Raw genomic sequence first — 56,695 nt, 5'->3', positions numbered from 1 at the left:
TTGCGGCAGGCCATGACGTAGGCGGCGGAGGTGCCGAAGAGGGTGGCGCCGGTGCGTTCCGCGATGCGCCACTGGGCGTCGGTGGCCGGGAAGCCGGGGCTGCCGTCGTAGAGGACGATCGTGGTGCCGGTGAGGAGGCCGGAGACGAGGAAGTTCCACATCATCCAGCCGGTCGAGGTGTACCAGAAGAAGCGGTCCTCGGGGCCGAGGTCGCAGTGCAGGCCGAGTTGCTTGAGGTGCTCGACCAGGATGCCGCCCTGGGACTGGACGATGGCCTTGGGCAGGCCGGTGGTGCCGGAGGAGTAGAGCACCCACAGGGGGTGGTCGAACGGCACCTGCTCGAAGACGGGCTCCGTGTCGCCGGCCGTCAGGGTGTCCCATTCCAGGGCGCCGTCCGGGGCCCCGGTGCCCAGGAGCGGGATGTGGATCACCGCGCGCAGGGTGGGCAGCTCCCGGCGCAGTTCGGTGACGGTGTCGCGGCGGTCGTGTTCCTTGCCGCCGTAGCGGTAGCCGTCGACGGTGAACAGGACGACGGGTTCGACCTGCTGGAAGCGGTCCAGGACGCTGCGGGCGCCGAAGTCGGGTGCGCAGGAGGTCCAGACACCGCCCACGGCGGCGGTGGCGAGGAGGGCGACCACGGCCTGCGGGATGTTGGGGAGGTAGCCGCTGACGCGGTCGCCGGGGCGTACGCCGAGGGCGCGCAGTTCGGCGGCGAGGGAGCCGACCTGGCGGCGCAGTTCGGCCCAGGTGACGGGGGTCGGCTCGTGGGTCTCGTCGACGTACAGGAGGGCCGGTTCGTCCGCGCGGGTGGCGGCCGCGCGCAGGGCGTGTTCGGCGTAGTTCAGCGTGGCGCCGGGGAACCACTGGGCGCCGGGCATCGACCGGTCGCCGAGCACGCGCGCGTAGGGGGTCGAGAAGCGGACGTCGAACCACTCCGTGACGGCTTTCCAGAAGGTGTCCAGGTCGTCGACGGACCAGCGGTGCAGGGCGGCGTATCCACCCTGGGCGGGGGCGCCGTGGTGCTCGGCCGCCCAGGTCTGGAACCTGGTGATGCGTGCCCGGGCGATGCGTGGTGCATCCGGCTGCCAGAGCGGCTGGGGGTTCTCGGTCGGCATGGGGCGGCTCCCGGACTGTGCGCGTCGTGTGCGTCCTCCGCGCACGGGCTGGGGTGTGCGCGTGACGCGGCTGACAGGGACGATGCCATGTGATCGACTTCCGCACCAGGGCGCGCCCCACATAGTCGGTGACATGAAGATGTGGTCCGGTCACGGGTGAACGGCAGTTGAACGACCCCCATGTGCGCGCTGGTCGATGGCAGGGTGAGCAGCATGGACGGTCGTGACCTGGTGCGTTCGATGAAGACGGTCGGTTCCGCGGGCATGGCGCAGGGGTTGCGTACGGTTCGGGCGGCGTGGCGCAGGCGGCGGGTCGACGCGGCCGGGCTGCCGCCGCGGGGTGCGGAGCGGGCGCGGGTGCCGGGTCCGATGCGGGAGGTGGAGCCCGGGCCCGGGGGTGGTGTCGTCCGGTTCGCCCGCTCGGAGCTGCGCATCCTGGTGGCGGTGAACGGAGCCGTGTTCTGGGGCTGGGACGGGGCCGGGCCGGAGCCCTCGTACGCGTTGGCGGGCCGTTGTCCGGAGCCGGATCCGCGGGCGGTGCTGGAGCCGGACAAGGACGGCGGCTGGCGGGTGGTGGCCGAGCGGGCGACGGTGGCCGTGTCCCGGCACGGCGCGGTCGAGGTGCGTACGCCCGGGAATGTGGTGCTCCGTCGTGAGCTGCCGCCCCGCTGGTGGGAGCCGGTCGGCGGCGGTCCCGCGCGCTGGACGCAGCGGTCGGAGGTGGCGGCCGACGCCCGGTTCTTCGGGCTCGGCGGGCGGTCCGCGGGGCCCCGGCTGCGCAACGGCACGTACCGGCTGTGGAACACCGGTCCCGGGCTGCCCTTCACCGCCGCCGAGGACACGTCGTCGGTCACGATGCCGGTGCAGCTGGTGGTGGCGGACGCGGGGACGCACCTGGTGTTCCACGACAGCGCGTGGGACGGCACGGTGGCGTTGCGGGAGGGGGTGGAGGGAGCCGGCTCGGGGCACGACCGGCCGGGGCGGAGTGTGCTGCGGATGGACGGCGGGCCGCTGCGGTGCTGGGTGACGGTGGGTACCCCCGCGCGCGTGCTGCTGGCCTGGGCGTCGCTGACCGGGGCGCCCGCGCTGCCGCCGGCGTGGGCGCTCGGGCATCATCACGCGCAGGCGGGTTTCGGCGACGAGCAGGACCTGAGGCGGGTCGTGGCCGGCCATCAGGAGCGTGATCTGCCGCTGGACGCGGTGCATCTGGGCATCGGGCACGGCGCTGCCCGGCAGGTGTTCACCGTCGACGAGGAGCGGTTCCCGAAGCTGTCCGTGCTCGCCGAGGAGCTGCGCAGGGAGGGCGTCCGGCTGGTGTCGGCCGTCGAGCCGGCGGTCGCGGCCGTGCCCGGCAACACGGTGTACGACGACGGGACGCGGGCGGACGTGTTCGTGCGGGACGCGACCGGGGCGGTCGTGCGGGGTGTGGGGCGGCCCGGGGACGTGGTCTTCCCGGACTTCACGCACGCGGGTGCGCGCGCGTGGTGGGGTGAACTCCACGAGGAGCGGCTCGGGCGGGGGTTCGCCGGGGTCTGTCACGACCTGGACGCGCCGACGTCGTTCGCCGCCTTCGGGGAGCCGACGCTGCCGCGGTCGGCGCGGCACGCGCTGGAGGGCAGGGGCGGCGACCACCGGGAGGCGCACAACGTGTACGCGTTGTGCATGGCGCGGGCCGGGTACGAGGGGCTGCGGGCGCTGACGCCCGATGAGCGGCCGTTCGTCCTCTCCCGTTCCGGTTGGGCGGGCCTGCAACGCTACGGCGGCGCCTGGGCCGGGGGCGTGGCCACGGGCTGGCCGGGGTTGCGGGCGTCGCTGGCGCAGGTGCTGGGGCTCGGGCTGTGCGGGGTGCCGTACACGGGTCCCGAGGTGGGCGGGGCCGACGGGAGTCCGTCGCCCGAGCTTTATCTGCGGTGGCTCCAGCTGGCCGCCTATCTGCCGTTGTTCCGCACCTCCGCCGGGTCGCGGGCGGGGCGGCGGGAGCCGTGGGAGTTCGGGGCCGAGGTGCTGGAGCACGCGCGCGTGGCGCTCGTCGAGCGGCGGCGGCTGCTGCCGTACTTCGTGACGCTGGCGCATCTGGCCCGGCGTACGGGCGCTCCGTATGTGCGTCCCCTGTGGTGGCAGGCGCCGGAGGACCGGGCGCTGCGGGACTGCGAGGACGCCTTTCTGCTGGGCGACTGTCTGCTGGTGGCCCCGGTGCTCGATGCCGGGGCCGACCGGCGTGCGGTGCGGCTGCCGCGGGGGCGCTGGTACGACGTGGTGACGGAGCGGGCGTACGAGGGGCCGGCGCAGGTGCTGGTCGACGCTCCCTGGGCGCGGATTCCGGTGTTCGCGCGCGCGGGAGCGGTGATTCCGGTGCGCGGGGAGGACGGCGGGCCGGAACTCGAGGTGTGGGCGCCCGCGCCGGGGCGGACCGGCGGTGGGCTGGTCGTGCCGGACGCGGGCGACGGCTGGGTGGAACCGGAGATCGAACGGTACGTGTGCCGCTGGGAGGGCCCTCGGGTGGTCGTGGAGCGGCAGGGCGAGGACGGTATGAGTGAGCCGTCCTGCCCCGTCCGCGTCCGGGGACTGGCCGAGCGGGCGGCTCAGAGGTAGCGGCCCTCGAAGAAGGCCCGTACGGCCCGGGTGTGCAGGGGGAAGGCGAGCTCCTCCGGCCTGCGCAGCAGGTGCCGTCCCTCGGTCTCGTCCGTGGCCGTGGAGGGCGGCAGTCCCTCGGCCGGCCGTTCGGGCAGCAGGCCGAAGAGCAGCAGGTGGCCGTCGGCCGAGCTCATGGCGTCGGCGAGCCGTACGTCGCGGCTCGCCGCGTCGATGCCCGTCTCCTCCTTGAGTTCGCGGACGACGGCCTGTCGCCAGTCCTCCCCGTGGTCGACGTAGCCGCCGGGCAGGGCGACGCCGCCGCGCGCGGGGGTCACGGTGCGGGTGATGACGACCAGGGCGGTGCCCTGCGTGTCGTACACGGGCTGGAGGGCCACCGCGACCGGCAGTGGGTTGCGGTAGGCCATGGTGCCGCACCCGGGGCAGGTGCGGGGCCAGCCGGAGACGCCCTCTCCGTAGGGCGATCCGCAGCTCGAACAGTGGGAGCCCGGCGCGGAGTTGGGAACGGAGGTTTCATTTTCGGACACGCGGCGGACTGTATCCGATCAACGGAGCGGGCGGCTCCGGCAGGCCGGTCAGCGGCGGCTGGCGAGCGACTTCGCGGAGACCGGGAAGTCGAAGTAGGTGTCCGGGTAGGTCTCGGGCTTGTAGGTGAAGTGCCACCACTCCTCGGGGAGGTTCACCAGGCCGGCGTCCTCCAGGGTGTTCTTGAGCAGCAGCCGGTTGGCGCGCTGCGCGCCCTGGATGCGCGGGTCGAGGGTGTGCGAGCGGGTGTCGAAGCAGTCGTAGCCGGTGCCCATGTCGACGGAGTTGTCCGGGAAGCGCTCGCCCTGAGGCGCGAAGCAGGGCACCAGGGGCTGTCCGGGGTGGTACGGGCGGGTGGGCCGGGCGGGGAGCCGCACGAGGGTGAGGTCCATGGTCGAGCCGCGGCTGTGGCCGGACTTCTCCGCGATGTAGCCGTCGGCGAACAGGCGGGTCTTGTCGACCTCCGGGTAGAACTCGGCCTTCATGTCCTGGTCGTCGAGGTCTTCGGCCCAGCGCACGAAGTGGTCGACGGCGCGCTGGGGCCGGTAGCAGTCGTACACCTTGAGGGAGTAGCCCTGGCGCAGCAACCGGGTCTGGGCGCGGTGGAGGGCCTCGGCCGCGGGGCGGGTGAGGATGCACAGGGGCTGCCGGTAGCCGTCGACGCGCTCGCCGACGAAGTTGTGCGCGGTGACGTAGCGCATCTCCTCGATGATCGTCGGGTCGACGCTCCGCAGGGCGACGAAGTCCTCCGGGGCCCTCGGCTCGGGCCGCGTCTGCGCGGAGGCGGGGGCTGCCGTGGCGGGGAGGGCGGTGGCGGCGAGCAGGGCGGCGAAGGTGGTGGCCAGGCCGCGGAGCGCGGTGGAGAGTCGTGTCATGTCCCCTGCATCTATCAGGGTGGGGCTCCGTGAGGGAAGTGGGCGGGCCCGCGACGCGCCCGACCGACGCCGCGTGAGCGCGCCGGAATCCTGCGTGAACGTCACGTGAACTGGGCCCGGGTGGGAGGCTGCCGCGCCATCCTGCTCCCGTGCGCTCCTGGACGGACACTCTCCGCTTCGCCTTCCAACCGGTGGTCAACCTGATGACCGGCGGGGTCGCGGCGCTGGAGATACTGGCCCGGCCGGAGGCCGCGGACGTGCTCGCCGAGGCGCGCCGCGATCCCGAACTCGACGGCCTGCTCGCGGTGTCGGCGCTGCGTGCGGCGGTGCGCCGGGAGACGCTGCTGCCGCTGCACGTCAACGTGTTCGCGGGCACGCTCGCCGACCTCGGCGGGCTCCAGCCCCTGCACGACGCCGTGCGGGAGGCGGGCCGGCTCCCCTGGGAGGTGACGCTGGACGTGTGTCCGCCCTACGCGCACGTGCCGCGGCGGGCCCTGCTCGACGCGGTGGCCGTGGTGCGGCGGCAGGGGTTCCGGATCGCGGCGGACGGGGTCGGGGACGGGGACGCGCCGTTGCGGCTGCTGGCGGATCTGGCGCCGGAGCTGGTGAAGCTCGACGCCTCGCTGCTGGCGCGGCCGGCGGCCGTGCGGGCGATGCGGGTGCTGTGCGAGGAGTCGGGGGCGCTGCTGGCCGTCGAGGGCGTGGAGACGGAGGCGCAGTGCGCCGTCGCGCGGGCGGCGGGGGCGCAGTGGGCGCAGGGCGAGCTGTTCGCGCCGCCCGCGCGGCTGCCCACGGTGGACGTCTATGTGCCGCCCGGCTCCCCCGGCCCGGTGCCGGCGCCCCGGTCGGGGCCGCCGGTACGGCAGTTCGTCCGGCCGGCCGCGCTGTTGCCGGCGACGGCCTCGGCGGGGCGGGTGCGGGCGCTGCTGACCGGATCGCCGGACGTGTCCGGGGTGCTGCTCGTGGACCGGGACGGGGCCCCGGTGCGCTCGGTGCACCGCTCCCGCTTCCTGCTGTCGATGTCGGGGCGCTACGGGCACGCCCTGTACGCCGACCGGCCGGCCGCCAAGCTCGGCGACCCGCCGCGGACGGTGGGTGTCGACGCGACGGCCTGGGAGGTGCTGGACGTGGTGGCCGTCGGCGGTCCGGACCGTACGTCGGACGACGTGGCCGTAGTGGACGCGCGCGGGCGGTGCGTGGGTGTCGTACGGCTCGCGGACCTGGTGCGGGCGCTGGCGGAGAGCCGGGTGGAGGAGGCGGCCGGGCTCAATCCGCTGACGCGGCTGCCCGGTTCGGACGCGGTCACGGCCGAGGTGGACCGGCGCGTCGCGGCGGGGCGGGCGTTCGCGCTGAGCTGGCTCGACGTGGACCGCTTCAAGCAGGTCAACGACGGGGCCGGGTTCGCCGCGGGCGACGAGCTGATCCGGGCGGTCGGGCGGGCGCTGCTTCAGGCGGCGGCCGGGGAGACCCGGGTGGGGCACATCGGCGGTGACGACTTCCTGGTGCTCACCGATCCGGACGGGCTGGAGCCGCTGGCCGCCGCGGTGCTGGACGTGCCGTGGTCGGCCGGCGGACGGCCGGTGACGCTGTCCCTGGCGACGGTCCTGTGCGCGCCCGGCAGCGTGCCGGACCACCGGCGGGCGGCGGCCCGCCTGGCGCCGTTGAAGAAGGCGGCGAAGGCGTTGCGCGGGACGAGCTGGGTGCTGGGCCGGGCGGACGCACCGGGCCACGAGGTCCGGCGGGGCACGGACCGGACGACGGCGCCCGCGGGCTGAGCGGGCGGCACGACCGCCCGCGCCGGGACGGAGCCGGGCCGCGGGAACCCGTGCGGCCGGCCGGCTGGACGCTCTCCGGGCGGCGGCCGCTCACGTCGTGACGGCCCGGCGGCGGTCCGCCGCCTGGGCCATCGCGTGCTGCACGACGCCGATGAGGACCTCCTTGACGGACTCCCGCTCCCGGGCGTCGCACATCACCAGGGGCACGTCCTCGTCGAGGTCGAGGGCCTGGCGGACGGTGCCGGCCGGGTAGCGCGCCGATCCCTCGAAGCAGTTGACACCGACCACGAACGGGATGGAGCGCCGCTCGAAGTAGTCGACAGCGGCGAAGCAGTCCTCCAGGCGCCGGGTGTCGGCCAGCACGACGGCGCCCAGCGCGCCCTCGGACAGCTCGTCCCACATGAACCAGAACCGCTCCTGGCCGGGCGTGCCGAAAAGGTACAGCACCAGGTCCTCGCGCAGGGTGATCCGCCCGAAGTCCATGGCGACCGTGGTGGTGTGCTTGCCCTCCACCCCGCTGACGTCGTCGACGGGCCGCCCGGCCTCGGTGAGCAGTTCCTCGGTGCGCAGCGGCCTGATCTCGCTGACCGCGCCGACGAGGGTGGTCTTGCCCACGCCGAACCCGCCGGCCACCAGGATCTTGAGGGTGACGGGCTCGACCGGCGGCTTGCCGCGCTGGGAACGCCCGAAGATCATCGGTTTCTTCTCCTTAACGTGCCGCCGCCCGGCCTGAACGGGGGCCGGCTCACAGTGCCCTCAACCCGTTGATCACGTCGCGCAGGATGTTCTCGTCCGGCAGTTCGGCCGGGGGCACGGGCCGGTTGACGTGGACGAGTTCGATGTCCACGAGGTCGCCGACCAGGACCCGCACGACCCCGACGGGGAGGTCGAGTTCGGCGGCGAGTTCGGCGACCGACTGCGGGGTGTCGCGGCACAGGCCGACGATGTCCACGTGCTCCGGGGAGAGCGTGACGTCCGCCTCGGGGTCGTCCGCGTGGGGTTCCGTGACGACCACCGCGATCAGGTCGAGGCGGTGCTGGGCCGCGCTGGTGGTGCGGCCGCGCGTCATGGCGTACGGACGGACGACGGGGCCGGCCTCGTCGTCGAACCAGTGGTTTCTTCCCTGACCGTCTGCGCTCATGTCATCCCACTTACCCGCCCGAGGGCAGATCGGTGCGCGGCGCGGTGCCCAGGTGCACGCCGACCCGCTTGACGAGCAGGGTCATCTCGTAGGCGACCTGTCCGACGTCCGAGTCGGCGTCGGACAGGACGGCCAGGCAGCTCCCGTCGCCGGCGGCGGTGACGAACAGGAAGGCGTCGTCGAGTTCGACCACCGTCTGCCGGACGCTGCCCGCCTCGAAGTGGCGGCCCACGCCCTTGGCGAGGCTGTGGAACCCGGACGCCACGGCGGCCAGGTGCTCGCTGTCCTCCCTGGTCAGGTCCTTGGACACGCCCGTTGCCAGGCCGTCCCCGGACAGGACGACGGCCTTGCGGATGCTCGCGACACGGTCCACCAGGTCGTCGAGGAGCCAGTTCAGCTCCCCGGACTTGTTCGCGGTGTGGCCGGTCGCCTTCGGTGCGGTCATCGACCGTCCCCCTTAGTCGTTCCTCGTGGTGCTGATGGTGCTGTGCCGCCGGGTGGGTCGTCACCCGCGGCGTTCTCCCTGCGGCCGCGCTGCCAGCCGCGCTGGAGCGAGGCCATACGGCTGCGCACCTCGTCGGCGTCGCGGTCGGCGGGGTCGGAGCGGTCCTCGGCGGCCGGTTCGGGGCTCTGCCTGAGCTGCGGGGCCAGGCTGGCCTGCCGTACGCGTCGGGGCAGCGCGCCGGTCCCGGCGTCCGCGGACGGGGCGTCCTCGCGCGCGGAGGGTGTGTCGCCACCGTGTTCGGCGATGCGGTCGGCGGTGTCCTTCCCGCGACGGCGGGCGGGCAGCGCGGGGAGTTCGTCGGCGGTGTCCCGGTCGGTCCGTTCGGGGACCGGGCGCCCGTGCGAGCTGACCAGCTTGGGGGTGCGGCGGCGGGGCAGCGCGACCGGCGTGTTCGCCTCGGTTCCGTCCTCGGCCCCCGGCTCGTCACCGTGCCGGTACTCGGGGCGTCGCGGTCCGGTGCGGCGGGCGGACGGGTCGTCGTCGGCCGCGGCCAGGGAGCGGCGGGGGCGGAACAGGCCGCCGCGTTCGCCGTCCTGGTCGTCGAGCGCGCCCGGGAGGTCGTCGAGGGCGTCCAGGTCGACGGGCGCCTCCAGCTCGACCGGGCCGTCCAGCAGCGCGGCCGGACGCTCCGGGAGTCGCGCGGGCACGTGGGAGAGGGCGGAACGGCGGCTCGCCTCCCGCTCCTTGTCCTTGACGTGCTGGGGGCGGTCGAGGCGGAAGCCGACGCCGTTGGTGTCCGGGGCGTCGTCGCTGAGCAGGGCGTCGGGGACGAAGACGACCGCGGTGGTGCCACCGTACGGCGACGGCTGGAGGGAGACCCGGACGTTCTGCCGCTGGGCGAGCCGGCTGACCACGAACAGGCCGAGCCGGTCGGTGTCGGACAGCTCGAACTCGGGTGTCTCGGCCAGCCGGAGGTTGGCGTCGAGCAGGGCGTCGGCGGCCATGCCGAGGCCGCGGTCGTGGATCTCCAGGGTGAAGCCGTTGGCGACCCGCTCGCCCAGCACCTGCACCGCGGTGTGCGGCGGCGAGAACACCGTGGCGTTCTCCAGGAGTTCGGCCACCAGGTGGGTGAGGTCGGCGACCGCGGGTCCGGTGACGGCGACCCGCGGCAGCCTGCGGACCTCGATGCGCTCGTAGTCCTCGACCTCGGCGACGGCGGCCCGCACCACGTCCATGAGCTGGACGGGCTTGCGCCACTGCCGGGAGGGCGCGGCGCCGGAGAGGATGACCAGGCCCTCGGCGTGCCGGCGCATCCGGGTGGTCAGGTGGTCCAGGCGGAACAGGTCGGCGAGTTCCTCGGTGTCCTCGGTCCTGCGTTCCATGGTGTCGAGCAGGGTGAGCTGCTTGTGCAGGAGCACCTGGCTGCGGCGCGCGAGGTTGACGAAGACCTCGGAGACGCCCGCGCGGAGTTCGGCCTGTTTGACGGCGGCTTCCACGGCGGCCCGCTGGAGGGTGTTGAGGGCCTGGCCGACCTCGCCGATCTCGTTGCGGTCGTATTCGAGGCGCGGCACCTCGGTCTCGACGTCGACCTCCTCGCCCGCCGACAGGCGGCGCATCACGCTGGGCAGCCGGACGCCGGACGCCTCGTGGGCCTCCAGGCGCAGCTGCTTGAGGTCGCGGATGAGGGAGCGGCCGATGCGGACGGACAGGAAGAGGGAGTACAGCAGGGCGATCAGGCCGAGCGCTCCGGCGACGACGGCCTTGGCGATGGTGCTGGTGGCGACCGGGTCGACGCGGTCCTGGTAGCGGTCGGCGGCGTCGTCGTCGAGGTCGCCGAGTTCCTTGAGGACGTTCCCGGCCGCGGTGTCCCAGCTCTGGGCGGTGACGCCGCTCGGCGTGCCGGTGCCGGAGGAGACGGCGGCCTGCTCGGCGGCCCGGAGGGGGGCGGAGGAGGCGTTCTTCCAGAAGCGCTGGTAGCGGCCGCGTTCGGTGGCGGGCAGCAGCGGGAGGTTGATGTCGTACATCACGGTGCGCTGCGCGACGAGATCGGAGACGTCCCGGATCTCGGTGCGGGTGAGCCGCCCGGCGACCAGGGCGGAACCGAGGAGGGCGTCCTCGCGGGAGAGCAGTTCGCGGGCGCGGGAGACGTTGACGAGCGCGCGGTACTGCTTGTCCAGGCCCACGTCGTCGACGACGTTGAGGTTGGCGAGCAGGTCGTGGCAGGGGTCGACCAGGCGGTTGTAGAGGCCGAGGGCCTGGGCCCGGTCGACGGTGCCGTCCTCGACGCTGCGGCGCAGGGCGCCGAGGCCGTCGAAGGCATCCAGTACGGCAGTGAGCCGTTCTTCCCCGGCCTGGCCGAGGTCGTCCTGCACGTCGGCGTCGGCGGCGTTGCGGCGGATCTCCGCGACGGCCTCGTCGGTGGCGGTGCGGCTGCTCCGCAGGGCGGCGAGCCCGTCGGAGGCGCGGGGGTCGGCGAGGTGGACGAGGGTCTGGCGGCGTTCCTGCTGGAGGACGCGGACGGTGTCCTCGATCGGGTAGCCGATCTCCTCGACGACGGTGGAGACGCTGAACAGCCGGGCCGCCTCACGGCCCGTCAGTACCGTGGCGAAGGCCCAGATCGCGGTCAGGGACACCAGCGGCACGAGGAGCAGCGCCACGATCTTCCGGCGGATCGACTTCCCGCGAAAGCGCATGGCCTCCCCCAGCTCGACCCCCACCGACGGGGGGTACACATGTGCGTCAACAAACGGCGCGAGCCTACTACTGACGCACAGGTAACTCGAAGACCCGTCCGGCGGCCGAACCTCCGTGCCCGGGGCCGGTGATGGTCAGTTGTCCGGTCATTGCGGGAGATTGCCTCCCTGGATCGGCCGGCGGACGCGGGGCCGCCGGGACGGCCGGACGGGCGGATTGGCCGAAATTATTCGACTGCGCGGGATTTTCGGGAATCTTGGGGCCCGCTCATTCGTCTTTCACTACGGGAATCGGAGGCGGAATCGGCCACAGGAGCCGCATCCCGCCCCCGGGCGGCGTAAAGCAGCGCAAGCCGGGCAGCCAGAGGGGAGTCGTGTCTTCGGACACGGACGAGCTGTCTGCTGGCGGTGGGGAGTGACATGGTGATGGGCACGGCGGAGCGGAGCGGTGCGCCCGCGGACGAGGGGACGACCGAGGTGACCGCACCGGTCCCCGGGGCGCCGGATCGCGACATCCCGGTGGCCGGGCCGGCGACCCGGGCGAGCGAGCGGCAGTCGGTGTACCGGCCGTTGTGGAGCGAGGAGCCCGCGCGGCGCCGCCGGTTGCCGGATCCGGTGCGGACGGCGGCGGTGCGCGCGGTGCTGGTCGTCGCGGTGACGCTGATACTGGCGATGGTGGCCTTCCTGAGCACGCTGGCGGAGTCCTGGCTGGCGTTCCCGATGGTGCTCGCCAGTGTGGCGGGCACGGTGGTGGCCACCTGGGGCGTGCTGGACGTGTGGGTGACGCGGCAGGTGTGGAACCAGCGGCACGGTGTCGTGTCGGAGCCCAGCAGCACCGCGCGGGCCATGCGCCGCGAGCGTCGCCGGGCGAGGCGTCAGGGCCGGGCCGCCGAGCGGGGCCAGGAGCGGATAGGCCGGCGGGGCGGCGCGGGACAGCTGTCGCATTCCTGAGCGGCCGGGCGGCCACCTCAGCGCGGCGGCCGTCGCGGACTACACCGGCACCCGGTCGGCCTCGTGGGCGAGTTCGCGCCGGGCCCGCTGGAAGGAGCGGGGGCGGTCCACGGCGAGCACGGCGGTGGTCCGGCCGTTGCGTTCGTAGCGGGCGAGGAGACCGTCCTCGCCCGGGGCGCCGTCGCTCACCCCGCCCTCGACGACGCGGACACGGTCGTCCGCCCGTCGCCGGCCGGCGAACTGGAGGCGGGCGCCGTACTGGTCGGACCAGAAGTACGGCACCGACCGCGCGCTCTGCACCGTGCGTCCGGCGAGCAGGTTGGCCACGGCGGCCCGGGGCTGTCGGGTGGCGGAGGTCCAGTGCTCCGCGCGGGTGCCGCCGACGCGGGCCACGTCACCGACGGCGACCACCTGCGGCAGGGACGTGACACAGCCGTCGTCGCACAGGACACCGTCGTTCAGGACCAGTGCCGAGCCCGCCAGCCAGGCGGTGTTGGGCGTGGCGCCGATGCCGACGATCACCACCTCGGCCGGCAGCACGCGGCCGTCGGTGAGGGCCACCCCGGTGACGGTCGCGCCGCCCCGCAGCGCACTCACGGAGGCGCCGGTGACCAGGCCGACGCCGCCGCGTAGGTGCAGCGCGGCACACACCGCGGCCAGCTCCGGCCCGAGCTGGGGCACGAGCGGGAGCGGAGCCGCCTCGACGACGGTGACCTCGTGCCCGAGGGCGGCGCACGAGGAGGCGGTCTCCGCGCCGATGAACCCGCCGCCGACGACGACCACCCGGCGGGGTCCGCGGGCGAGTTCGGCGCGCAGGGCGCGGGCGTCGTCCAGCGTGCGCAGGGTGTGGACGCCGGACAGGCGGTCGCCGGACGGGTGGTCGCCGGTCAGGCGCCGGGCCGAGGCGCCGGTGGCGACGACGACGCCGTCGGTGGAGACGGTACGGCCGTCGTCGAGCAGGACGGTACGGCCGCGGGCGTCCAGGCCGCGGGCACCGACGCCGAGCAGCCACTCGGCGTCCAGGTCGGCACTCTCCTCGGCGTCGGTGAGCGCCAGCCGGTCCTCGTCGGCCAGGCCGGTGAGGTACTCCTTGGACAGGGGCGGCCGGTCGTAGGGCCGGTGCGGTTCGTCGCCCACGATCACCAGTCGGCCGTCGAACCCCTGGGCCCGCAGTTCCCGGGCGGCGTACAGACCGGCCAGCGAGGCGCCGACGACGGTCACGGTCCTCATGCGGCGCTCCCCTCCTCGGCGGCCAGGTGGACGTGGACGACGCCGTCGTCGACGGTGACCCGGTGGGTGCGCACGGGCCGGCGGGCCGGGAGGCAGGTGGGCCGGCCGGTGCGCAGGTCGAACGAGGCGGCGTGCAGCGGGCATTCGACCAGGCAGCCCTCCAGCCAGCCCTCGGACAGGGAGGCGTCCTGGTGGCTGCAGGTGTCGTCGATGGCGTAGAGATCGCCGTCGTCGGTGTGGAAGACGGCGACCGGCGGATCGGCCGCGACGCGGGCGGACTCGCCCTTGGGGAGGTCTTCGAGACGGCAGACGGGAATCATGGGGCTCCCCTCTCGGTCCGGAACGCGTGTCCCGCCGGGCCGCGGGACGCGTACCCTTCCGGGATCCGGACGCTTCGGTAACATGATGTTTCACATGGCGCACTGGAGAGCGCTATGCGCAACAGAATCCGGCGCGGGTGCCCGTGACGTCAAGGGCTTCCCGCAGACGCGGTCCCCCCGGGGCCGTCAGGTGGTGGGAGTTGAGCCATGACCCGCACACAGAGGCAGCCCGACCGCGGTGAGGACCACGCGGCGAACAAGCAGGGCGGCGGCAGCGGCGGCAGGGGCGCGGCGAGCGCCGTGCAGTCGGTGGACCGCGCCGTGAGCGTGCTGGAGATCCTCGCCCGGCACGGCGAGGCGGGCGTCACCGAGATCGCCGACGAGCTGGAGGTGCACAAGTCCACCGCCTTCCGGCTGCTCGGCGTGCTGGAGAACCGCGGCCTGGTGGCCCAGGAGAAGGAACGCGGCAAGTACTACCTGGGCGCCGGTGTGCTGCGCCTCGCGGGGGCGGCGGCGGTCCGCCTGGACATCTCGCAGGAGGGCGTGCCCGTCTGCCGCGAACTCGCCGGCGAACTGGGCGAGACGGCGAACATCGCGGTCCTGGACGACGACGCGGCGGTCAACGTCATGCAGGCCCGCGGCACCGCCTCCGTGACCGCGCAGAACTGGCTCGGCCGGCGGACTCCGCTGCACGCCACCGCCAGTGGCAAGGTGCTGCTCGCCCATCTGCCGCCCACCCTGCGCGAGGGGCTGCTGGCCCGCCCGCTGCACCGGTTCACCGAGCACACCGTCACCGGCGCGGCGGTGCTGCGCGGCGAACTGGAGACCGTGACCGGGCAGGGCTACGCGATCACCCAGGAGGAGCTGGAGATCGGGCTGGCCGCCGTCGCCGCCCCCGTCCGGTCCCACGACGGCAAGGTGATCGCGTCGATCAGCGTCTCGGGCCCGGTCTACCGGCTGACGCCGGACCGGCTGCCCGACCTGGCCAAGCGCACCCTGGCGGCGGGCATCGAGCTGTCCCGCCGGATGGGCTGGGGCGGCTGACCCGGCGCCGGGGACGGCACGGGCGGACGGCGGTCACGGCACTGGTTTCAGCCGTCCCGTGACCTTTTGCCGAGGGTTAACCCGTACCCCTTGACGACCACTTGATGGCATTCCCACTATGTTCCTCATCGCGCAACCCATCGTGCAATGCGCAACAGCAGAGGAGCTTGTCGTGCCACACGAGGCCCGTGCCGTAGTCGCTGTGAAGAGGGGCGCACCCGTGGAGGTGCGGACGATCGTCGTCCCGGACCCGGGGCCCGGCGAGGTGCTGGTCGCCGTACAGGCCTGCGGGGTCTGCCACACGGATCTGCACTACCGGGAGGGCGCGATCACGGACGACTTCCCGTTCCTGCTGGGCCACGAGGCGGCCGGCACGATCGAGGCGGTCGGTGCGGGCGTCGGCGGACTCGCGCCGGGCGACTACGTGGTCCTGGCGTGGCGGGCTCCGTGCGGTGACTGCCGGTCCTGCCGGCGGGGCCGCCCCTGGTACTGCTTCGCGTCGCGCAACGCCGCACAGCCGATGACCCTGCCGGACGGCACCCCGCTGACCGCGGCCCTCGGCATCGGCGCCTTCGCCGAGAAGACCCTGGTCGCCGCCGGGCAGGCGGTGAAGGTCGACCCGGCCGCCCGGCCCGAGGCCGCCGGTCTGGTCGGCTGCGGGGTGATGGCCGGTTACGGCGCCGCCGTCAACACGGGCGGCGTGGGCCGCGGCGACTCGGTCGCCGTGATCGGCTGCGGCGGCGTCGGGGACGCGGCGATCGCGGGCGCCGCCCTGAACGGCGCCGTGAAGATCATCGCGGTCGACGTGGACGGCGGGAAACTGGACCGGGCGGAACGGTTCGGCGCCACGCACACCGTCGACTCCCGCGGCACCGACCCGGTCGAAGCGGTCCGCGCGCTGACCGACGGACACGGCGTGGACCTCGCCATCGACGCCGTGGGGCTGCCGGAGACCTTCCGCCAGGCCTTCTACATGCGCGACCACGCGGGCGTCCTGGTCCAGGTCGGGGTGCCCACGCCGGAGACGACCGTCGAACTCCCGCTCCTCGACGTGTTCTCGCGCGGCGGCGCGATCAAGTCGTCCTGGTACGGGGACTGCCTGCCCAGCCGCGACTTCCCCTTCCTGATCGACCAGTACCTGCACGGGCTGCTGGACCTCGGCGCCTTCGTCTCGGAGACGGTGACGCTGGACGGGGTGGAGGAGGCGTTCGCCAGGATGCACCGCGGCGAGGTGCTGCGCTCGGTGGTGGTCCTGTGAGCACCCGTGCCCCCGGCCGGCCGCCCCGCGTGGTCGTCATCGGCGCCGGCATCGTCGGCTGCTCGCTCGCCGACGAGCTGACCGCCCGCGGCTGGACGGACGTCACCGTCCTCGACCAGGGCCCGTTGCCCGCGCCGGGCGGCTCCACCTCGCACGCGCCCGGCCTCGTCTTCCGGACCAGCCCGTCCCGCACCCTGACGGCCTTCGCCCAGTACACCGTCGAGAAGTTCACCGCCCTCACCTGGGACGGCGTCCCGTGCTTCCAGCAGGTCGGCGGCCTGGAGCTGGCAACCACCCCGGAGCGCCTCGCCGATCTGCACCGCAGGGCCGGGTACGCCGCGTCCTGGGGCGTGCGCGGCGAGATCGTCGGCGCCGCCCGCTGCCGGGAACTGTGGCCGCTCCTCGACGAGTCGGTGGTCCTCGGCGGCTTCCACACCCCGGGAGACGGCCTGGCCCGCGCCCTGCACGCCTGCCGCGCCCAACTGGACCGCGCCGTCGCGCGGGGCGCCCGTGTCCTGGACCGGCACACGGTCACCGGCGTCGAGCGGGCGGACGGCCGGGTCACGGGGGTCGTCACCGACCGCGGCACCTTCCCCGCCGACCACGTCGTCTCCGCGGCGGGCTTCTGGGGGCCGGTCGTCGGCCGCATGGCCGGGGTCGACGTCCCGCTGCAACCGCTCGCCCACCAGTACGCGCGGACCGGGCCGCTGCCCGGACCCGTCGATGCCGCGGCGGACGCCTCGAAGCCGATCCTCCGCTTCCAGGACCGGGACCTGTACTTCCGTGAACACGGCGACCGGCTCGGCATCGGCTCCTACGCCCACCGCCCGCTGCCCGTGGACCCGTTCGCCGTCCCCGGCTACGACGAGGCCCGCGCCCGGGACATGGACATGCCGTCGTCGTACCCCTTCACCCCAAAGGACTGGGCGCCCAGCTGGGAGGACTGCCGCCGGTTGATGCCCGCCCTGCGCGGGGCCGTCATCGAGTCGGGCTTCAACGGCGTCTTCTCCTTCACCCCGGACGGCATGCCGGTCCTCGGCGAGTCCCGTGCGCTGCGCGGCTTCTGGCTGGCGGAGGCGGTCTGGGTGACCCACTCGGCCGGGGCCGCCAGGGCCGTCGCCGAGTGGATGGTGGACGGCCGTCCCTCGCTCGACGTGCACGAGTGCGACCTCACGCGGTTCGAGGAGGCGCAGCGTTCACCGGCGTACGTCCGTGAGCGCGGTGCGCAGCAGTTCGTGGAGGTGTACGACGTCGTCCACCCGCTCCAGCCGGTGGAGCGGCCACGCCCGCTCCGGGTCAGTCCCTTCCACGCCCGTCAGCAGCGACTCGGCGCGTACTTCCTGGAGGGCGGCGGCTGGGAGCGCCCGCACTGGTACGAGGCGAACGCCGGCCTCACCGCGGATCTCCGCCTGCCCGACCGCGACGCCTGGTCGGCCCGCCACTGGTCCCCGATCGCGGCGGCGGAGGCACGCGCCACCCGTGAGCGGGTCGCCCTGTACGACATGACCCCGCTGCGCCGCCTGGAGGTCACCGGTCCCGGGGCCCTGGACTTCCTCGACCGCATGACCAGCAACAACCTGCGCAAGAAGCCCGGGGCGGTCACCTACACGCTCCTCCTCGACGAGACCGGCGGCATCCGCTCCGACCTCACCGTGGCCCGCCTGTCCCCCGATCACTTCCAGGTCGGCGCCAACTCCCCCGCCGACCTCGACCACCTGCTCCGCCACGCGCCCGACGGCGTCCACGTCAGGGACATCACCTCCGGGACCTGCTGCGTCGGCGTCTGGGGCCCGCTGGCCCGCGACCTGGTCCAGCCGCTGACCCCGGACGACTTCTCGCACGAGGCGTTCGGCTACTTCCGCGCGCGGCGGACCTACGTCGGCCACGTGCCGGTCACCGCCCTGCGCCTGAGCTATGTCGGTGAGCTGGGCTGGGAGCTGTACACCACCGCCGACCTCGGGCTCCGGCTCTGGGACACCCTGTGGGAGGCCGGGCAGGAGCTCGGCGTGATCGCGGCCGGCCGGTCGGCCTTCAACTCCCTGCGGCTGGAGAAGGGCTACCGGGCCTGGGGCACGGACATGACCGACGAGGACAACCCCTACGAGGCGGGTGTCGGCTTCGCCGTCCGCATGGACAAGGCGGACTTCCTCGGCAGGGCCGCGCTGGAGCGGGCGGGCGAGCCGGACCGCCGGCTGACGCCCCTTCTCCTCGACGACCCCGCCGCCGTGGTGCTCGGCAAGGAGCCGGTGTACGTGGACGGCGTCCCCGCCGGGTACGTGACCAGCGCCGCCTACGGCTACACGCTCGGCCGATGTGTCGCATACGCGTGGCTCCCGGCCGCTCTGGCCGCCGGCACCGGCGTGCACGTGGAGTACTTCGGCGAGAAGGTGCCCGCCACGGTCGCCGAGGAGCCGCTGTTCGATCCCGGGATGACCCGTATCCGCCGCTGACCGCCCCGAGGAGGCCCTCTGTTGTCCCCCACCTACGACGTGATCGTCATCGGTCTCGGCGGCATGGGCAGCGCCGCCGCCCACCACCTCTCCGCGCGGGGCGTCCGCGTGCTGGGCCTGGAGAAGTTCGGCCCGGTGCACAACCGGGGCTCCAGCCACGGCGGTTCGCGGATCACCCGGCAGTCGTACTTCGAGGACCCGGCGTACGTCCCCCTGCTGCTGCGCGCCTACGAGCTGTACGAGGACCTGGAGCGGGCCACCGGCCGCGACATCGCGCTGCTCTGCGGCGGGGTGATGGTCGGCCGCCCGGACTCGTGGACCGTCTCCGGCTCGCTGCGCTCGGCACGCGAGTGGGACCTGCCGCACGAGATGCTGGACGCCCGGGAGATCCGCCGCCGTTTCCCGACGCTCGCACCGGCCGACGACGAGGTCGCGCTGTACGAGGCCAGGGCCGGGCTGCTGCGCCCGGAGAACACCGTGGCCGCGCACCTCCAGCTCGCCACCCGGCAGGGCGCCGACCTGCACTTCGACGAACCGATGACCCGCTGGGAGCCGTACCGGGACGGGGTGCGCGTGCACACCGCCGAGAACACGTACACCGCTTCCCAGCTGGTGCTCTGCCCGGGTGCGTGGGCGCCGCGGCTGCTCGCCGACCTCGGGATGCCGTTCACGGTCGAGCGGCAGGTCATGTACTGGTTCCAGCCGCGCGGCGGCATCCTCCCCTTCCGCCCCGCGAGCCATCCGATCTACGTCTGGGAGGACGCGGCCGGCGTCCAGGTCTACGGCTTCCCGGCCATCGACGGCCCCGACGACGGCGTCAAGGTCGCCTTCTTCCGCAAGGGGCGGGCCACGACCCCCGAGACCATCGACCGCACCGTGCACGACCACGAGGTCCGGGCCATGGCGGACCACATGTCGGCCCGCATCCCCGACCTGCCCGGCGCCTTCCGCAGGGCCGCGACCTGCATGTACACCACCACACCCGACGAGCACTTCGTCATCGCGCGCCACCCGGCGCACCCCGACTCGGTGACTGTGGCCTGCGGTTTCTCCGGGCACGGGTTCAAGTTCGTGCCCGTCGTCGGCGAGATCCTCGCCGACCTGGCCCTGACCGGCACCACCGCGCACCCCATCGGCCTCTTCGACCCCGCCCGAGGAGTACGCACGTGACGACGACTCCCCCGTCCCCCAGCCTCGTCCCGACGCTGCCGGGCCGCTACTACACCGATCCGGAGGTCTTCCGGCAGGAGCAGCGGGACGTCTTCGAGGCGATGTGGTTCTGCGCCGTGCGCGGTGCCGATCTGGGGCGGCCCGGCGCCTTCCGCACCGTGCAGGTCGGCCGCGAGAGCGTGCTCGTCACGCGTACCCGCTCCGGCGGGCTGCGCGCCTTCCTGAACATCTGCCGGCACCGCGGCGCCCGGCTGTGCCTCGAGGAGTCCGGCGAGGTGCGCCGCACCCTGCAATGTCCGTACCACGCCTGGACGTACGACCTCGACGGCAGGCTCGTCGCCGCGCCCAACCTGACGAAGATGCCCGATGTGGACCGGTCGGCGTACGGCCTGGTCGAGGTCGCGCTGCGCGAGTGGCTCGGCTACGCCTGGGTGTGCCTGGCCGAGGAGCCGCCCTCCTTCGAGGAGACGGTGCGCGGCGCGGCCGTCGAACGGCTCGGCGATCCGGCCGCCATCGAGCGGTACGGCACCGAGCGGCTCGCACTCGGCCGACGCGTCCGGTACGACGTGCGGGCCAACTGGAAGCTGATCGTCGAGAACTTCATGGAGTGCTACCACTGCGCGACGATCCACCCCGAACTCACCGACGTGCTGCCCGAGTTCGCCGACGGCTACGCGGCGCAGTACTACGTGGGGCACGGGGCCGAGTTCGGCGACGGGGTGAAGGGCTTCACGGTCGACGGCAGCGAGGGCTTCGGCAGGCTGCCCGAGGTGCCGGACGGCCAGGACCGCCGCTACTACGCCGTCACCGTGCGGCCGACGGTCTTCGTGAACCTCGTGCCGGACCACGTGATCCTGCACCGCATGGTCCCGCTGGCCGAGGACCGCACGGTGGTCGAGTGCGACTGGCTGTACGCACCCGAGGTTGTGGCGTCCGGGGCCGATCTGTCGAAGTCGGTCGAGCTGTTCCACCGGGTCAACGTCCAGGACTTCGCGGCCTGCGAGCGGACCCAGCCGGCCATGGCGTCGCGGGCCTACCGGGCGGGCGGGGTGCTGGTGCCGACCGAGCACCACATCGGGAGCTTCCACGCGTGGCTGCTCGGTCGGCTCGGCGAGCGGCCCGGCTAGGCCGGTGATTGCGCGGGGCGTTTGTACATGCGGGTCGCCGTGATCTCGCTGTGCACCGCCTCGCCCTCCCCCTCGGCGGCCGGCGTCGGCTGCGGCAGGCCCGGCCGCAGGTGCTCCTCCACGCTGATGTACTTCAGGCCCGCCCTGAGGTCGGCGTCGTTGCGCAGCCGGATGACCAGCGGGAACTCGGCCAGCGCGGTCGTGTCGAACAGGCCGGTGGTGTACAGCAGCTGCACGCCGAGCGCGTCCGAGACGGCCCGCTGGAGCTCCAGCAGGTAGGTGGCGTTGGCGCGGCCGATGGGGTTGTCCAGGAACAGGGTGCCGGCGTGGCGGTGCCGGTCGTGGCCCCGGTCGTTGCTGCGCAGCGCGGCCATCGTGCAGTACAGGGCGATGGCGGCGGTGAGCAGCTGGCCGCCGGAGAAGACGTCGCCCATCTGGCCGACGGGGACGCGCTCGGCGCGCAGCACGGCGTCGGGCTTGAGGATCTCGACGGCGACGCCCTTGGGCTGGAGGGCGGCGGCCACACCGCGCAGCAGCAGGGACATGCCGTCGCGGCGCAGGTCGGAGTTCTTCTTCACGGCCGCGCGGGTGGCCTCGTCGACGACCTCGCCGAGCCGCTCGGTGAGGGTGGCCTGGTCGGGCTCCTCGAAGCGGATGCGCAGGAACTCCTGCCCGGACCACTCGCCGAGGCCCTCCGGCAGCCGGGACAGCCGCTGGGCGGAGCGGAGGGTGGCGAGGGCGGACTCGACCAGGCCGCGCAGCCGGTCCACGATCGAGTCGCGGTTGCGCTCCAGCTGGGACAGCTCGTCGGTGAGGACGCGGAGCCGGGGCGCGAAGGCGTCCGCCCACTGGGCGGCGTGCTCGGGCAGCGCGGCGGCGGGCAGATCGCGGATCTGCTGGCGGGCGGGCGTGCGGACCTGCTCGTAGCGGGTGGAGTTGGCGTGCCGGACCAGGACGTCGCTCGCCTCGCGTACGGCGGCCTCGGCGGCGGACAGGTCGGCGGCGCAGCCGCGCAGCGAACGGCGGGCCTCGGCGGCGGACCGGCGGGCCTCCTCCAGGTCCCCGGCGTAGGGCTCGGGTTCCTCCTGCTCCTCCTCGGGCGCGTGGTCGCGCAGCAGGTCGCGCAGCAGGGCGGCGGTCTCGTCGAAGCCGCCGGCCGCGTCCTCGGCGGCGCGGTGCGCGTCGAGCAGTTCGGCATGGGCCTCGCGGGCCTGGGCCAGCGCCTCGGTGCGGGCGGCGAGTTCGGCACTCGCCGTGCGCAGCAGGGTCTGGGCGTGCTCGGTGTCGCGCGGCTGGAGCTCCTCGGGGAGGTCGGTGTGGGTGTCGCCGTCCTCGGGCGCGTGCCGTTCGGCCTCGCCGCGCAGCCGGCCGAGCTGCTCGCTCGCGCTGGACATGCGGGTCTCCAGGAGCTGCACCAGTTCCTCGGCGCGGGCGGCGGCGGCCTGCCGGGAGGGTCCGTCGGAGCCGTCGGGCGATTCCAGGAGCTGTCCGGCGCGGGTGCGGACCTTGTTGCTGAGCCGGTCGAGATCCGCACGGGCGGCGCTCTCGTCGCTCTCCGCGCGGGCCTGTTCGGCGCGCAGGTCGGCGCCGACGCCGACCTTCTCGTACACCTGGGAGGCGGCGCGGTAGGCCTCGCGCAGGTCGGGCAGGGACGCCTTCGCCTGCGGCGCCCCGGCACCGTCCCCGAGTGCCTCCTCCGGTACGTCGTCGGGGGCGCCGGCGATCTCGGAGCGCTCGGCGCGCAGGGCCCGCGCGGTGCGGCGGGCGTCGTCGGCGGCGCGCTGGGCGGCGCGCCGGTCCTCGTCGGCGGCGCGGGCCCGCTCCAGGAGGGCCTGGGCGCGGGCCTCGGACTCGGCGCCCTCGTCGGCCAGTTCCCGGAGTCTGACCTGCCAGCCGGCGCGTTCGCGCAGCCGGAAGGCGAGTCCGGCGAGGGCGTCGGCGGCGCGGCGGGCCTTCTGTGCGGCCTCCTGCCGCTCGTCCCGCAGGTGGACGGCCTCGGCGGCGCTCTCGTCGGCCTCGGCCCGCACGGCGCGGGCCTCGGCCAGTTCGGCCTCGGTCTCCTCGGCGAAGGCGCGGGCCTCCTCGGCGGTCCTGGCGAGTTCCGCGAGGCGTCCGGCCGGGCAGCCGGTGCGCCAGGAGGCGAGCCGGGCCGCCAGCTCGCGGTCCTTGCCGAGGCGGGCGGCGAGGGTGCGGATCTCCTCGTCCCGTGCGCCCGCCCGGGCGCGCAGGGCGTGCCGCTCCTCGTCGGCGGCCTGCTCGTCGTGCATGGCCGGGTTCGGCGGTACGAGGAAGACGTCTCCGGTGCCGGACTCGGAGGCCGGGGTCGGGGCGAGCAGGGCGGCGGCCGTGCCGACGGCGACGGCGGAGCGCGGCAGCAGGGCCGCGTCGCCGAGGACCTCGCGGGCGCGGGTGTGCGAGTCCGGGTCGGTGATGATCACGCCGTCGACCAGCTCGGGGCGGGCGGCCAGCACGCGCGCGTGGTCGGCGGGGTCGACGGCCTGGGCGAGGTAGCGCCAGCCGGGCAGGGCGGGGATGCCGTGCTCGCCGAGGAACTCGACGGTGGCCAGCACGTCGGGTCCCGGGGGCAGCAGGCCGCCGTCGCCGAGCGCGCCGAGGATGCGGGAGTCGTCGGCCGCGGCGGTGCGCAGGTCGAACAGCTGGCGTTCGGCGGAGGAGACGGTGTCGTCGAGCAGTTCGCGCAGTTCGTCGGCGAAGCGGTCGAGTTCCTCGGGGGTCAGCGCGCCGTCCGTCGCGCCGGCCGCGGCGGTCCGGTCGTCGCGGTCGGCGTCCCGGCGGGGCCGGGGGACGCCCGGGCGGGCCCCGGTGGCCAGGCCGAGCAGTTCGGCGAGCCGTTCCTCCGCGGCCAAGGCCTCGGCGGTGCGCCGCTCGCCCTGGTGGGCGCGCTCGGCCGCGGTGGCCGCGTCCGCCGCGCGGGCCGCGGTCAGTTCGGCGCGGTTCTCGGCAGCGGCGGCCTCGCGGGCGTGCTCGGTGGCCCGGCGGGCCGCTTCGCGGGCGGTGTCCCAGGCGGCGACGGTCGTCTTCTCCGCGTCGCTGGCCGCGAGGGCGGCGCGGGCCGGGTCGGCGTCGGGTGCGCTGTCGTCCAGCCAGCCGGCGCGGACGGCCTCGGCGGTCTCCTGCTCGACCTCGGTGAGGCGCTGGCGCAGGTGCCCGGCCTCGCTGCGGGCGCGCTGCGCCTCGGTGGCGGCGGTGGTGGAGTCCCGGTGGGCGGTGTCGCTGACCTCCTGGAGGGCGGCGGACCTCTCCTCCTCCTCGTTGGCGTGGTCCTCGGCCTTCGCGGCCGCCGCGTGCAGGGCGCGGACGAGGTCGACGGCGGCCTTGGTGCGGGCGGCGAGGGCGGGGGCCGCGTCCCGTTCGGCCTCCTGGATGGCGGCCGAGACGCGGGCGACGCGGTCGGCGGCGGCGCGGTGGCGCAGGACGGCCTCGGCGGCCTGCCAGGCGGAGTGCAGGGTGCGGGCCTCGGCCAGTTCGCGCTTCTGCGCGGCGGCGGACTTCTCGGCGCCGGTCAGGGCCAGGGAGGCGTGCCGGTAGGCGAGTTCGGCGGCGATGAGGTTGCTGCGGTCCCGGGCGGACTCGGCGTGCGTGACGGCGTACGCGGCGGCCGTGACCCGCTGGGCGAGATCACCCGCGCGGGCCCGCTCCCGGGTGCCTCGGGCGGTGAGCCGGCGGGCCAGGTTCCTGGTGCGGCGTTCGGCGGCGGTGTGGATGTCGCGCGCGCGGGTGCGGGCCTCGGCGGCCTCGACGATCCGGCCGAGGAGATCGACGGACCCGGCGGTGAAGTCGCGTTCGGCGATCAGCTCGGCGCGCCGGCCCAGCTTGTTGCCGAAGCCGGCCACCAGGTCGGCGAGGCCGTCGGTGTCGCGGGTGTCGGTGACGGCCCGCAGCAGCAGGTCGGTGAAGTCGGAGTCCTTCTTGACGGCGAAGAGGCCGGCGGCCTCGCCCTCGTCGGCGTTCATCTCGCGCTGGTAGCGGAAGAGTTCCGGGTCGAGTCCGAGGTCGCCGAGGTGCTCGATCCAGCGGTCGTGGATCTCCTCCCAGTGCACCTCCAGGTGCGGGTAGGCCTTGCCCGCCTCGGTGAGCGCGTCCCGGAAGCCCTTCATGGTGCGCCGCCTGCCCTGCGCGCCGGAGGCGCCCTCGACGGGCGAGCGGACGGCGGTGGCCTCGGCGACCGGCAGGTTGTCCAGGGTCAGTCCGGGTCCTGGCCGGAAGGAGTACCAGGCCTCGGCGAACTTCCGCGGGTCGCCCGAGACCTGCCGTCCGCGCCACTCGCTGACCTTGCCGACGACGACGCATTCGCCGGTCTGGACGTGCTGCCACTCCAGCGCCACGTGTCCGCAGTCGTCGGCGAGCAGGAACTTGCGCAGCACGCCGGAGCTGGCGCCGCCCAGGGTGTTGCGGTGGCCCGGCAGCATCACCGAGAAGATCAGCTTGAGCAGCACGGACTTGCCGCCGCCGTTCTCCAGGAAGAGCACGCCGGCGGGCGCGGGGCGGCGCGGCGGGCCGACGGGCTCCTCTTCGAAAAACTCCGCCTGCGCGGGCGCGGGATCGGGCACGGGCTCGCCCACACCGCGCAGGTCAAGCACGGTGTCGGCGTAGCGCGCACCGGCGGGTCCGATGGAGTAGAGGCGGACCCGGGACAGCTCGTACATGGCGGACTCTCGTAAGTCTTCGGACGTCGGGGACGGTCGGACGGGGTGGGGCGGGGCGGTCGGGCGTGGTCTCGGGCGCGGGGTCAGGAGGAGTGGAAGGGCAGGCCGGCGTCGGCGACCAACTCCAGGTCGTCCGTCTCCTCGGCGGGCAGCAGCGTCGCGGTGCCGTCGGTGACCGGGACGACGCCCAGGTCGAGCAGTTCGGTCAGGGCGGCGCTGCCCGCCATGTCGCGCACCTGGAGCTGGTAGCGGGCCGTCGTGCGGTAGGTGCCGCCGTGGTCGTCGCCGGTGCGCTGGAGGAAACCGGACTCGGTGAGGAACGCGGCGGCCTTGCCGACGATGCCGGTGGTGGAGCCGGGGAGTCTGCGGGCGTCCTTGGTGGCGCCGGTCGCGCTGCGCCTGACCCAGATCCGCCAGGCGGCCTCCAGGCCCGGCGCGTCGGTGGCCGGGTCGGTGTTCTCGCCCTGCTGCTCCGCGCGCTCCTCGAGTCTGCGGCAGGCCTGGCGGACGAACGCGTCCACGCCGTTGACCGTGACGCGGCCGATGTAGCCGTCGTCGGCGAGGTCCTCGGGGCGCGGGTAGGCCATGGCGGCGATGGCGAGGTGGGCGAGGCCGTGCAGGAAGCGGTCGCCGGAGTCGGTGGCGGCACGGCGCGCGTAGTCGCCCATGCGGACGGCGAACACCGAGTCCTCGGCGGCGGCCACGGCCATCCCCGCGCGCGGGGACACCTCCAGGACGATCAGCCCGAGGCCGGCCGCCACGGCGTCGGCGAGCCGCGCGAAGGGCGGGTCCTCGCGGTAGCGGCGCAGCAGGTCGGCGTACTCCTGGTCGCGGGCGGGCAGCAGCTTGGGCTGGAGACCGAAGGCGACGAGCCGCGCCGCGTCGGCGGCGTCGGCGGGCGTGACGGCCGCGGTGGTCGGTGCGCCACCCGCCTCCGGCTCGCTCCGGTCGGCGTACTCGGTCACGGTCGGCGCTCCTCGCTGTGCGGTCGTTCTGTGCTGCGGTGTCGGGTGGGGCGGTGCGTGGGGTGGTGGGGGGCGGGGTGCGGGCCGGTCGTCATGCCGCCTCCGTCCGGTCCGCCGCCATCCCCGCCGCGTCCAGCAGCGCCGTGCCGACGATGAGGTCGGCGCCGCCGAACTCGGGGTCGTCCAGCTCGGTGCCGTCGTCGACGGCGAACAGCAGCTTCGGCTCGCCCTGGCGGTAGGCGGTGCCGACCGGCGGGCTGGCCGCGTGGACGGCGAGCAGGGCGACGAGGTACGGCAGTTCGGCGTCGCGGGCGCGGGCCTCGGCCAGCAGCCCGGACAGCCGGCGCGGGGCGTCGTGCGGCAGGTCGAGCAGCTCCATGGCGGCGGCGAGCTGCTCCTCGCTGAACCGGCTGTCGTCGGGGGTGGCGATCAGGTCGGGCTCCGGCATCTCGGCGCCCAGGTGCTCGCGCTCCACCGGCGGGGTGAGCAGGATGTCGACGAGGTCGCCGACCCGGACGGAGACGGGGGTGCGCAGCCCGGTGCCGCGGGCGAAGAAGGCGTCGGTGACGCGGAGCGCCCGCTCCACGGGCAACGGCAGCACGGGGGCGACGAGATGGCCGTACAGGTCGAGGCCGGAGGTGGTCAGGGGGGCGGCGAAGGCCTGCCGGTCCTGTTCGGCGCGGAAGAGCGGGCCGGCCTCCAGGAGGCGGGACTGGAGCTGGGTGTGGCGGCGGATGCAGTCCTTGACGATGTCGACCAGCTCGGCGGCGCGGCGCTTGTGCTCGGCGTCCTCGGTCTCGTCGCGGGCCTTGCGGATGTTGGTCAGGATCGCGTTCTCGTGCCGGTAGCGGTCGGCGACGTGGTCCAAGGCCTCGGCGATCATGTCGGGGACGGCACTGAGCCAGTCCACCGCGCGGACGTTGCGCCGGGTGGCGCCCAGGGCGCGGCGCAGGGTCTCCGAGTACTGGACGGTCCGGTACCGGGCCTGTTCGGCGGCGAGCTGGGCGTCGGCGAGACGGCCGCGGCTGATCAGCACCTCGAGTTTGACCTCGGCGGCGATCTGGGCGCTGGTGACGTCGGTGTCCAGGGCGCCGACGAGGACGTTGACCGCCTCGTCCGTGGTGCGCAGGTAGACGGTGCCGCCGGGTCCCGGGACCTCTTCGAGCAGCTTGAAGTCGTAGTCCCGCCGTACGTACGTGCCGTCCGGTCCGAAGGTGCCGTACACCGCGCGGAAGCCGCGGTCGACGCTGCCGACGTTGATCAGGTTCTCCAGGACCCAGCGGGCCACCCGCTCGTGCTCGGCGGCGGGGCGGCGCGGGGCCTGGGCGGCGACGCGCGGGATCAGCCTGGCCACTATCTGGTCGTGGTCGGCGCCCGTGTCGAAGTCCATGTTCAGCGTGACGAGGTCGATGGCGGCGAGGGCGACCTCCGCCATGCCGTACACCGAGTACTCACCGGCGAGGTTGGCCTTGCGCGCGTCGAGGTCGTGCAGCGGCGCCGTGCAGGCGAGCGCGCGCAGCCGCCGCGCCAGCCCCTCGTCGGCGGCCGGGCCCGGGGCGGGGCGCGGCCCCGCGCTGAGCTGGGGCGGAACGCTGTCCGTCGATGCAGGCGAAGTCACGGTGCACAGACTAGGTCCTCGGTCTGACATCGGCCCAAACGGCGCAGATGGGCCCGCGCGGGCCGGTGGCCGGCCGCCGTGCCGCCGTGCCGCCGTGCCGCCGAGGGCCGGGGCCTTCCCGGCGGACCTGCCCTACCCCTCGTCGCCGACCCGCCGCAGGTAGACCTCCACGACGCGCTTGAGCGAGTCCTCCAGGTAGACCGCGAGCAGCCGCGCCGCCGTTTCCCGATCGCCGCCCTCCAGGGTCGCGAGGATCTCCGCGTTGCGGGCGATGTACGGCTCGTGCAGGCGCCGGGGGTCGTCCACCACGTGGAAGGCCAGGCGCAGTTCGGCGAAGACGCTGCGCATCAGTTCGTCGGTGCGTTCGCTGCCGGCGAGGGCCACCAGTTCCCGGTGGAAGTGGATGTTGGCCGTACCCACGCCTTTCCAGTCACCTTCGCGGGCCGACCGCCGCCCGTCCTCGACGGCCTCGGCGAGCCCGTCCAGCGGGTACGGCGGCTCGCCGAGGCCGCGGACGACGGCGCACTCGACGAGGGAGCGGGTGCGGTAGATGTCCTCGACGTCCTCGACGGTGAGGACCCGGACGAAGACGCCCCTGTTCAGCTCGTGGACGAGCAGGCGTTCGTGGGTGAGCAGGCGGAACGACTCGCGCAGGGTGTTGCGGGAGACGCCGAGGGCGCCGCCGATGCTGTCCTCCGACAACCGGGTCCCGGGTGGGAAGTAGCCCTCGGCGATCCGGCTCCTGAGGATGTCCGAGACCCGCTCGGCGGTGCTGGTCCGCCCGAGGAGGGCGCGATCGTCGGCCAGTCCCGTCAACTGCTCTGCCATGCCCGGAATTCAACCGCAGATACCAGAACGAAACAACAGGGGTATTGAGGGATCGTTGAACGATCCCCTACGGTGCCATGAAGTCCCCGCTCGATCCGCACTCTCCGTCCTCCCCTTGCGAGGTGCAGCATGAGCACACCCCCTCCCCCCTCGGCCCTCCCCGCCGACACCCGCCCTCCGAGCACGGCCGAACACCCCACGGAAGACGGCGCGTTCGGCTGGCTGCGCGCCCTCGGCCCGCGGGGCCGCCGCGCCTTCGGCGGTGCGTTCGGCGGCTACGCCCTCGACTCGTACGACTACTTCACGCTGCCGCTGACCATGGTCGCGCTGGCCGCGTACTTCGGTCTGGACAGCGGTCAGACCGGCCTGCTCACGACGGTCACGCTGGTCGTCTCGGCGATTGGCGGCGCGCTCGCGGGTGTGCTGGCGGACCGCGTCGGCCGGGTCAGGGCGCTGCTGCTCACCGTGATCACCTACGCCGTCTTCACCGTGGCCTGCGGCTTCGCGCCCAACTACGAGACGCTGCTCGTCTTCCGCGCCCTCCAGGGCCTCGGCTTCGGCGGCGAGTGGGCGGTCGGCGCGATCCTGGTCGCCGAGTACGCGAGCCCCAGGCACCGCGGGCGCACGCTCGGCGCGATCCAGAGTTCGTGGGCCGTGGGCTGGGCGCTCGCGGTGATCGTGTACACGCTGGTGTTCTCGCTGGCCGGTGACGACCTGGCCTGGCGCGTCATGTTCTGGACGGGCGCGCTCCCGGCGCTGCTCGTGGTGTGGGTGCGGCGCAGCGTCCACGACGCGCCGCAAGCCGCCGAGGTGCGGGAGAAGGGCGCCGGCAAGGGGTCGTTCGCGGCGATCTTCCAGCCGGGCACGGCGGACTCACCGGGGCTGTTGCGCGTCACGCTCTTCGCGAGCCTGCTCTCCACCGGGGTCCAGGGCGGCTACTACACCCTCGCCACCTGGGTGCCGACGTATCTGAAGGACGAGCGCGACCTGTCGGTCGTCGGCACCGGCGGCTATCTGACCTTCCTCATCTCGGGCGCCTTCCTGGGCTACCTGACCGGCGGCGTGCTCACGGACGTGCTGGGCCGCAGGCGCAACATCTGGCTCTTCGCGCTGCTGTCGGCGCTCTGCATCCTGGCGTACGCGAACATCCCGAGCGGCGCCAACACCCTGCTCCTGGTGCTTGGCTTCCCGCTCGGCTTCTGCATGTCGGCCATCTTCAGCGGCTTCGGTTCGTACCTGAGCGAGCTGTACCCGACGGCGGTGCGGGGCGCGGGCCAGGGCTTCACGTACAACACCGGACGCGCCGTGGGCGCCGTCTTCCCCACCACCGTCGGCTTCCTCGCCGACAGCTGGGGCGTGGGCGGCGCGCTGGTCTTCGGCGCCATCGGCTACGGCATCGCGGCACTGGCCCTGCTGGGGCTGCCGGAGACACGCGGAAAGGAACTGGCATGAACCACCCGCACCCCGCGACCGGGGACCGACCGCTCGCCCTCGTCGACGAGCACGCGCACGCGTGGAGCCCGAAAACGGCCCGCGCCCGCTTCCGGAAGGGCCTGACCGGCCCCACGGCCGGGGTCGCCGCCGGCCACACCCAGGCCAACCTGATCTCGGTGCCCGCCGACTGGGCGTACGACATGCTGCTGTTCTGCACCCGCAACCCGCAGCCCTGCCCGGTGCTCGACGTCACCGACGCCGGGTCCTGGACCACCGTGCTCGCCGACGGCGCGGACCTGCGCACCGACCTGCCGCGCTACCGGGTGTGGCGGGACGGCGAGCTGGTGGAGGAGCCGACGGACGTGCGGGAGCACTGGCGGGACGACCTGGTGACGTTCCTGATCGGGTGCAGCTTCACCTTCGAGTGGGCGCTGGCCTCGGCGGGCGTCCCGATCCGCCACGTCGAGCAGGGCCGCAACGTCCCGATGTACGTCACCTCCCGCCGGTGCCGTCCGGCCGGGCGGCTGCGCGGGCCGATGGTGGTGTCGATGCGTCCGGTGCCGCCCGCGCACCTGTCGGCGGCGATCCACGAGAGCAGCCTGCTCCCGGCGGTGCACGGCAGCCCCGTGCACTGCGGCGACCCGTCGGCGCTGGGGATCGACGATCTGGACCGGCCCGACTTCGGCGACGCGGTGGACCGCGAACCGGACGACATCCCGGTGTTCTGGGCCTGCGGCGTGACCCCGCAGGCGGCGGTCATGGCCTCGCGCCCGCCCTTCGCGCTCACCCACGCGCCGGGGCAGATGTTCCTCACCGACGCCCGTGACGAGCAGTACCGCGTGGCGTGATCCGGATGCCGCGCCAGAGGTCCTGGACCGCCCGCGGCCACGGCACCGGGGACGCTGGAGACATGACCTCGATGGACCTGAACGCGGACCTCGGCGAGGGCTTCGGCCGCTGGGCGCTGACCGACGACGAGGGTCTGCTGTCCGTCGTCACCAGCGCCAACGTCGCCTGCGGCTTCCACGCCGGGGACCCGGCCACCATGCGCCGGGTCTGCGAGCTGGCGGCGGAGCGGGGCGTGGCGATCGGCGCCCAGGTCTCCTACCGGGACCTGGCCGGTTTCGGGCGGCGCGCGATGGACGTGCCGCCCGCCGAGCTGGCGGCCGAGGTGGCCTACCAGATCGGCGCCCTGGAGGTCTTCGCCCGGGCGGCGGGCACGCGCGTGGCGTACGTCAAACCGCACGGCGCCCTCTACAACCGGGTGGTCGGGGACGAGGAGCAGGCCGCCGCGGTCGTCGACGGGGTGCTCCTGGCGGGCGGCGCCCTGCCCGTCCTCGGGCTGCCCGGCTCGCGGGTGCTGGAGCGGGCCGGGCGGGCGGGGCTGCCGGTGGTCCCGGAGGCGTTCGCGGACCGGGCCTACACGGACGGGGGCACGCTCGTGCCGCGCGGACAGGAGGGCGCCGTGATCACCGACCCGGAGGCCGTCGTGGCACGCGCGGTGCGGCTGGCCCGCTCGGGGGCGACGGTCGAGGTCCGGGCGCGTTCCCTGTGCGTGCACGGCGACACGCCCGGGGCGGTGGAGCTGGCGCGCCGGGTCCGGGAGCGGCTGGAGGCGTCCGGCGTCCGGATGGAGCCCTTCTCGTGAACGTCCTGCCGGTCGGCGACGACGCCCTGCTCGTCGAGGTGTCCTCGGGCGAGGAGGCCGAGGCGTGGCACGCGGAGCTGTCGCGGCGCCGCGCGGAGGGCACGCTCGTGGTCCGGGAGATCGTCCCGGCGGCGCGGACCGTCCTCCTCGACGGCCTCGCCGACCCGGTCGGGCTCGCGTCCGAGCTGACGGCCGCCGAGGTGCCGCCGGCTTCCCCGCGCGCGGGGCACGTCGTCGAGATCCCGGTCCGCTACGACGGTCCGGACCTGGCCGACGTGGCCGCGCACTGGGGCGTCCCGGAGGACGAGGTGGCGCGTGTGCACGCGGGCACCGAGTTCCGGGTCGCCTTCTGCGGGTTCGCGCCGGGTTTCGGCTACCTGACCGGCCTCCCGGCGCGCTACGACGTGCCGCGCCGGGACACCCCGCGCACCGCGGTCCCGGCCGGTTCGGTGGCGCTGGCCGGGCCGTACACGGGCGTGTACCCGCGCTCGTCGCCGGGCGGCTGGCAGTTGATCGGCTCCACGGACGCCGTGCTGTGGGACCACAGGCGGGTGCCGGCGGCGCTGCTGTCGCCCGGCACGCGCGTGCGGTTCGTCCGCCGAGGACGCCGGGAGGGTCCATGACGGACCGTGCGCTCGCGGTCGTCCGCGCCGGGGCCCTGACCACCGTGCAGGACCGGGGCCGGCCGGGCCACGCCCACCTCGGCGTCCCGCGTTCCGGGGCGCTGGACGCGCCCGCGGCGGCGCTGGTCAACCGGCTGGTGGGCAATCCGCCCGGGGCCGCCGTCCTGGAGACCACGCTCAGCGGCTGTGCGCTGCGCCCGCGGTGCGCGGTCACGGTGGCGGTCGGCGGCGCCCCCTCCCCGGTGACGGTGGACGGACGGCCGGTGTCCTGGGGCGCTCCGGTCGCCGTGCCGGCCGGAGCGCTGCTCGACGTCGGGGCGGCGGACTCCGGGGTGCGCTCCTACGTGGCCGCCTCCGGCGGCGTCCTCGTCGAGCCGGTCCTCGGCAGCCGCTCCACCGACCTGCTGTCCGGCCTCGGCCCGCCGCCCCTCGCGGACGGGACGGTGCTTCCCCTGGGACGACCGGGCGAGCCGTACGCGCGCGTGGACGCCGCCCCGCAGCCGGCGCCCCCGGCGGAGCTGGTCCTGCGGGTGATGCCGGGTCCGCGTGCCGACTGGTTCACGCCGGGGGCGGTACGGGCGTTCACCTCGCGCCCGTACCGCGTGTCGTCCGCGAGCAACCGCATCGGGCTGCGCGTGGACGGACCCGCGCTGGAACGCGCCCGTCCGGGCGAACTCCCCAGCGAGGGCACGGTGCTGGGCGCGGTGCAGGTGCCGCCCGACGGCCGGCCGGTGGTGTTCCTCGCCGACCACCCGACCACCGGCGGCTATCCGGTGATCGGCGTCGTACGCACCACCGACCTCCCGGCAGCGGCCCAGGCGGTACCGGGCACACCGGTGCGCTTCTTGGCCGTACGCAGACACTGACCCCGCCCGACGGGAGCCTCGCGGCCGGGCATCCTGGCCACGGGACGCCTGAGCCTGCACGCGCTGCCGTGGGCCCGAGCGGCAGCTCGGGGCGCGCGCCGCAAACGGGCCGCCTGCCTCACGTACCCGGGGGACGCGGCACATCGTCTGCCGGGGCGTCCTGGCTGCGGGGCGCCTGAGCCTGCACGCCGGTGCCGTGGGCCCGCGCGGCGGCTCCAGGCGCGCGCCGCAGGCGGGCCGCCTGCCTCACGTAGGCGGGGGGATCTGGCAAGCGGCGGCGCGCCGGGGCGGCGCCCTGCACGGGGCCGATCGTCGGCGGCGCGGCAGATCCGGCCGCCCGGCGAACACCCGTGCGCCGCAAGCGGACCGCCTGCCTCACGCGCCCGGGGGGACGCGGCACATCGTCCGGCGAGCGGCAGTCCGCCGAGTCGGCACCCTGCACCGGGCCGATGGCCGACAGCGCAGCGGACCCGGCCGCGCGGCAACACGTGTTCTCCTCAAGCGGGCCCCGCTGACGGGCCGCCTGCCTCAGGCGCCCGGGGGGGACGCGGCACGTCATTCGGCGATTGGGGGGCCGGGTCGGGTCCGGCGCCCCGTGCAGGGCTCCCGGCGGGCAGCGCAGCGGATCCGGCCGTGGCGGCTGTGTCTCACCGGGTTGCCGGGCGACGGCCCTGCGCGCCTGAGCCGCGGTCCATCCGCCGTTCTCCGGGAGCGGCCCCGGGCCGCGGCCGGGTGCCGGTGCGGCGCACGGCCGCGCCGGCACCCGAGCGCGCTCACACGGCGGGCGCGTCCGGTCCGAAGCGGCTGCGTACCGCCGTCTGGACCTCGTCCTCCTCGGCCGGGTCGGCGGCGAGCCTGCGCAGCCGTTCGACGACGCGGTTGTCGCCGGTCTCGGCATGGCGGGCGGCGAGTTCGCGGGTGGTTTCCTCGCAGTCCCACAGGCACTCGATGGCGAAGCCCGCCGCGAAGGACGGATCGGTGGCGGCCAGCGCGCGGGCGGCCCGGCCACGCAGGTGGGAGGAGGCGGTTTCGCGGTAGATGTGGCGCAGTACGGGCGCGGCGCAGGTGATGCCGAGCCGTCCGGTGCCGTCGACGAGGGTCCACAGGGTCGGCGCGTCGGGGCCTTCGCCGCGTACCGCCTCCCGCAGTGCGGCGAGGACGAGATCGCGGTCCTGGGCGGCCCCCCGGCAGGCGAGCACCCGTCCGGCGGCGGCGCCCAGGGCGTCGGGCCGGTGCACCCAGCCGCGGGCCCGGTCGACGGCGGCGAGGCTGCGCATGCGCTCGTACGCGGCGACGGCGGCCTCCACGACCGGTGCCGAGCCCGTGGCCACGGCACCCTCGACCAGGTCGAGGACGTCCGGATCATTGCTGTCGGCGAGATAGCGCAGGGCGGTGCAGCGGGCGCCCTCGGTGCCCGACCGCGCGGCCTCGACGATCTCGGGCCGGTCCTCGGGCCCGGCGACGGCCGTCAGGCAGCGCGCGGCCGGCGCGTGGAGCGGGGTGCCGCGCTCGACGCCCTGCTCGGCCCACTCGAACACGGCGCGCACGCTCCAGCCCGGACGCGGTCCGGCGGAGTTCAGCTGGCGCTGCCAGCGGTCGAAGCAGCCCGCCTCCTGGGCGGCACGCACGCGCGTGGCGATCGATTCGCGGGGGTCGTCGGCCCACAGGCGCCAGGGCCGGGGTTCGAAGGCGTCCCGCACCGCGGCGGCCAGCTCGGCCTCGCCCTCGGCGTCGCGAGGGAAGCGGGCCAGGACGGGCGCGGCGAGGGCGCGCAGTCCCGCGTCGTCGTCGCGCAGCGCCAGCTCGTCCAGGGCCCACGCCCAGTTGACGCCGTGTGCGGCGTACCGGCGCAACAGCCGGAGCGCGTCCAGCCTGTCGTAGGAGGCGAGGTGGCCGAGGACCGCGAGGGCCAGCCCGGTGCGCGACTCGTCGGCGTCCAGGACGTCCTCGGGGTCGAACAGGTGGGCCTCGATCGCGTCCAGCTCGCCGTTCAGGTCGAGGTAGAGGCGGGCGTAGTAGAGGGAGCGGTTCTCGACCTGCCAGTCGTGGCGCGGGTCGTGGAGCACACAGTGGTTCAGCGCCGCGAGCGCTTCGGCGCGCGGAGCGGTGAGCGCGTGCAGCGTGCCGTCGCCGCGACCCCGCTGAAGCAGGCCGAGCAGCGTACCGCTGGGCGCTATGACCGGATCGAACATGGGAAACAGCCTCACATCAAGCGTCGACGCAACCGGGGAGCACGCGTTTACCTGGCCGTGCGCCAACACGTCGGAGCGCCCGCCGTCTCTTGCTTGCTGAAGACCATGTTCCTCTGCCTCTCGTCGGTGGCCCTTGCGAGCCGTGTCACGGCCCGCGCGGTGCGGCACCATCTGCCCGGCCATCACGTCCGTGAACCACGTCGTCATGATGGCCCGGCGGTCACATCTGCCGCGACCGAAATTTCGGCGGCCCTGTACCGCCTCCCCCGTTTCCAGTGTTTTCCCTGGTCAAAAAAGCGTGGAGCGGGCCCGGACCGGGCCCTCTCCGCCGTCCCGTCACCGGGCGCCGAACAGCTCCAGCAGGTCCGTCCGGGCGAACATCCGCGCCGTGTCCACGGCCGACGGGGTGCCCGCCGCCGGGTCCGCGCCTGCCTCCAGCAGCGCCTTGGTCACGTCCGTCTCACCCTTGAAGGCGGCTCCGGCGAGTGGCGTCTGACCCCGGTCGTTGACGCGGTCGGCGTCGGCGCCGCGGGTCAGCAGCGCGCGCACCGCCTCGGCGTGCCCGTGATAGGCGGCGAGCATGACGAGGGAGTCACCCCGGTCGTTGGTGAGGTCGGCCGGTACCCCGGCGTCCACGTACGCGACCAGCTCCTCGGTCCGCCCCTGCCGGGCCAGATCGAAGATCTTGGTCGCCAGCTCCACGACCTCCGGGTCGGGGGCTTCACTCATCGGCCGGACCACCTCTCACTGCGAACGTTCGGCAAATCGCCAGGGTACTGGCTCGCGGGGCACCCGAGCGGACCAAGGACCGCTCCGCCACCGGGGGTAATTCGGTCGAATTTCCCCCATTTGCACCTTTTATCGTATGGATACATGCTGTGAGCCTGGAAGTACTCATGGTGACTGTCCCCGTGAACCAGGAGAACTCACATGATCCTCTCGATCTCAGGCGTGGTCCTGCTCGGCATCGTCGTCTTCATCTTCTTCCGCAAGGACGGCCTCAAGGCCTCGCACGCGCTGGTCGCCGTGCTGTTCGGGTTCTATCTCGCGAGCACGGCCATCGCCCCGAGCATCAAGGCGGGCGGCGAGAGCCTGGCGGGCCTCCTCGGCGGCATCAAGTTCTGACGGCCCGCTCTCCCCGCCCGACATCCGCACGTACGCACCTCCAGGAGGCAGCAGTGGCCCGGCGGCCCCTCCCCCGCATTCTGAGCAACGGCGGCGCACAGCTCGCCCGGAGCCGGGAGCTGGCCCGGACGGCGGCCGACAGCGCCACCGACGTCCTCCAGCCGCTGATCACGATCGGCCGCGGCCTGCGCCGACTGGCCGCGGCCGCGCGGCGCAGATGGACCGAGACCCCCAAGGACCGGCGCGGCGCGCTGCTGTTCCTGGTGGCCTCGGTGGTCCTGGTGGTGGCGCTCGTGCCGTACGGCCCGCTGCTCGCCGTCATCACCCTGATGGCGGCGGCAGCCTGGCAGGGCAGGGAGCGCACCCCGGCGGCGCCCGAGGGCCCCGACGACTCCCAGACCCGGCGCCTTCAGTCGCTCTACGAGGCGCTGGTCCCGTACTTCTCCCTCCCGGAGGACCCCGACCCCCTGTACGCCCACGGCGGCGTCTGGGAGAAGGCGTTCCCGGCGTACGAGTTCGACGACGACGGCCGCGTCGCCCACCTGGTGATCCGCTACCCCGCCTACTTCACCGACGGGGAGGGCGAGTCCCGGGCCCGGATCGAGCACGTGCTCACCGCGAAGTCCGGCCGGGGCCGCGAGTACCACTTCACGTGGGACGAGGAGGCCAACCACCTCTGCGTCGACGTGCTCGCGGCGCTGCCCACCGACATCGCCGCCCAGCGCTTCGTGACGGCGCCCGGCGAGACCGTGCTCGGCTTCACCGACCCGACCCGGGTCCAGCGCACGCTCCCGCTCACCCACGGCGAGGAGCGGCGGGACGTACCGCCGGTCGTCTGGCGCACCGGCATCCGCTCGACCGAGCCCCACCTGCTGGTCCTGGGACAGCCCGGCACCGGCACGTCCACCCTGCTGCGCTCGGTCGCCCTCCAGGCGCTGCACCAGGGCGACCTGCTGATCGTCGACGGCGGCGGCACCGGGGAGTACGCCTGCCTGGTCGGCCGGGACGGCGTCCTGGCCGTGGAGTGCGGGCTCACCGGCGCGCTGACCAGCCTGGAGTGGGCCGCCGCCGAGACGGAACGGCGGCTGATCGCCGTGAACCAGGCCCGTCAGCAGGGCCTGGCGGCGCCGGACGACACCCGGCGGCCCCTGTGGGTCTTCCTGGACCGCCCGACCGCGTTCACGCACCTCGCCACCACGGGCGGCCGCCGGGACCCGCAGACCCTGCTCCAGATCCCGCTGCGGCACGGCCGGGCCGCGAACGTGACGGTGGTCGTCGCCGACCAGCTGGACGCCCTGGACAGCCTCACCGACGCCGTACGGCAGCACACGCGCGCGCGTGTCGTGCTCGGCCCGGCCACCGCGGAGGAGCTGGCCAAGGCGCTGGGCGCTCCCCCGCACACCACGCCCCTCGCCCAGGTCCCGCCCGGGCGCGGGTACGCCCGTCTGGGCACCGGTCCGGTGCACCGCCTCCAGGTCCCGGCCACTCCCGACCCCTACGACGACGCGACCAGCGAGGCACACCGGCAGGCGGTGCTCGACCTGCTCCCCCCGCGCACCACACCGGCGGACGGGGAGCAGGCGCCCCTTCCTCCGGAGGCGGAGGCGGACGCGAAGGCCGAGGCGGAGGCGGAGGCGGCGAAGGCCGTCTCCATGGAGAAGGCCGTCGCCGTGAAGAAGAAGGACACCGCGGACGGCGTGGCCGCACGCGAGCCGGAGGAGACCGCGACGGACGCGGAGCAGACCCCGGCGACGCCGGAGAAGGCGACGGCCGGGACGCCGACCGAGCCGGCTCCCGCTGAGCCGGTGCCCGCCGAGGCCGTCGCGGCGGAGACCTCCTGACCCCGTGGCCGGGGCAGCGCCACCCACCGCCCCGCCCCGGCCCCCTCCCACATCCGCCGCCGGTCCGCGTCCCGCCCGCGCCCGCCTCCGCTGGCCTCGGCGACCACGACGCCACCGGCGCGGCACTCCGCGCGGGCGCGACGCGGCGTCACCGGCCGTAGCCGACGCGGCACGCCCCCGCCGTCCCACCCCGGCGGCGGAGCCGCGCGGGTGCAGCACGCGCGTTCGCCGCGTCGCCGACCGTTGTCGACGCGGCACGCCCCCCGCCGTCCCGCCCCCGGCGACGGAGCGGACCGGACTCCATCCGCCAACGCTCACGGACGCCGGTGCCTCCCCCCGCGTCTGCGGCGTTGTCGTCGGTGGTCGACGCCCCCACGCTCGGCTTCGCTCGCGCGGGGGGACCCCCATCGCGTCGCCGCCCTCCTCCGCAGTGCGGCTGCCCGCGCCAGACCCCGCTCACCAGCGACCATGGGGCGCCGCGGGTTTCCTGCGACCTGCTCCGCCGGACCGGTCCTAGGCCACGAACGTCCGCGGTGCCTCGCCGCCGCCGCCGACGCCGCCGTTCTCCACCAGCCGGGCCGCGGCGGCCAGTCGTGCCGCCGCCTCCTCGGCCACCGCTCCGCCGACCGTGAACGGCAGTCGCACGTACCCCTCGAAGGCGCCGTCGACCCCGAAGCGCGGCCCGGACGGGACGCGGACGCCCACCCGCTCCCCCGCCTCGGCGAGCCGGGAACCCGACAGGCCCCCGGTCCGCACCCACAGGGTGAGCCCGCCCCGCGGCACCTCGAACTCCCAGTCGGGCAGCTCCCGCCGTACCGCCGCCACCAGCTCGTCCCGGTTCTGCCGGGCCTGTTCGCGGCGCACCGTCACGGCCTGCGCCCAGCCGCCGGTGCTGAACAGCCAGTTCACGGCGAGCTGCTCCAGCACCGGGGTGCCCAGGTCGGCGTACGCCCGCGCGGCGACCAGGCTCCGGATCACGTCGGGCGCGGCGCGGACCCAGCCGATGCGCATCCCGGCCCAGAAGGCTTTGCTCGCCGAGCCGACGGTGATCACGGTGGACCCGGCCGGGTCGAAGGCGCACACGGGACGCGGCATCTCCACGTCGTCGTCCAGCCACAGCTCGCTCATCGTCTCGTCGGCCACGAGCACCGTCCCCGCGGACCTGGCCGCGTCCACCAGCCGCCGCCGCTGGTCGTCGTCGGCGAGCGCGCCGGTGGGGTTGTGGAAGTCGGCGACGACGTAGGCGATGCGGGGCGCGGCGTCGCGCAGCACCTGGCGCCAGCGGTCCACGTCCCAGCCGGTGAGCCCCTCGGCCATCGCGACCGGCACCAGCCGGGCCCCGGCCTCGCGCATCAGCTGGAGGATGTTGGCGTAACTGGGCGACTCCACGGCGATGCGCTCGCCGCGGCCTCCGAAGAGGTGGCAGATGGCGTCGATCGCGCCCATCGCCCCCGTCGTCACCATGATCTGCTCGGGCATGGTGGGGATGCCCCGCGCGGTGTACCGCTCGGCGATCATCGCGCGCAGCGCGGGCAGGCCGGCCGGGTAGTCGCCGTGGGTGTGCGCGTACGGCGGCAGCTCCTCCAGGGCGCCCTGCACCGCGCGGGTGAGCCACGGCTCGGGTGCGGGCAGCGCCGCGCAGCCCAGGTCGATCACCGAGCCGAGGGCCTCCGGCGGCAGCGGCTCGAGCCCGCGGGCCGGCAGCGGGTTCCCGGCCGGCACCGCGGTCCAGCTGCCCGCACCGCGCCGGGACTCCAGGAAGCCCTCGGCCCGCAGCGCCTCGTAGGCGGCGGCGACGGTGGTGCGGCTGACGGTCAGGGCGAGGGCCAGCTCCCGTTCGGCGGGCAGCCGGGCGGCGACCGGGACGCGGCCCTCCAGCACGAGCAGCCGGATGCCGTCGGCGAGCGCGCGGTAGGCCGGCGGGCGGCGCGTGCCGGGCCCGGCCGGGCGGTCCTGCTGGGAGCCGAGCAGCCGGGCAAGCTGCCCCGCCCCCACAGCCGAGGTCCACTGCGCCATAGAAATCAGTCCACCTTCCCCGAATTGGCCATGGTTGACTCTTCTTCTCAAGCCACAGGGTGTCATGTGGCAGTCCACTACCACCACCCAGGGGGGACCTCTTGTCCAGGCGTTCCGAGCAGTCCAGGCGGTCCAGGAGGCTCACGCGGCGGCTGACCCAGCTCTACGGCGGTCTGGCGCTCTACGGCGCGAGTTCGGCGCTGCTGGTCAGGTCCGGGCTCGGCCTGGAACCGTGGAACGTGCTGCACCAGGGCCTCGCGGAGCACACCGGGCTGTCGATGGGCGTGGTGCTGACCCTCGTGGGCGCGGTGGTCCTGCTGCTGTGGATCCCGCTGCGCCAGCGGCCGGGCCTCGGCACCGTCTCCAACGTGCTCGTGATCGGCGCGGCGATGGACGCCACCCTGGGCGTCGTCCCGGACGCCCACGGCTGGACGCCGCGGATCGCCGCGATGGTGGCGGGCATCGTCCTGAACGGCGCGGCGACCGGGCTGTACATCGCCGCGCGCTTCGGTCCGGGTCCGCGCGACGGCCTGATGACGGGGCTGAACCGGCGCACGGGGCTCTCGGTGCGCCTGGTGCGGACCGTCGTGGAGATCACCGTCGTGGTGACGGGCTTCGCCCTCGGCGGCACGGTCGGCCTCGGCACCCTGCTCTACGCCGTGTCGATCGGCCCGCTCGCCCAGTGGTTCCTGCGCGTGTTCGCCGTGCCACCGTCACCGCACGGCAGCACGGTGGTCGCCGCCGGCCGGCCGCGGCGCGCGATACTGCGTCGGTGACCGCGCCGATACGCCACCCGTACCTCGACCATCCCGGCCCGATCGCCTTCGCCCACCGGGGCGGAACGGCGGACGGCCTGGAGAACACGCTGCGGCAGTTCCGCCGCGCGGTCGAGGCGGGCTACCGGTACATCGAGACCGATGTGCACGCCACGCGGGACGGCAAGCTCGTCGCCTTCCACGACGCGACCCTGGACCGGGTGACGGACGGCACCGGGCGGATCGCCGACCTGCCGTGGCAGGACGTGCGCCACGCGCGCGTGGCGGGCCGGGAACCGGTGCCGCTCTTCGAGGAGCTGCTGGAGACCCTCCCCGAGGTGCGCTGGAACATCGACGTGAAGGCGGAGCCCGCGCTGCGGCCCCTCCTGGAGCTGATCGGACGGACCGGCGCCTGGGACCGGATCTGCGTCGGCTCGTTCTCCGAGGCACGCGTGGTCCGCGCCCAGCGACTCGCGGGCCCCCGCCTGGCCACCTCGTACGGCACCCGGGGCGTCCTCGGTCTGCGGCTGCGCTCCTGGGGCGTACCGGCCGCGCCGCGCCGCTCGGCGGTGGCCGCACAGGTCCCCGAGGCGCAGTCGGGCATCCAGGTGGTGGACCACCGCTTCGTACGCGCCGCCCACGCGCGCGGGGTGCAGGTGCACGTCTGGACGGTGAACGATCCGGACCGCATGCACCGGCTCCTGGACCTGGGAGTGGATGGCATCATGACCGATCACATCGACACACTGCGCAAGGTCATGGAGGACCGCGGCGTCTGGGGATGAGCCCCGGCCGCGCCCCGGGGACGGTGCGCGTTCACGGGGAAGGCGAGGGCACGGTGGGCACCGACACCCTGCGGACGGACGCGGCAGACGGGGCCGACCCAGCGGCCGAACGGCGGCGTGAGCAGCGCGGCTGGTACTTCTACGACTGGGCGTGCTCCGTCTACTCGACGAGCGTGCTCACCGTGTTCCTGGGGCCCTACCTCACCTCGGTCGCCGAGTCGGCGGCGGACGCGGACGGCTATGTCCACCCCCTGGGCATACCGGTGCGCGCCGGGTCGTTCTTCGCGTACTCGGTGTCGCTGTCGGTGATCGTGGCGGTGCTGGTGATGCCGCTGGTGGGCGCGGCGGCCGACCGCTCGGGCCGCAAGAAGCCGCTGCTGGCCGCCGCCGCGTACACCGGCGCCGCGGCCACGACCGGCATGTTCTTCCTGGACGGCGACCGCTATCTGCTGGGCGGCCTGCTCCTGGTCGTCGCCAACGCGGCGCAGTCGGTCGCGATGATGCTCTACAACTCCTACCTGCCCCAGATCGCCCCGCCCGAGGAGCGCGACGCGGTCTCCTCCCGCGGCTGGGCCTTCGGCTACGCGGCCGGCTCCCTGGTCCTGATCGTCAACCTGGTCCTCTACACCGGCCACGACTCCTTCGGGCTGAGCGAGAGCGCGGCGGTCCGCATCTGTCTGGCGTCGGCGGGGCTGTGGTGGGGCGCCTTCGCGCTCATTCCGCTCCGGCGGCTGCGCGATCGGCATGCGGTGGCCCGGGAGGCCGCGCTGCCAGGGTTCCGGCAGCTCGCGGCGACGGTCCGGGACATGCGGCGCCGCCCGCTGACGCTGGCCTTCCTGCTGGCGTACCTGGTCTACAACGACGGCATCCAGACGGTGATCTCCCAGGCGTCGGTCTACGGCTCCGAGGAGCTGGACCTCGGGCAGTCCACGCTGATCGTGGCGGTCCTGCTGGTCCAGGTGCTGGCGGTGGCGGGTGCGCTGGGCCTGGGCCGGCTGGCCCGCCGGTACGGGGCCAAGCGCACGATCCTCGGCTCCCTGGTCGCCTGGACGGTGACCCTCGCGGCCGGGTACTTCCTGCCGGCCGGGGCACCGGGGTGGTTCTTCGTGCTGGCCGCCGGGATCGGGCTGGTCCTGGGCGGCAGCCAGGCGCTCTCCCGCTCCCTGTTCTCCCACCTGGTCCCGCCGGGCAAGGAGGCGGAGTACTTCTCGGCGTACGAGCTGAGCGACCGTGGGATGAGCTGGCTGGGGCCCTTGCTCTTCGGGCTGACCTACCAGCTGACCGGGAGCTACCGGGACGCGATCATCTCGCTGGTGGCGTTCTTCGTCATCGGTTTCGTGCTGCTCGCGCGGGTCCCGGTACGGCGGGCGATCGGCGACGCGGGCAACCCGGTACCCGAAAGGATTTAGCACTCGGCGCGAAAGCGCTGTAGTGTACGCGTTTGGCCTGCCAGGCGTACCGTTACTGCGCGTCAAAGGTGCCGAATCGCTATGTCACCCCTGCCAACAGAGGTGACAAACCGGACGTCGGCGGGTACTGCACTGGTTGCAAGGCTGCGGCTGCGACGGCGACGCAGGGCCCGGATCGGGAGTCGGGACGGGAATCTTTACCGCCGCCCGGACGTTGACCGGATGACGACGACAGCGACACCTGTCCTGTGGGCGACAAGCCCGGGAGGCACGATTCATGAGTGAGCGAGCTCTTCGCGGCACGCGCCTCGTGGTGACCAGCTACGAGACGGACCGCGGCATCGACCTGGCCCCGCGCCAGGCCGTGGAGTACGCATGCGAGAAGGGGCATCGATTCGAGATGCCCTTCTCGGTCGAGGCGGAGATCCCGCCGGAGTGGGAGTGCAAGGTCTGCGGGGCCCAGGCACTCCTGGTTGACGGCGACGGCCCTGAGGAGAAGAAGGCCAAGCCCGCGCGTACGCACTGGGACATGCTGATGGAGCGACGCACCCGCGAGGAACTCGAAGAGGTCCTCGAGGAGCGGCTGGCCGTTCTGCGCTCCGGCGCGATGAACATCGCGGTCCATCCGCGAGACAGCCGCAAGAGTGCGTAGCGGGAAACCCTAGGCGACACAACCGAACAACCGCGGGTGCCGTACATGAGCTTCATGTACGGCACCCGCGGTTTTGTCGTGTCCCGGGGCGCCCCGGCCCCGCCCTGCCCGCCGGGGACTCAGCGCGTCAGCGGGGGGCGGGGGTCCTGCGGGGCGTCGTCCGGGTCGTCCCGTACGACCTCGCCCTGGACGACCTTGCCGTCCGGCTGGTGCATCCGGGCCTGGCGGAAGGCGTCGCCCAGGGTGCCGGGGCGGGCGTCCCGGAGCTTGCGCTCCACCGTCCGCTGGGCGTAGCGGCTGACGGCCTTCTGCACCGGGGGCAGCAGCATGAGCAGTCCGAGGGCGTCCGAGATCAGGCCGGGCAGGATCAGGAGCAGACCGCCCAGCATCATCAGGCCGTTGCCCTCGCTGTTCGCGCGGGCGGCCTCGGGCGGCATGCCCGGCTGCGTGGCCGACTGCTGCTGGTTGAGCGTCTCCGTGAGGTTGCGGAAGGCCCGGCGGCCTGCCGCCTTGATGACCACGGAGCCGAGGACCACGCCGGCGACCAGCAGCAGGAAGACCACGAAGCCGCTGGACGCCCCCGCGACCACGGTCAGCAGCCAGATCTCCAGCACCAGCCACGCGGCGAGGCCCAGCGGCAGGAACGTGCGCAGCCGGGAGCGCGGGGGCCGGGCGGGGGACCTGGGGGTCTGAGCGCCAGTCGTCATACTCCCAGTGTGCCTGGCCCCTGCTCAGTGCGGCATAAGAGGGCGGTCAGGCCTTGGCGTCGGACGCCTCCGCCGACGCGCCACCCGACTTCGCCGACCCGTCACCGGCCTTCGCCGACGCGTCACTGGACTTCACGGCCTCGTCGCCGGACTTAGCGGCCTCGTGGCCGGCCTTCGCGGGCTCGTCGCCGGACTTCACGGCCTCGTCACCGGACTTCACGGGCTCCTCGCCGGAAGGCGCCTGCGTGTCGGCCGCCGCGGCGCCGGGCCGCTTGTCGCGGCCCAGGACCTTGCCGACCCTCTCCCCCACGCCCCACGTGGTGACCCGCCACAGGGCCTCCACCAGGATGTCGCGGCTCATCTTGGAGTCGCCGAGTTCGCGCTCGACGAACGTGATCGGCACCTCCACGACGTGGTAACCGGCCTTGATCGCGCGGCGGGCCAGGTCGACCTGGAAGCAGTAGCCCTGCGAGGCGACCTCTTCGAGGCCGAGCCCCTCCAGGGTCTCGCGGCGGAAGGCGCGGTAGCCGCCGGTGATGTCGCGCAGCGGCAGATCGAGCGCGAGCCGCGAGTACATGCTGCCGCCCCGCGAGATGATCTCGCGGGACTTGGGCCAGTTCACCACCCGGCCGCCGGGCACCCAGCGGGAGCCGAGCACGAGGTCGGCGCCCTTGAGGGCGGTCAGCAGGCGGGGCAGTTCCTCGGGCTGGTGGGAGCCGTCGGCGTCCATCTCGATCAGCACGCCGTAGCCGTGCTCCAGGCCCCAGCGGAAGCCGGCGAGGTAGGCGGCGCCCAGCCCTTCCTTGCCCTTGCGGTGCATGACCTGGACGTGGTCGTCCCCGGCCGCCAGTTCGTCGGCGATCTTGCCGGTGCCGTCGGGGCTGTTGTCGTCGGCCACGAGAACGTGCGCCTCGGGGACCGCCTCGCGCACGCGCGTGACGATCGCCTTGATGTTCTCCGCCTCGTTGTAGGTCGGGATGATCACCAGGGCCGTGCCCAGGGGGCCGAACCGCCTCTCCCGCCCCGCAGCCGCGGGCGTCCCGTCGCCGTCGTTCACCACTGCCCCTTCGTGTCCGTACACAGAGGACCACCATAATCGCCGCGGCCTGCGCCGACGCGCCAGGACAGGCGTCCGGTGGTGTCGTTTCCTCAAAACCGGGGTAGGGATGGCCGATTCGGGCCGTTTGTGCGACGGATGGGGGCCCGGCGCCCTTCGGGCCGGCCCGGGACCCGCCGGCTGCGGGTCGACCTGGGCCGTTGTCTACTGAGCGCCCGGGCCCCACCCGGGTCACACCTCCCGACCGGCCGGAACGTTCCCTCGTCGCGGTGCGGGCACTGAGCCTGGCTCCCAGTGGCGGTGCCCCGGTGCGGCACACCGTCCCTGACTCAGCGGCGCCGCGACGCGTGTGCGGAAGATTCGCCGGTCGGGCGTCCGGTGGTGGACTCCGCCGAACCTACCGGCCCCCCGCCGTCGCCTGTCAACAGTCGTGCCACCTGCGCCTTTGATCTCAATGCGCAGGTCAGCGCGGAGGAGGCGCAGGTCGCGGCCGCGCGAAGATCATCGCCCCGTCGGCCGTGGAGATCACTCGCCCGGCCGTACGAAGACGGTCCGGCCGCCCACCACGGTGCGCAGGCAGACGGGCAGGTCCCGGCCCGGGGTGAGGTCGGGCAGACCGGGGGTGCCGGAGCGGGGGTCGGTCGACCAGCGCGCCACCCGGTCGTCCGGGGCCTGGACCACCAGTGCGCCGGTACGCCACACGGCGTAGTCCGCGGGTGCGCCCGGCACCAGGACGCCCGCGTCGTCGCGGCCGATCGCCCGCCAGCCGCCGCGCGTGTGCGCCGTGAACGCGGCACGCACGGAGACCCGGTGCTCCGGAGTGCGGTGGAAGGCGGCGGCCCGGACGGTGCCCCACGGGTCGAGGGGCGTGACCGGGCTGTCGGAGCCGAAGGCGAGCGGCACGCCGGCGCGCAGCAGGGCAGCGAAGGGGTTGAGCGTGCGGGCCCGCTCGGCGCCCAGCCGCCGGGCGTACATGCCGTCCTCGCCGCCCCAGAGCGCGTCGAAGGCGGGCTGTACGGAGGCGGTCAGACCCAGCTCGGCGAAGGCCGCGACCGTCTCGGGCGTGAGCATCTCGGCGTGCTCGATCCGGTGGCGGGCGGCGCGCACGCGGGCGAGGCCGGTCTTGTCGGCGGCGGCGCGCACCCCCTCCACCACGGCGCTCACGGCGGCGTCGCCGATGGCGTGGAAGCCCGCCTGGAGGCCGGCCTCGGTGCAGGCGACGACGTGCGCGGCGACGGCGGCGGCGTCCAGGTGGGCGGTGCCGGTGTGCCCGGCGTCGGCGTAGGGCTGGTGCAGGCAGGCGGTGTGCGAGCCGAGGGAGCCGTCGACGAAGAGGTCGCCGGCGGCCCCGACCGCGCCCAGCTCCCGCGCCTTGTCGACGTCCTGCTCGGCCCAGTAACCGATCACCCGCGGTCCGGGCTCCTGGGCGGACAGGCGCAGCAGGCCGGTGAGGTCGTCCTCGGAGGAGATCTCCGGGCCTGCGCATTCGTGAACGGTTCCGATGCCGAGGGAGGCGGCGTGCGCGAGGGCGGCGCGCTGGGCTCCGGCGCGCTGGGCGGGGGTGACGGCCCCGAGCGCCGCGGCGCGTACGGCGTGGTGGGCGTCGCCGGTGAGCGGGCCGTCCCCGTGTGCGAGGCCACCGGGTGCCAGGTCGAGCAGGGCGGTGGTGACGACGGCCGAGTGGACGTCGATACGACTGAGATAGAGAGGCCGACCGCCGGTCGCCGCGTCCAGTTCGGCGCGCGTCGGGGGCTGTCCGTCCGGCCAGCGGGCGGCGTCCCAGCCGTGCCCGAGAAGCACCCGGTCGTCCGGGCGGGCGGCGGCGAAGTCCCGTACGAGGGCGAGGGCCGCCTCGCGGCTCGGGGCGCCGGAGAGGTCGAGCCCGGTGAGGGCGAGGCCCGTGGCGGTGGTGTGCACGTGTGCGTCGGTGAACGCCGGGGTGACGAGCGCGCCGTCGAGGTCGATCACCTCGTCGACCCCGTCCGCGAAGGCGTCCGCGGCGCCCTCCGAGCCGACCCAGGCGACCTGGCCGCGTTCGACGACCATGGCCGTCGCGAAGGGGTCGGCGGGACTGTGGACCTCGCCGCGGCGCAGCAGGACGGTCGAGGACGGGGTGGTGGACTCACTCATGGACACCAGTCTCGCCCCTCGCGGGCGCCGTCCGGCAGCCGGGGCGGCCCGGCGGTCGCCCGTGGCTCCCGGCCCCGCGCGGGTGGCGTCAGATCCGCGGCGGCCGGGACTCGTAGGGGGTCGAGAGGACGACGGTGGTACGGGTCGACACACCCGCCAGCGAGCGGACCCGGGCGAGCAGTTCCTCCAGCTCGTGCGGGGTGGCCACGCGGACCTTGAGGATGTAGTTCTCGTCGCCCGCGACGCTGTGGCAGGCCTCGATCTCGGGGACCCCGGCGAGGCGGTCCGCGATGTCGTCGGGGGCGCTGGGGTCGAACGGTTTCACCGAGATGAACGCGGTCATCGGCAGCCCGACGGCCCCCGGCTCGACGACCGCGGCGTACCCGCGGATGACGCCACGCTGTTCCAGCCGCCGCACCCGCTGGTGCACGGCCGACGTGGACAGGCCCGTGGCCTTGCCCAGGTCGGTGTAGCTCATCCGCCCGTCCTTGACGAGCAGCTGCACGATCTGTCGGTCCAGCTCCTCCATGGCGCAAGAACCTACAGTGCGGTTGATCTCCTCGGATACCTGTGCAGTCCGGGTCATGCCCCGTTCGTGATGTGACGGGGCGTCGGGCGACGGCCGGGCGGGGACAAACGCGTCGCACGGGGCATCTGCGAGCGGCATGTGACGAACACCACACTGGTTGAACGTTCTCCGTGATGTCCTCGTGATTACCCCGGAGGGGGGACGGGAAGTGCTTGCTGTGGTCGAGGCCGCAGTGCCGTCGCGACCCAGCCCGAGGGGGAGAATCCCATGCAGAGTCTTAAGCGCCCTGGTCGTACCGCGCCCAAGCGGCAGCAGCCGGTCGTCGAGCCCGTCCCGGAGGGCGTCGAACCCGACGCCTACGACGACGAGGACTTCGACGCCTACGACACCTTCGAGATGTACCGGGTGTTCTGCCCGGACTGCGCGCAGCCCATCGCCCTGCTGGCGGACGAGGAGACGCTGCCGGAGCACGCGCTGTGCGCCTCGCCGTGGAACCCGTTCGGGCTCACGGTCTGCGCCGGCACCGGCCGCCGGGCCACCGAGGCCCGGCCCGCCGACGAGTCGTTCCAGCCCCACGAGCAGGACACCGCCCTGCTGTTGACGCTCCCCCGGGGCCTCGACTGGCGGACCCAGCCCTTCTCCCACGTCGGCGGCCCGGGCTCGCGCCCGATGCGGGTGCCGACGATGCGGCGCGAAGCGGCCTGAGGAGCCCGGACTCCCGGCTCAGGGGGCTCGCCCACTCGTTCCGTCACCCCGACCGCGCCACGGCTCGCAGGACGCCGTGGTGCGGGTCGGTGGTGGACGCGCACGAACTCACTCTCGATTGCGTTCGCCGGTGACCTGTCCGCAGTTCGCCGCGTTGCCCGGGTATGACCCCCACGTACTCGTCGACCGGGAGTCGGCGCCGCGTGTTCGTACCGGTGTCCGCGGGACCGGTTCCCCCGGCCCCGCAGATCCCCGACCCGCCGATCTACCGTGAGCTGATGCGGACCTGGGCCGACGGCGGCCGCACCCTGCCGGGGCGGCACGACCCGGAGTGGGTCAGGCTCGCGGAACCCCCGCGCGGGCTGGGTGACTTCTTCGCCACGGGTGACTCCTTCACCACCGGCGACTTCCGCGTCGGCGGCGACTTCGCCGTCTCCGCCGACTTCACCGCTCCTCGGGACCCGCGAGGTGACGGGCGATGACCATCCGCTGGATCTGGTTGGTGCCCTCGACGATCTGGAGCACCTTGGCCTCGCGCATGTACCGCTCGGCCGGGAAGTCGGCGGTGTAGCCGTACCCGCCGAGGATCTGCACGGCGTCGGTGGTGACCCGCATCGCCGTGTCGGTGCAGTGCAGCTTGGCCATGGCGGCCTGCTTGGCGAACGGCCGTCCGGCGTCGCGCAGTCGTGCCGCCGTCAGGTACAGGGCGCGGCCGGCCTCGATCTGCGTCGCCATGTCCGCGAGCATGAAGCGCAGCCCCTGGAAGTCGGCGATCGGCTTGCCGAACTGCCGTCGCTCGGCCGCGTAGGACACCGCCGCGTCCAGCGCCGCCTGGGCCACGCCGATCGCGCAGGCGGCGATGCCGAGCCGGCCGGAGTCCAGCGCGGACAGGGCGATCGCGAAGCCCTGTCCCTCGTCGCCGAGCCGGCGGGCGTCGGGGACCCGCACGCCGTCGAGGTGGACCTGCGCGGTGGGCGAGCCCTTGAGCCCCATCTTCCTCTCCGGCACCGCGGCGCTCAGCCCCTCGGCGTCACCGGGCACCAGGAAGGCGGTGATGCCGCGGGGGCCGTCCTCTCCGGTACGGGCCATGACGGTGTAGAAGTCGGCGACGCCGCCGTGCGTGATCCACGCCTTGGTGCCGGTGATCACCCAGTCTCCGCCGCTCTCCCGCACGGCCTTGGTGCGCAGCGAGGCGGCGTCGGAGCCCGAGGTCGGCTCGGAGAGGCAGTAGGCGCCGAGCAGGCCACCGCCGAGCATCGCGGGCAGGTGCTCGGCCTGCTGCTCCTTGGTGCCGTGGGCGGCCAGCGCGTAGGAGGCGAGCGTGTGCACGCTGACGCCGAGGCCGACGGTGAGCCGGGCCGCGGCCAGCTCCTCGAGGACCTGGAGGTAGACCTCGTAGGGCTGCTCGCCGCCGCCGAACTCGGCGTCGTAGGGCAGTCCGAGCAGGCCGGAGTCGGACAGGAGGGTGAAGACCTCGCGCGGGAAGCGTCCGGCGTCCTCCTCCTCGGCCGCGCTCGGGACGATCTCACGCTGCGCGATGTCGCGGACGAGCGAGATCAGGTCCCGTGCCTCGTCCGTGGGCAAGGTCCGGTCCACCGGCTGCGGGGCGCGGTCGGGCATGGCGACGCTCTCCTCCCTGTCGGGCACATCGGCGGACGTGCGCCTTGGGTGGAGGCGGCTCCGCCGGGTCGTTCGGGCCTGGCCGATGCTCGCACTCCCGGGTCGCGGAAGCGGCTGACCAGCGGCTGTGCGCTGTGAGTATGCCCGATCGGAGGCACGGAGTCACCAGTTAACGACCGCTTACTCAAAGAATTCCGGGAACCGGCCCGGACGGGCCCGGAGGGCGGGGATTTCCCCATCGCAACCCGAGAATGGTCCGAACCATTGACCACACTGGTCTAGTCCTCCTACGGTGACGGACCGAACGCCTCACCGCGTTCATGCCAATCGGCGCGCGTTTCCCTCTTCCCCCACGAGGAGACACCCGATGCACGTCCCGCACCTCCCCCGCGTCCGCCCCACCCGGACGCTCCTCTCCGCCCTGTGCACCGTCGCCCTCGGCGCCGGGCTGCTGGCCGGCGCCGGCCCGGCCACGGCCACCGCCGCGCAGACCGGGGCACCCGCCGCGCAGACCGCCGCCGGGTCCAAGGTCGTCGGCTACTTCACCGAATGGGGCGTCTACGACCGCGGTTACCACGTCAAGAACATCGAGTCGTCGGGCTCCGCCGACCGACTCACCCACATCAACTACTCGTTCGGCAACGTCACCGGCGGCAAGTGCGCCATGGGCGACGCCTACGCGGCGACCGACCGGGCCTACACCGCCGCCGACTCCGTGGACGGCGTCGCCGACACCTGGGACCAGCCGCTGCGCGGCAACTTCAACCAGCTGCTCAAGCTGAAGAAGAAGCACCCCGACCTGAAGATCCTCTGGTCGTTCGGCGGCTGGACCTGGTCCGGCGGCTTCGCGCAGGCCGCGCAGAACCCGGAGGCGTTCGCCCAGTCCTGCTACGACCTGGTCGAGAACTCCCAATGGGCCGACGTCTTCGACGGCATCGACATCGACTGGGAGTACCCGAACGCCTGCGGCCTGAGCTGCGACACCAGCGGCCGTGATGCCTTCCCGAAGCTGATGAGCGCCCTGCGCGCCAAGTTCGGCCAGGACTACCTGGTCACCGCGGCGATCACGGCCGACGCCACGGCCGGCGGCAAGATCGACGCGGCCGACTACGCGGGCGCCGCGCAGTACGTCGACTGGTACAACCCGATGACGTACGACTTCTTCGGCGCCTGGGACGCCGCCGGGCCGACCGCTCCGCACTCCCCGCTCACCTCCTATCCGGGCATCCCGAAGGAGGACTTCCACACCTCGGCGACGATCGCGAAGCTCAAGGGGCTCGGCATTCCGCCCTCGAAGCTCCTGCTCGGCCTCGGCTTCTACGGCCGCGGCTGGACCGGTGTCACCCAGTCGGAACCCGGCGGCACCGCGACCGGCCCGGCGAAGGGCACGTACGAGAACGGCATCGAGGACTACAAGGTGCTGCGGACCAGTTGCCCGGCGACCGGCACCGTAGGCGGCACCGCGTACGCCAAGTGCGGCAACGACTGGTGGAGTTACGACACTCCGCAGACCATCGCCACCAAGATGGCGTACAAGAACGAGCAGGGTCTCGGCGGCACGTTCTTCTGGGAGCTGAGCGGCGACACCGCGGACGGTGAGCTGATCAAGGCGATCGACTGAACCGTCCGGCGCACACGGGGGGCGGAGGGGCGGAGACCGGCTCGGGTCTCCGCCCCTCCGTCAAGCTCCGCCAAGCTCTGTCGGGCGTCGTCAGGCGTCGTCCCGGCGGGCCGGGGCGGGGGCAGGGCAGGCGGGGTCCAGTTCCTCGATGGCGCGCAGCGTGCCGCCGAGTGACTTCACCAGCAGCTCGCGCATGCTCTCGCGGGGCAGTTCCGGGCGGCCGATCCAGTCCAGGGTGGCGCCCTCGACGCCGCACACCCAGGCGAGCAGGCCCATGCGGGCCAGCGGCCCGATGTCCGAACGCCCGTACGCCCCTTCGGCGATGGTGCCGACGATCACCTCGCGCACCCCGTCCCGGATGGCGTGCACCTCGGCGTCGAAGCCGACTCCGCCGCTGACGATGGTGCGGTAGGCGGCCTGGTTCTGCTCGGCGTAGCGCAGGTAGCCGTCGATGGTGCGGTGGACGCGGTCCACCTGCGGCAGTTCGGTCCCGCGCGCCGCAGTGGTGACGAGGTCCGTGACGGAGTCCTGGATGATCGCCAGGTAGTAGCCCCGCTTGGACTGGAAGTAGTAGTAGATCAGCCCTTTGGCGACATGCGCCTGGCGGGCGATGTCGTCCATCGAGAGCGCGTCGTACGACGTGTCGGCGAACAACCTCCGCCCGATGGCGATGAGTTCGGCGCGACGCGCCAGCGAACGCTCGGTGCCGCGCGCCCGGGGACGGACGTCGGCACCTTGTTGACTGATATTCAATTTCGACCCTGGTCTCCTACGGGCGGCGGGACCTCCGCAGTATGGCAGGCCGGGTCGTGGGGCAGGTCACACCCGGGTCGTCACAGCAGGCCCAGCTGGACCACGAGCATCGCGACCACCACGACGAGCGTCCAGCCCATGACGTGTTCCAGGATCTTGGGGCCGTCGTCCTTGGGGCCCCCGGTGCGGGCACGGGTGGCGGTTGCGGTGTGTGCGGTCATGGCGTCTCGCTGGTCTCGGGTTCGGCTTCGGCGGATTCCCCCCGCTCACGGTGTCCACTTTGCCACCGTGAGCGGCTTGTGCGGCCGAGAGCTTGGTCACAGCGGGGTGCGGTGCGGTCCGCTCAGCGCACGCCCACCGCCGCGAGGGCCTTGCGCTGACGCGGGCTGGGGTGGGCCGGGAAGTACAGGTAGCAGACGCCGCCGGTGCCGGAGACGACCTTGCCACTGGCGTTGTACCGCTTCGTCCTGAGCCAGATGTTCTCCCACTCGCGCCGCCGGTAGACGCGGCGCACGGCGTCGTTGTCGTCCGAGGCCGGGTCGTTGGCGATCACGTCGCCGTCGGCGGTGAAGCCGATCACGGTCATCAGGTGGCCCGAGGTGCCGTAGCCCGACCCGGTCAGCTCCTCCTCCAGGAACGACTGGGACGTGATGGCCGGGATGCCGGCCGCGATCAGCGTCTCCAGGTCGGTGAGGGAGCCGAGGCGGGTGACCACGCCCTGGAGGCCCTCGAAGGTGGCGGCGTAGGCGGCGTTGAAGGGCCAGTTGCCGCAGCCGGCGTACTGGTAGTCGTACGTGTACCGGGCGGCGTGGCAGACCTGCGGGTCGGCGTAGGAGGGGTCGACCCAGGCGAGCTGCTTCTCGGTGAGGCGCCCGCCCCAGTACTCGATGATCATCTGCGAGGAGGTGGGGCTGCACCAGGCCTCGCCGCCGTTGTCGTACTGGGGGTACTGGCCCTTGTGGATCTCCTGCGAGTAGCGCGGGACGCGCAGCTCCCCGGCGTGGCCCGGGGCGGAGGCCGGCACGGTGAAGCGGTCGGGGACGTCGGAGCCCATCGCGCCGAGCCGCCAGACGGTGGGCGTGGTGCGCGTGCCGGGGCGGCGGTGGAGGGTGAGCCGGAGCCGGTAGGAGACCAGGCGCAGGCCCGTGGAGGCGTCGTCGAGGGAGAGAGTGTCGGTCCAGACACTGCTCTTGCCGTCGCTCTGGTCGTCGACCGAGGTCCGCCTGATGTCGCGCTCGCCGTCGCCCGCCGCCCAGCGGCCCATCACGTACCAGGGCGTGTCCGTGCCGTCCGAGTAGGCGCCCTTCAGCTCGACCTGGATCCAGGTGCCGGCCGGCGTGTGCGCGTTCCAGGAGGCGATGACCTCCGTCGCGGGCACGGTGAGCCGGTGGACGGGGGAGGTCCAGGTGGCGTACTCCCAGGCGGCGGTGGTGCCGGTGTGCGGATCGGTGTACTCGGTGGTGCCGGCCGGCGCGCCGAGCACGACGCCGGGACGGGCGCCCGCGACGGGGCGGGCCCCGCGCACGGTCCCGCTCCGCCAGTCGCCGTACGTGGTCCAGGCGTGGTAGTCCACCGGCCGGGTGCCGGCCCGGTCGGGGTCCGCGCCGCCGCCTGCGCTGGGCGCGGACTGGGCTGCGGCCGGGATCGCGCCGCCCGCGACGGCGGCCGCGGCGACGGCCGCGGCCAGGAGGGTTCTGCGGGACGGCTGTTCGACTCTGCTCATGGGCGGGAGACCCCCAGGTGTGCGGATCGGGCGGGTCCGTCGTTGCACGGTCGTGCGCCAACTATGGCCGCAGCCGCCCGCTCCTGCCAGCACTTCCCCGCACGCCACGCCACCAATATTGGTGTCGACCACTGGTTAGAGTGCGGGGGAACGCCTCTGTCCGCTCCCGCCCCCAGGACCCGCCATCCTCGACCTAGCGGCCCGGCTCCGCCGGCTTCCCCCCTCCTGCGGCCCCGTGCGTCTGATCGGTGTCGACGGGTACGCCGGGTCCGGGAAGTCCACGTTCGCCGGGCGCCTGGCGGCCGAGCTGGGCGGTGCGCCGGTGCTGCACCTCGACGACATCGCCAGTCACGACGAGCTGTTCGACTGGACCGCACGGCTGCTCGACCAGGTGATCGAGCCCCTCCGGCGCGGCGACACGGCCCACTACGCCCCCTACGACTGGCGGGCCCGGAGTTTCGGCGCTCCGCGCCCACTGCCGCCCGCTCCCGTGATCCTGGTCGAGGGCGTCGGCGCCGGCCGCGAGGCGCTGCGGCCCCACCTGGCCGGGCTGCTCTGGATGGAACTGCCCCGGGAGCGGGCGTGGGCGCGAGGACGGGCGCGCGACGGAGCGGAACAGCGGGCGTTCTGGGACGGGTGGATCCCGGCCGAGCGCCGGCACTTCGCCGAGGACCCCTCGCGCCCCTTCGCGCACCTTCTGGTGCGCCAGCGCGCACAGGGGTACGAGGTGCTGCCGGGGCCCGCGGGAACGGCCTCCAGAGCCCACTTCCTCACAGAGGGTGACGGACCTTCCGCAATGTGTTGAACTCGTGAAGATCGCGCACCGATGACCCGCCGACGTGCCCCAACTTCGCTTGACCCGGGGGCCGTACAGGTCTTACGTTCTGAATGTGCGGTAGTTCGAAGCCGCCGACAGACGCGAAGCCCCCGGTTGTTCCCCCGTGATCGGGGGCTTCGTTCTGCCCTGAGCCCGTTTTCCGGCTCCTCCGCGACGCCGCACGCTCACCCTCCGTCACCTTCCGGCCTCCCGGTCCACCCGCTCCCACCTCGTGGAACGACCCCTCCCGCACCCTTCGGAGGACAGACCGCCGCGGGTACGATGCCCTCGGTGCGACCTACGGGAGATTGCCGCACGCACCTGCAACTCCGGTCCGCGGTACAGCCGTTGACCGAGGCGGCCGACGAGCGACGGCTCGGCGGCATACCGACGGGGGCACGTAGGTGGGGGACGTGATGGACTTCGGCACGCAGGGCCCACAGGCCCCGGCCGAACTCGCCTGGCTGCGCGGCGTGGACGCCTACACCATGGGGGCCTACCCGCAGGCGGAGGAGGAGTTCCGGGCGGCGGTGCGCATCGATCCCACGATGGCCGACGGCTGGCTTGGACTGCACGCGTTGCGCGTCGACACCACGAACGCGCTCCTGCGAATGTTCCGCAACCGCGACCGCTTCGGCGAGCAGCGGGCCCGCCATCGCCGGACGCTCAACTCCTGGTACTGGCTGGGCTGGTGGGTGCAGCCGGTACTGGAGAACCCGCGCGATCTGCTGCTGGCGCACGCCTCGCACTGGCTGGACGGCCGGCACGTCCCGGAGCTGGACCGGGCCCTGGCCGGGCTGCCTCCGGTGGACTCCGACCCGCAGGTCCGTTTCCTGCACGCGTGCCGCGCCTACCTGGTCAAGGACTGGGAGCAGCTGGTCCGGCACACCGACCCCCT

At 74.0% G+C, this 56,695-nt stretch carries 48 protein-coding genes (2 of these 48 running past the window's edge); 24 read left to right on the top strand and 24 right to left on the bottom strand.

Annotated elements, in window-relative coordinates:
• Window positions 1-1,115: the 5' portion of an acetoacetate--CoA ligase gene (locus tag ACIRGB_RS26520; RefSeq protein WP_403869873.1), read on the bottom strand. It extends 862 nt beyond the left edge of the window; 1,115 of the gene's 1,977 nt are visible here — the first part of the coding sequence; the start codon lies at window positions 1,113-1,115; its stop codon lies off the left edge, out of view.
• A 213-nt stretch (window positions 1,116-1,328) separates the two neighbouring features.
• On the opposite strand from ACIRGB_RS26520, the gene ACIRGB_RS26515 reads away from it, so the two are divergent.
• Window positions 1,329-3,707 carry a glycoside hydrolase family 31 protein gene (locus tag ACIRGB_RS26515; protein WP_403869870.1) on the top strand — a complete coding sequence of 793 codons (2,379 nt, stop codon included), beginning with the start codon at window positions 1,329-1,331 and terminating at the stop codon, window positions 3,705-3,707.
• Here the strand turns inward: ACIRGB_RS26515 and ACIRGB_RS26510 are convergent.
• Complete coding sequence (locus tag ACIRGB_RS26510) at window positions 3,698-4,234, bottom strand: NUDIX domain-containing protein (protein ID WP_403869867.1); 537 nt, start codon at window positions 4,232-4,234, stop codon at window positions 3,698-3,700. The genes ACIRGB_RS26515 and ACIRGB_RS26510 overlap by 10 nt on opposite strands.
• Window positions 4,235-4,282: 48 nt before the next feature.
• Window positions 4,283-5,107, bottom strand: a complete 825-nt coding sequence (locus tag ACIRGB_RS26505) for a M15 family metallopeptidase (RefSeq protein ID WP_403869864.1) — start codon at window positions 5,105-5,107, stop codon at window positions 4,283-4,285.
• A 149-nt stretch (window positions 5,108-5,256) separates the two neighbouring features.
• Between ACIRGB_RS26505 and ACIRGB_RS26500 the strand changes: the two genes are divergently transcribed.
• Window positions 5,257-6,882, top strand: a complete 1,626-nt coding sequence (locus tag ACIRGB_RS26500; RefSeq protein ID WP_403869861.1) for an EAL domain-containing protein — start codon at window positions 5,257-5,259, stop codon at window positions 6,880-6,882.
• 90 nt (window positions 6,883-6,972) lie between these two features.
• Here the strand turns inward: ACIRGB_RS26500 and ACIRGB_RS26495 are convergent, their stop codons facing one another.
• From ACIRGB_RS26495 to ACIRGB_RS26480, 4 genes are read right to left on the bottom strand one after another with little or no spacing between them, the layout of a single operon-like run.
• Window positions 6,973-7,578, bottom strand: coding sequence for a GTP-binding protein (locus tag ACIRGB_RS26495; protein ID WP_403869858.1), 606 nt, complete (start codon window positions 7,576-7,578; stop codon window positions 6,973-6,975).
• A 49-nt stretch (window positions 7,579-7,627) separates the two neighbouring features.
• Window positions 7,628-8,023: a DUF742 domain-containing protein gene (locus tag ACIRGB_RS26490; protein WP_076973432.1), complete on the bottom strand. Its 396-nt coding sequence runs from the start codon at window positions 8,021-8,023 to the stop codon at window positions 7,628-7,630.
• A gap of 10 nt (window positions 8,024-8,033) precedes the next feature.
• The gene (locus ACIRGB_RS26485; protein WP_403869856.1) at window positions 8,034-8,468 is read right to left on the bottom strand and encodes a roadblock/LC7 domain-containing protein; all 435 of its coding nucleotides are present in this window, start codon (window positions 8,466-8,468) and stop codon (window positions 8,034-8,036) included.
• Entirely contained in the window at window positions 8,465-11,161 is a 2,697-nt protein-coding gene (locus tag ACIRGB_RS26480; protein WP_403869853.1) for a nitrate- and nitrite sensing domain-containing protein, read from the bottom strand. The genes ACIRGB_RS26485 and ACIRGB_RS26480 overlap by 4 nt, the downstream gene beginning before the upstream one ends.
• Before the next feature lie 420 nt (window positions 11,162-11,581).
• Here ACIRGB_RS26480 and ACIRGB_RS26475 point away from each other — a divergent pair, with 420 nt between their 5' ends.
• Window positions 11,582-12,112, top strand: coding sequence for a hypothetical protein (locus tag ACIRGB_RS26475; protein ID WP_403869850.1), 531 nt, complete (start codon window positions 11,582-11,584; stop codon window positions 12,110-12,112).
• Window positions 12,113-12,151: 39 nt separating this feature from the next.
• Here ACIRGB_RS26475 and ACIRGB_RS26470 read toward each other — a convergent pair whose 3' ends face one another.
• Together ACIRGB_RS26470 and ACIRGB_RS26465 are read right to left on the bottom strand one after the other, a co-directional pair.
• Window positions 12,152-13,342, bottom strand: coding sequence for an NAD(P)/FAD-dependent oxidoreductase (locus tag ACIRGB_RS26470; RefSeq protein ID WP_403869847.1), 1,191 nt, complete (start codon window positions 13,340-13,342; stop codon window positions 12,152-12,154).
• Entirely contained in the window at window positions 13,339-13,662 is a 324-nt protein-coding gene (locus tag ACIRGB_RS26465; protein ID WP_403869844.1) for a bifunctional 3-phenylpropionate/cinnamic acid dioxygenase ferredoxin subunit, read from the bottom strand. The genes ACIRGB_RS26470 and ACIRGB_RS26465 overlap by 4 nt, the downstream gene beginning before the upstream one ends.
• Window positions 13,663-13,869: 207 nt before the next feature.
• Between ACIRGB_RS26465 and ACIRGB_RS26460 the strand changes: the two genes are divergently transcribed.
• From ACIRGB_RS26460 to ACIRGB_RS26440, 5 genes are all read left to right on the top strand, one after another.
• Window positions 13,870-14,706, top strand: a complete 837-nt coding sequence (locus tag ACIRGB_RS26460) for an IclR family transcriptional regulator (protein ID WP_403869841.1) — start codon at window positions 13,870-13,872, stop codon at window positions 14,704-14,706.
• Between the two features lie 172 nt (window positions 14,707-14,878).
• Entirely contained in the window at window positions 14,879-15,964 is a 1,086-nt protein-coding gene (locus ACIRGB_RS26455; protein WP_403869838.1) for an S-(hydroxymethyl)mycothiol dehydrogenase, read from the top strand.
• Window positions 15,961-18,414, top strand: a complete 2,454-nt coding sequence (locus ACIRGB_RS26450) for an FAD-dependent oxidoreductase (protein ID WP_403869835.1) — start codon at window positions 15,961-15,963, stop codon at window positions 18,412-18,414. The genes ACIRGB_RS26455 and ACIRGB_RS26450 overlap by 4 nt, the downstream gene beginning before the upstream one ends.
• Window positions 18,415-18,435: 21 nt before the next feature.
• Window positions 18,436-19,584 carry an N-methyl-L-tryptophan oxidase gene (gene solA / locus ACIRGB_RS26445; RefSeq protein WP_403869833.1) on the top strand — a complete coding sequence of 383 codons (1,149 nt, stop codon included), beginning with the start codon at window positions 18,436-18,438 and terminating at the stop codon, window positions 19,582-19,584.
• Window positions 19,581-20,711 (top strand): aromatic ring-hydroxylating dioxygenase subunit alpha, encoded by a 1,131-nt coding sequence (locus tag ACIRGB_RS26440; protein WP_403869830.1) that lies wholly within the window; start codon window positions 19,581-19,583, stop codon window positions 20,709-20,711. The genes solA and ACIRGB_RS26440 overlap by 4 nt, the downstream gene beginning before the upstream one ends.
• On the opposite strand, the gene ACIRGB_RS26435 is transcribed toward ACIRGB_RS26440, so the two are convergent.
• The 4 genes from ACIRGB_RS26435 to ACIRGB_RS26420 all read right to left on the bottom strand — a co-directional run bounded on the left by ACIRGB_RS26435 (window position 20,708) and on the right by ACIRGB_RS26420 (window position 28,789).
• Window positions 20,708-25,378, bottom strand: a complete 4,671-nt coding sequence (locus ACIRGB_RS26435) for a hypothetical protein (protein ID WP_403869828.1) — start codon at window positions 25,376-25,378, stop codon at window positions 20,708-20,710. The two genes, ACIRGB_RS26440 and ACIRGB_RS26435, sit on opposite strands and share 4 nt — an antisense overlap.
• Before the next feature lie 83 nt (window positions 25,379-25,461).
• Window positions 25,462-26,343: a hypothetical protein gene (locus ACIRGB_RS26430; protein ID WP_403869825.1), complete on the bottom strand. Its 882-nt coding sequence runs from the start codon at window positions 26,341-26,343 to the stop codon at window positions 25,462-25,464.
• A gap of 91 nt (window positions 26,344-26,434) precedes the next feature.
• The gene (locus tag ACIRGB_RS26425) at window positions 26,435-27,961 is read right to left on the bottom strand and encodes a hypothetical protein (RefSeq protein ID WP_403869823.1); all 1,527 of its coding nucleotides are present in this window, start codon (window positions 27,959-27,961) and stop codon (window positions 26,435-26,437) included.
• A 132-nt stretch (window positions 27,962-28,093) separates the two neighbouring features.
• The gene (locus ACIRGB_RS26420; RefSeq protein WP_403869820.1) at window positions 28,094-28,789 is read right to left on the bottom strand and encodes a GntR family transcriptional regulator; all 696 of its coding nucleotides are present in this window, start codon (window positions 28,787-28,789) and stop codon (window positions 28,094-28,096) included.
• 129 nt (window positions 28,790-28,918) lie between these two features.
• Here ACIRGB_RS26420 and ACIRGB_RS26415 point away from each other — a divergent pair, with 129 nt between their 5' ends.
• The 5 genes from ACIRGB_RS26415 (at window position 28,919) to ACIRGB_RS26395 (ending at window position 33,360) form a co-directional block, all read left to right on the top strand.
• Entirely contained in the window at window positions 28,919-30,241 is a 1,323-nt protein-coding gene (locus ACIRGB_RS26415; protein ID WP_403869817.1) for an MFS transporter, read from the top strand.
• Entirely contained in the window at window positions 30,238-31,071 is an 834-nt protein-coding gene (locus ACIRGB_RS26410; protein ID WP_403869814.1) for a putative hydro-lyase, read from the top strand. Before ACIRGB_RS26415 ends, ACIRGB_RS26410 begins: the two co-directional genes overlap by 4 nt.
• 62 nt (window positions 31,072-31,133) lie before the next feature.
• Window positions 31,134-31,871, top strand: coding sequence for a LamB/YcsF family protein (locus ACIRGB_RS26405; protein ID WP_403869811.1), 738 nt, complete (start codon window positions 31,134-31,136; stop codon window positions 31,869-31,871).
• Window positions 31,868-32,494 (top strand): allophanate hydrolase subunit 1, encoded by a 627-nt coding sequence (locus ACIRGB_RS26400; protein WP_403869808.1) that lies wholly within the window; start codon window positions 31,868-31,870, stop codon window positions 32,492-32,494. The genes ACIRGB_RS26405 and ACIRGB_RS26400 overlap by 4 nt, the downstream gene beginning before the upstream one ends.
• Entirely contained in the window at window positions 32,491-33,360 is an 870-nt protein-coding gene (locus ACIRGB_RS26395) for a biotin-dependent carboxyltransferase family protein (protein ID WP_403869805.1), read from the top strand. The genes ACIRGB_RS26400 and ACIRGB_RS26395 overlap by 4 nt, the downstream gene beginning before the upstream one ends.
• 773 nt (window positions 33,361-34,133) lie before the next feature.
• Here ACIRGB_RS26395 and ACIRGB_RS26390 read toward each other — a convergent pair.
• Together ACIRGB_RS26390 and ACIRGB_RS26385 are read right to left on the bottom strand one after the other, a co-directional pair.
• Window positions 34,134-35,552 (bottom strand): HEAT repeat domain-containing protein, encoded by a 1,419-nt coding sequence (locus ACIRGB_RS26390; protein ID WP_403869804.1) that lies wholly within the window; start codon window positions 35,550-35,552, stop codon window positions 34,134-34,136.
• Between the two features lie 336 nt (window positions 35,553-35,888).
• Window positions 35,889-36,281 carry an ankyrin repeat domain-containing protein gene (locus tag ACIRGB_RS26385; protein WP_403869801.1) on the bottom strand — a complete coding sequence of 131 codons (393 nt, stop codon included), beginning with the start codon at window positions 36,279-36,281 and terminating at the stop codon, window positions 35,889-35,891.
• Window positions 36,282-36,482: 201 nt separating this feature from the next.
• On the opposite strand from ACIRGB_RS26385, the gene ACIRGB_RS26380 reads away from it, so the two are divergent.
• Both ACIRGB_RS26380 and ACIRGB_RS26375 read left to right on the top strand, forming a co-directional pair.
• A complete protein-coding gene (locus ACIRGB_RS26380; protein WP_003977410.1) occupies window positions 36,483-36,677 on the top strand; it encodes a hypothetical protein in 195 nt (64 codons plus the stop codon).
• A gap of 53 nt (window positions 36,678-36,730) precedes the next feature.
• Window positions 36,731-38,518, top strand: a complete 1,788-nt coding sequence (locus ACIRGB_RS26375; protein ID WP_403869797.1) for a hypothetical protein — start codon at window positions 36,731-36,733, stop codon at window positions 38,516-38,518.
• A 513-nt stretch (window positions 38,519-39,031) separates the two neighbouring features.
• Here ACIRGB_RS26375 and ACIRGB_RS26370 read toward each other — a convergent pair.
• Window positions 39,032-40,534, bottom strand: a complete 1,503-nt coding sequence (locus tag ACIRGB_RS26370) for a PLP-dependent aminotransferase family protein (protein WP_403869795.1) — start codon at window positions 40,532-40,534, stop codon at window positions 39,032-39,034.
• Window positions 40,535-40,635: 101 nt separating this feature from the next.
• On the opposite strand from ACIRGB_RS26370, the gene ACIRGB_RS26365 reads away from it, so the two are divergent.
• The 4 genes from ACIRGB_RS26365 (at window position 40,636) to ACIRGB_RS26350 (ending at window position 44,135) form a co-directional block, all read left to right on the top strand.
• Window positions 40,636-41,310, top strand: a complete 675-nt coding sequence (locus tag ACIRGB_RS26365) for a YitT family protein (RefSeq protein ID WP_403869792.1) — start codon at window positions 40,636-40,638, stop codon at window positions 41,308-41,310.
• Window positions 41,307-42,074, top strand: a complete 768-nt coding sequence (locus tag ACIRGB_RS26360) for a glycerophosphodiester phosphodiesterase (RefSeq protein ID WP_403869790.1) — start codon at window positions 41,307-41,309, stop codon at window positions 42,072-42,074. The genes ACIRGB_RS26365 and ACIRGB_RS26360 overlap by 4 nt, the downstream gene beginning before the upstream one ends.
• Window positions 42,075-42,127: 53 nt before the next feature.
• Window positions 42,128-43,483, top strand: coding sequence for an MFS transporter (locus ACIRGB_RS26355; RefSeq protein ID WP_403869787.1), 1,356 nt, complete (start codon window positions 42,128-42,130; stop codon window positions 43,481-43,483).
• Between the two features lie 277 nt (window positions 43,484-43,760).
• A complete protein-coding gene (locus tag ACIRGB_RS26350) occupies window positions 43,761-44,135 on the top strand; it encodes an RNA polymerase-binding protein RbpA (RefSeq protein ID WP_003977404.1) in 375 nt (124 codons plus the stop codon).
• Window positions 44,136-44,254: 119 nt separating this feature from the next.
• Here ACIRGB_RS26350 and fxsA read toward each other — a convergent pair whose 3' ends face one another.
• The 4 genes from fxsA to ACIRGB_RS26330 form a co-directional block, all read right to left on the bottom strand.
• Window positions 44,255-44,842 carry an FxsA family membrane protein gene (fxsA, locus tag ACIRGB_RS26345; protein ID WP_403869784.1) on the bottom strand — a complete coding sequence of 196 codons (588 nt, stop codon included), beginning with the start codon at window positions 44,840-44,842 and terminating at the stop codon, window positions 44,255-44,257.
• Window positions 44,843-44,888: 46 nt separating this feature from the next.
• Entirely contained in the window at window positions 44,889-45,899 is a 1,011-nt protein-coding gene (locus tag ACIRGB_RS26340) for a polyprenol monophosphomannose synthase (RefSeq protein WP_403869781.1), read from the bottom strand.
• Between the two features lie 525 nt (window positions 45,900-46,424).
• A complete protein-coding gene (locus ACIRGB_RS26335) occupies window positions 46,425-48,029 on the bottom strand; it encodes an amidohydrolase (protein WP_403869778.1) in 1,605 nt (534 codons plus the stop codon).
• Window positions 48,030-48,117: 88 nt separating this feature from the next.
• Window positions 48,118-48,558, bottom strand: a complete 441-nt coding sequence (locus ACIRGB_RS26330; RefSeq protein WP_403869775.1) for an Lrp/AsnC family transcriptional regulator — start codon at window positions 48,556-48,558, stop codon at window positions 48,118-48,120.
• A 267-nt stretch (window positions 48,559-48,825) separates the two neighbouring features.
• Between ACIRGB_RS26330 and ACIRGB_RS26325 the strand changes: the two genes are divergently transcribed.
• Together ACIRGB_RS26325 and ACIRGB_RS26320 are read left to right on the top strand one after the other, a co-directional pair.
• Window positions 48,826-49,263, top strand: coding sequence for a hypothetical protein (locus ACIRGB_RS26325; RefSeq protein ID WP_403869772.1), 438 nt, complete (start codon window positions 48,826-48,828; stop codon window positions 49,261-49,263).
• Window positions 49,264-49,427: 164 nt separating this feature from the next.
• Complete coding sequence (locus tag ACIRGB_RS26320; protein WP_403869769.1) at window positions 49,428-49,745, top strand: hypothetical protein; 318 nt, start codon at window positions 49,428-49,430, stop codon at window positions 49,743-49,745.
• Here the strand turns inward: ACIRGB_RS26320 and ACIRGB_RS26315 are convergent.
• Window positions 49,708-50,883, bottom strand: a complete 1,176-nt coding sequence (locus ACIRGB_RS26315) for an acyl-CoA dehydrogenase family protein (RefSeq protein WP_403869766.1) — start codon at window positions 50,881-50,883, stop codon at window positions 49,708-49,710. The genes ACIRGB_RS26320 and ACIRGB_RS26315 overlap by 38 nt on opposite strands.
• 367 nt (window positions 50,884-51,250) lie before the next feature.
• On the opposite strand from ACIRGB_RS26315, the gene ACIRGB_RS26310 reads away from it, so the two are divergent.
• Window positions 51,251-52,504: a glycoside hydrolase family 18 protein gene (locus ACIRGB_RS26310; protein WP_403869763.1), complete on the top strand. Its 1,254-nt coding sequence runs from the start codon at window positions 51,251-51,253 to the stop codon at window positions 52,502-52,504.
• A gap of 90 nt (window positions 52,505-52,594) precedes the next feature.
• Here ACIRGB_RS26310 and ACIRGB_RS26305 read toward each other — a convergent pair whose 3' ends face one another.
• The 3 genes from ACIRGB_RS26305 to ACIRGB_RS26295 form a co-directional block, all read right to left on the bottom strand.
• Entirely contained in the window at window positions 52,595-53,257 is a 663-nt protein-coding gene (locus ACIRGB_RS26305) for a TetR/AcrR family transcriptional regulator (RefSeq protein ID WP_403869760.1), read from the bottom strand.
• A gap of 80 nt (window positions 53,258-53,337) precedes the next feature.
• The gene (locus ACIRGB_RS26300; protein ID WP_403869757.1) at window positions 53,338-53,478 is read right to left on the bottom strand and encodes an SCO1431 family membrane protein; all 141 of its coding nucleotides are present in this window, start codon (window positions 53,476-53,478) and stop codon (window positions 53,338-53,340) included.
• 122 nt (window positions 53,479-53,600) lie between these two features.
• Complete coding sequence (locus ACIRGB_RS26295) at window positions 53,601-54,980, bottom strand: peptidase C39 family protein (protein WP_403869754.1); 1,380 nt, start codon at window positions 54,978-54,980, stop codon at window positions 53,601-53,603.
• Window positions 54,981-55,164: 184 nt separating this feature from the next.
• Between ACIRGB_RS26295 and ACIRGB_RS26290 the strand changes: the two genes are divergently transcribed.
• Both ACIRGB_RS26290 and ACIRGB_RS26285 read left to right on the top strand, forming a co-directional pair.
• On the top strand, window positions 55,165-55,785 hold the full coding sequence (locus tag ACIRGB_RS26290; RefSeq protein WP_403869922.1) for a uridine kinase: 621 nt from the start codon (window positions 55,165-55,167) through the stop codon (window positions 55,783-55,785).
• A gap of 428 nt (window positions 55,786-56,213) precedes the next feature.
• Window positions 56,214-56,695, top strand: partial view of an AAA family ATPase gene (locus ACIRGB_RS26285; protein WP_403869751.1) — the 5' end (the start) only. 1,375 nt of this gene lie beyond the right edge of the window; the window shows 482 of its 1,857 coding nt (coding positions 1-482); the start codon lies at window positions 56,214-56,216; its stop codon lies beyond the right edge, outside the window.

The sequence above is a fragment of the Streptomyces sp. NPDC102490 genome, assembly GCF_044765285.1.
In the GTDB taxonomy this organism is placed as follows: Bacteria; Actinomycetota; Actinomycetes; order Streptomycetales; family Streptomycetaceae; genus Streptomyces.
The sequence above is the reverse complement of the archived record's forward strand: the minus strand, read 5'-3'. Positions and strand labels throughout refer to the sequence as shown.

Bases quoted from the DNA above. Each gene is read 5' to 3' on its own strand.
- ACIRGB_RS26515 (WP_403869870.1), top strand. From the start codon at position 1,329: ATGGACGGTCGTGACCTGGTGCGTTCGATGAAGACGGTCGGTTCCGCG.
- ACIRGB_RS26505 (WP_403869864.1), bottom strand. From the start codon at position 5,107: ATGACACGACTCTCCACCGCGCTCCGCGGCCTGGCCACCACCTTCGCC.
- ACIRGB_RS26495 (WP_403869858.1), bottom strand. From the start codon at position 7,578: ATGATCTTCGGGCGTTCCCAGCGCGGCAAGCCGCCGGTCGAGCCCGTC.
- ACIRGB_RS26490 (WP_076973432.1), bottom strand. From the start codon at position 8,023: ATGAGCGCAGACGGTCAGGGAAGAAACCACTGGTTCGACGACGAGGCC.
- ACIRGB_RS26485 (WP_403869856.1), bottom strand. From the start codon at position 8,468: ATGACCGCACCGAAGGCGACCGGCCACACCGCGAACAAGTCCGGGGAG.
- ACIRGB_RS26480 (WP_403869853.1), bottom strand. From the start codon at position 11,161: ATGCGCTTTCGCGGGAAGTCGATCCGCCGGAAGATCGTGGCGCTGCTC.
- ACIRGB_RS26475 (WP_403869850.1), top strand. From the start codon at position 11,582: ATGGTGATGGGCACGGCGGAGCGGAGCGGTGCGCCCGCGGACGAGGGG.
- ACIRGB_RS26470 (WP_403869847.1), bottom strand. From the start codon at position 13,342: ATGAGGACCGTGACCGTCGTCGGCGCCTCGCTGGCCGGTCTGTACGCC.
- ACIRGB_RS26465 (WP_403869844.1), bottom strand. From the start codon at position 13,662: ATGATTCCCGTCTGCCGTCTCGAAGACCTCCCCAAGGGCGAGTCCGCC.
- ACIRGB_RS26460 (WP_403869841.1), top strand. From the start codon at position 13,870: ATGACCCGCACACAGAGGCAGCCCGACCGCGGTGAGGACCACGCGGCG.
- ACIRGB_RS26435 (WP_403869828.1), bottom strand. From the start codon at position 25,378: ATGTACGAGCTGTCCCGGGTCCGCCTCTACTCCATCGGACCCGCCGGT.
- ACIRGB_RS26420 (WP_403869820.1), bottom strand. From the start codon at position 28,789: ATGGCAGAGCAGTTGACGGGACTGGCCGACGATCGCGCCCTCCTCGGG.
- ACIRGB_RS26415 (WP_403869817.1), top strand. From the start codon at position 28,919: ATGAGCACACCCCCTCCCCCCTCGGCCCTCCCCGCCGACACCCGCCCT.
- ACIRGB_RS26410 (WP_403869814.1), top strand. From the start codon at position 30,238: ATGAACCACCCGCACCCCGCGACCGGGGACCGACCGCTCGCCCTCGTC.
- ACIRGB_RS26405 (WP_403869811.1), top strand. From the start codon at position 31,134: ATGACCTCGATGGACCTGAACGCGGACCTCGGCGAGGGCTTCGGCCGC.
- ACIRGB_RS26395 (WP_403869805.1), top strand. From the start codon at position 32,491: ATGACGGACCGTGCGCTCGCGGTCGTCCGCGCCGGGGCCCTGACCACC.
- ACIRGB_RS26390 (WP_403869804.1), bottom strand. From the start codon at position 35,552: ATGTTCGATCCGGTCATAGCGCCCAGCGGTACGCTGCTCGGCCTGCTT.
- ACIRGB_RS26385 (WP_403869801.1), bottom strand. From the start codon at position 36,281: ATGAGTGAAGCCCCCGACCCGGAGGTCGTGGAGCTGGCGACCAAGATC.
- ACIRGB_RS26380 (WP_003977410.1), top strand. From the start codon at position 36,483: ATGATCCTCTCGATCTCAGGCGTGGTCCTGCTCGGCATCGTCGTCTTC.
- ACIRGB_RS26370 (WP_403869795.1), bottom strand. From the start codon at position 40,534: ATGGCGCAGTGGACCTCGGCTGTGGGGGCGGGGCAGCTTGCCCGGCTG.
- ACIRGB_RS26350 (WP_003977404.1), top strand. From the start codon at position 43,761: ATGAGTGAGCGAGCTCTTCGCGGCACGCGCCTCGTGGTGACCAGCTAC.
- fxsA (WP_403869784.1), bottom strand. From the start codon at position 44,842: ATGACGACTGGCGCTCAGACCCCCAGGTCCCCCGCCCGGCCCCCGCGC.
- ACIRGB_RS26335 (WP_403869778.1), bottom strand. From the start codon at position 48,029: ATGAGTGAGTCCACCACCCCGTCCTCGACCGTCCTGCTGCGCCGCGGC.
- ACIRGB_RS26330 (WP_403869775.1), bottom strand. From the start codon at position 48,558: ATGGAGGAGCTGGACCGACAGATCGTGCAGCTGCTCGTCAAGGACGGG.
- ACIRGB_RS26325 (WP_403869772.1), top strand. From the start codon at position 48,826: ATGCAGAGTCTTAAGCGCCCTGGTCGTACCGCGCCCAAGCGGCAGCAG.
- ACIRGB_RS26320 (WP_403869769.1), top strand. From the start codon at position 49,428: ATGACCCCCACGTACTCGTCGACCGGGAGTCGGCGCCGCGTGTTCGTA.
- ACIRGB_RS26315 (WP_403869766.1), bottom strand. From the start codon at position 50,883: ATGCCCGACCGCGCCCCGCAGCCGGTGGACCGGACCTTGCCCACGGAC.
- ACIRGB_RS26310 (WP_403869763.1), top strand. From the start codon at position 51,251: ATGCACGTCCCGCACCTCCCCCGCGTCCGCCCCACCCGGACGCTCCTC.
- ACIRGB_RS26300 (WP_403869757.1), bottom strand. From the start codon at position 53,478: ATGACCGCACACACCGCAACCGCCACCCGTGCCCGCACCGGGGGCCCC.
- ACIRGB_RS26295 (WP_403869754.1), bottom strand. From the start codon at position 54,980: ATGAGCAGAGTCGAACAGCCGTCCCGCAGAACCCTCCTGGCCGCGGCC.